The sequence below is a fragment of the Streptomyces sp. MGP-BFMKR1 genome, assembly GCF_057766585.1.
Genome location: NZ_CM173408.1, coordinates 4,800,317 through 4,857,150, shown reverse-complemented (window position 1 = coordinate 4,857,150; position 56,834 = coordinate 4,800,317). Strand labels below are relative to the sequence as shown.

Annotated in this window: 49 protein-coding genes and 2 pseudogenes (2 of these 51 running past the window's edge); 17 read left to right on the top strand and 34 right to left on the bottom strand. The window is 73.2% G+C overall.

Annotation, left to right across the window (positions count from 1 at the left end; translation table 11 throughout):
* The 6 genes and pseudogenes from AC3CHW_RS18980 to AC3CHW_RS18955 form a co-directional block, all read left to right on the top strand.
* Positions 1–524, top strand: a pseudogene (locus AC3CHW_RS18980) (SigE family RNA polymerase sigma factor) (its annotated part extends 124 nt beyond the left edge of the window); the annotation flags it as partial.
* Positions 525–916: 392 nt separating this feature from the next.
* Positions 917–1,591 carry a hypothetical protein gene (locus tag AC3CHW_RS18975; RefSeq protein ID WP_398608025.1) on the top strand — a complete coding sequence of 225 codons (675 nt, stop codon included), beginning with the start codon at positions 917–919 and terminating at the stop codon, positions 1,589–1,591.
* An 8-nt stretch (positions 1,592–1,599) separates the two neighbouring features.
* Positions 1,600–2,310, top strand: a complete 711-nt coding sequence (cseB, locus tag AC3CHW_RS18970) for a two-component system response regulator CseB (protein WP_381166532.1) — start codon at positions 1,600–1,602, stop codon at positions 2,308–2,310.
* A 1-nt stretch (position 2,311) separates the two neighbouring features.
* Entirely contained in the window at positions 2,312–3,610 is a 1,299-nt protein-coding gene (cseC, locus tag AC3CHW_RS18965; protein WP_187061863.1) for a two-component system sensor histidine kinase CseC, read from the top strand.
* A gap of 183 nt (positions 3,611–3,793) precedes the next feature.
* A complete protein-coding gene (locus AC3CHW_RS18960; RefSeq protein WP_488467234.1) occupies positions 3,794–4,198 on the top strand; it encodes a hypothetical protein in 405 nt (134 codons plus the stop codon).
* A 255-nt stretch (positions 4,199–4,453) separates the two neighbouring features.
* Positions 4,454–5,332 (top strand): NmrA family NAD(P)-binding protein, encoded by an 879-nt coding sequence (locus tag AC3CHW_RS18955; protein ID WP_488467233.1) that lies wholly within the window; start codon positions 4,454–4,456, stop codon positions 5,330–5,332.
* Positions 5,333–5,445: 113 nt separating this feature from the next.
* On the opposite strand, the gene AC3CHW_RS18950 is transcribed toward AC3CHW_RS18955, so the two are convergent.
* From AC3CHW_RS18950 to AC3CHW_RS18935, 4 genes are all read right to left on the bottom strand, one after another.
* Positions 5,446–5,646, bottom strand: coding sequence for a DUF397 domain-containing protein (locus AC3CHW_RS18950; protein WP_398608028.1), 201 nt, complete (start codon positions 5,644–5,646; stop codon positions 5,446–5,448).
* Positions 5,647–5,682: 36 nt separating this feature from the next.
* Positions 5,683–5,883, bottom strand: a complete 201-nt coding sequence (locus AC3CHW_RS18945) for a DUF397 domain-containing protein (RefSeq protein WP_488467232.1) — start codon at positions 5,881–5,883, stop codon at positions 5,683–5,685.
* Positions 5,884–6,052: 169 nt separating this feature from the next.
* Positions 6,053–6,253: a DUF397 domain-containing protein gene (locus AC3CHW_RS18940; protein ID WP_398608030.1), complete on the bottom strand. Its 201-nt coding sequence runs from the start codon at positions 6,251–6,253 to the stop codon at positions 6,053–6,055.
* Positions 6,250–7,068, bottom strand: a complete 819-nt coding sequence (locus AC3CHW_RS18935) for a helix-turn-helix domain-containing protein (RefSeq protein WP_398608031.1) — start codon at positions 7,066–7,068, stop codon at positions 6,250–6,252. The genes AC3CHW_RS18940 and AC3CHW_RS18935 overlap by 4 nt, the downstream gene beginning before the upstream one ends.
* Positions 7,069–7,384: 316 nt before the next feature.
* Between AC3CHW_RS18935 and AC3CHW_RS18930 the strand changes: the two genes are divergently transcribed.
* The gene (locus AC3CHW_RS18930; RefSeq protein ID WP_488467231.1) at positions 7,385–8,740 is read left to right on the top strand and encodes a hypothetical protein; all 1,356 of its coding nucleotides are present in this window, start codon (positions 7,385–7,387) and stop codon (positions 8,738–8,740) included.
* 69 nt (positions 8,741–8,809) lie between these two features.
* Positions 8,810–9,316: a hypothetical protein gene (locus AC3CHW_RS18925; protein WP_488467230.1), complete on the top strand. Its 507-nt coding sequence runs from the start codon at positions 8,810–8,812 to the stop codon at positions 9,314–9,316.
* A gap of 65 nt (positions 9,317–9,381) precedes the next feature.
* Here the strand turns inward: AC3CHW_RS18925 and AC3CHW_RS18920 are convergent, their stop codons facing one another.
* A complete protein-coding gene (locus tag AC3CHW_RS18920; protein ID WP_187086963.1) occupies positions 9,382–10,152 on the bottom strand; it encodes a M23 family metallopeptidase in 771 nt (256 codons plus the stop codon).
* 710 nt (positions 10,153–10,862) lie between these two features.
* Here AC3CHW_RS18920 and AC3CHW_RS18915 point away from each other — a divergent pair.
* The 3 genes from AC3CHW_RS18915 to AC3CHW_RS18905 all read left to right on the top strand — a co-directional run bounded on the left by AC3CHW_RS18915 (position 10,863) and on the right by AC3CHW_RS18905 (position 18,020).
* The gene (locus AC3CHW_RS18915; protein ID WP_488467229.1) at positions 10,863–14,174 is read left to right on the top strand and encodes an NACHT domain-containing protein; all 3,312 of its coding nucleotides are present in this window, start codon (positions 10,863–10,865) and stop codon (positions 14,172–14,174) included.
* Entirely contained in the window at positions 14,171–15,196 is a 1,026-nt protein-coding gene (locus tag AC3CHW_RS18910) for a hypothetical protein (protein ID WP_488467228.1), read from the top strand. The genes AC3CHW_RS18915 and AC3CHW_RS18910 overlap by 4 nt, the downstream gene beginning before the upstream one ends.
* A gap of 181 nt (positions 15,197–15,377) precedes the next feature.
* Positions 15,378–18,020 (top strand): NACHT domain-containing protein, encoded by a 2,643-nt coding sequence (locus AC3CHW_RS18905; protein ID WP_488467227.1) that lies wholly within the window; start codon positions 15,378–15,380, stop codon positions 18,018–18,020.
* A gap of 238 nt (positions 18,021–18,258) precedes the next feature.
* On the opposite strand, the gene AC3CHW_RS18900 is transcribed toward AC3CHW_RS18905, so the two are convergent.
* Positions 18,259–20,784: an ATP-dependent Clp protease ATP-binding subunit gene (locus tag AC3CHW_RS18900; RefSeq protein ID WP_488467226.1), complete on the bottom strand. Its 2,526-nt coding sequence runs from the start codon at positions 20,782–20,784 to the stop codon at positions 18,259–18,261.
* 463 nt (positions 20,785–21,247) lie between these two features.
* On the opposite strand from AC3CHW_RS18900, the gene AC3CHW_RS18895 reads away from it, so the two are divergent.
* Positions 21,248–21,988, top strand: coding sequence for an SCO3374 family protein (locus AC3CHW_RS18895; RefSeq protein WP_488467225.1), 741 nt, complete (start codon positions 21,248–21,250; stop codon positions 21,986–21,988).
* On the opposite strand, the gene AC3CHW_RS18890 is transcribed toward AC3CHW_RS18895, so the two are convergent.
* From AC3CHW_RS18890 to AC3CHW_RS18840, 11 genes are all read right to left on the bottom strand, one after another.
* Positions 21,919–22,254, bottom strand: coding sequence for a histone-like nucleoid-structuring protein Lsr2 (locus AC3CHW_RS18890; RefSeq protein WP_176162477.1), 336 nt, complete (start codon positions 22,252–22,254; stop codon positions 21,919–21,921). The genes AC3CHW_RS18895 and AC3CHW_RS18890 overlap by 70 nt on opposite strands.
* 160 nt (positions 22,255–22,414) lie before the next feature.
* A complete protein-coding gene (locus tag AC3CHW_RS18885) occupies positions 22,415–22,933 on the bottom strand; it encodes an amino-acid N-acetyltransferase (RefSeq protein ID WP_383704011.1) in 519 nt (172 codons plus the stop codon).
* Between the two features lie 9 nt (positions 22,934–22,942).
* On the bottom strand, positions 22,943–23,338 hold the full coding sequence (locus tag AC3CHW_RS18880; RefSeq protein ID WP_217197971.1) for a BlaI/MecI/CopY family transcriptional regulator: 396 nt from the start codon (positions 23,336–23,338) through the stop codon (positions 22,943–22,945).
* A gap of 188 nt (positions 23,339–23,526) precedes the next feature.
* Positions 23,527–23,712, bottom strand: coding sequence for a hypothetical protein (locus tag AC3CHW_RS18875; protein WP_176162480.1), 186 nt, complete (start codon positions 23,710–23,712; stop codon positions 23,527–23,529).
* 167 nt (positions 23,713–23,879) lie between these two features.
* Complete coding sequence (locus AC3CHW_RS18870) at positions 23,880–24,800, bottom strand: hypothetical protein (RefSeq protein WP_488467224.1); 921 nt, start codon at positions 24,798–24,800, stop codon at positions 23,880–23,882.
* 855 nt (positions 24,801–25,655) lie between these two features.
* Positions 25,656–26,453 (bottom strand): type III pantothenate kinase, encoded by a 798-nt coding sequence (locus AC3CHW_RS18865; protein ID WP_176162482.1) that lies wholly within the window; start codon positions 26,451–26,453, stop codon positions 25,656–25,658.
* Entirely contained in the window at positions 26,453–27,496 is a 1,044-nt protein-coding gene (gene nadC, locus AC3CHW_RS18860; protein WP_488467223.1) for a carboxylating nicotinate-nucleotide diphosphorylase, read from the bottom strand. Before nadC ends, AC3CHW_RS18865 begins: the two co-directional genes overlap by 1 nt.
* Before the next feature lie 2 nt (positions 27,497–27,498).
* Positions 27,499–29,508, bottom strand: coding sequence for an L-aspartate oxidase (locus tag AC3CHW_RS18855; RefSeq protein WP_488467222.1), 2,010 nt, complete (start codon positions 29,506–29,508; stop codon positions 27,499–27,501).
* Positions 29,505–30,620, bottom strand: a complete 1,116-nt coding sequence (gene panC / locus AC3CHW_RS18850) for a pantoate--beta-alanine ligase (RefSeq protein ID WP_488467221.1) — start codon at positions 30,618–30,620, stop codon at positions 29,505–29,507. The genes AC3CHW_RS18855 and panC overlap by 4 nt, the downstream gene beginning before the upstream one ends.
* Positions 30,617–31,585 (bottom strand): Rossmann-like and DUF2520 domain-containing protein, encoded by a 969-nt coding sequence (locus AC3CHW_RS18845; protein ID WP_176162486.1) that lies wholly within the window; start codon positions 31,583–31,585, stop codon positions 30,617–30,619. Before AC3CHW_RS18845 ends, panC begins: the two co-directional genes overlap by 4 nt.
* 331 nt (positions 31,586–31,916) lie before the next feature.
* Positions 31,917–32,339: a hypothetical protein gene (locus AC3CHW_RS18840; protein ID WP_488467220.1), complete on the bottom strand. Its 423-nt coding sequence runs from the start codon at positions 32,337–32,339 to the stop codon at positions 31,917–31,919.
* A gap of 99 nt (positions 32,340–32,438) precedes the next feature.
* Between AC3CHW_RS18840 and AC3CHW_RS18835 the strand changes: the two genes are divergently transcribed.
* Positions 32,439–33,533 carry a DUF5937 family protein gene (locus tag AC3CHW_RS18835; RefSeq protein WP_176162487.1) on the top strand — a complete coding sequence of 365 codons (1,095 nt, stop codon included), beginning with the start codon at positions 32,439–32,441 and terminating at the stop codon, positions 33,531–33,533.
* A 90-nt stretch (positions 33,534–33,623) separates the two neighbouring features.
* Here AC3CHW_RS18835 and AC3CHW_RS18830 read toward each other — a convergent pair whose 3' ends face one another.
* Complete coding sequence (locus tag AC3CHW_RS18830; RefSeq protein ID WP_176162488.1) at positions 33,624–34,301, bottom strand: response regulator; 678 nt, start codon at positions 34,299–34,301, stop codon at positions 33,624–33,626.
* A 200-nt stretch (positions 34,302–34,501) separates the two neighbouring features.
* Entirely contained in the window at positions 34,502–35,701 is a 1,200-nt protein-coding gene (locus AC3CHW_RS18825) for a sensor histidine kinase (protein WP_398608046.1), read from the bottom strand.
* Between the two features lie 268 nt (positions 35,702–35,969).
* Between AC3CHW_RS18825 and AC3CHW_RS18820 the strand changes: the two genes are divergently transcribed.
* Positions 35,970–37,412, top strand: a complete 1,443-nt coding sequence (locus AC3CHW_RS18820; RefSeq protein ID WP_488467219.1) for an SAM-dependent methyltransferase — start codon at positions 35,970–35,972, stop codon at positions 37,410–37,412.
* 12 nt (positions 37,413–37,424) lie between these two features.
* The gene (locus AC3CHW_RS18815; RefSeq protein WP_398608047.1) at positions 37,425–38,567 is read left to right on the top strand and encodes an NADH-quinone oxidoreductase subunit D; all 1,143 of its coding nucleotides are present in this window, start codon (positions 37,425–37,427) and stop codon (positions 38,565–38,567) included.
* Positions 38,568–38,655: 88 nt separating this feature from the next.
* Here the strand turns inward: AC3CHW_RS18815 and AC3CHW_RS18810 are convergent, their stop codons facing one another.
* The 4 genes and pseudogenes from AC3CHW_RS18810 to AC3CHW_RS18795 all read right to left on the bottom strand — a co-directional run bounded on the left by AC3CHW_RS18810 (position 38,656) and on the right by AC3CHW_RS18795 (position 42,647).
* Positions 38,656–40,152 (bottom strand): hypothetical protein, encoded by a 1,497-nt coding sequence (locus AC3CHW_RS18810; protein ID WP_488467218.1) that lies wholly within the window; start codon positions 40,150–40,152, stop codon positions 38,656–38,658.
* Between the two features lie 64 nt (positions 40,153–40,216).
* A complete protein-coding gene (locus tag AC3CHW_RS18805) occupies positions 40,217–41,188 on the bottom strand; it encodes an ABC transporter substrate-binding protein (protein WP_488471100.1) in 972 nt (323 codons plus the stop codon).
* Positions 41,189–41,329: 141 nt separating this feature from the next.
* A pseudogene (locus tag AC3CHW_RS18800) lies at positions 41,330–41,902 on the bottom strand (ABC transporter permease); the annotation flags it as partial.
* Positions 41,903–41,906: 4 nt separating this feature from the next.
* Entirely contained in the window at positions 41,907–42,647 is a 741-nt protein-coding gene (locus AC3CHW_RS18795; protein ID WP_176162493.1) for an ABC transporter permease, read from the bottom strand.
* A 159-nt stretch (positions 42,648–42,806) separates the two neighbouring features.
* On the opposite strand from AC3CHW_RS18795, the gene AC3CHW_RS18790 reads away from it, so the two are divergent.
* Positions 42,807–43,967 (top strand): ABC transporter ATP-binding protein, encoded by a 1,161-nt coding sequence (locus tag AC3CHW_RS18790; RefSeq protein ID WP_459249595.1) that lies wholly within the window; start codon positions 42,807–42,809, stop codon positions 43,965–43,967.
* Positions 43,968–44,217: 250 nt separating this feature from the next.
* Here AC3CHW_RS18790 and AC3CHW_RS18785 read toward each other — a convergent pair whose 3' ends face one another.
* The 6 genes from AC3CHW_RS18785 to AC3CHW_RS18760 form a co-directional block, all read right to left on the bottom strand.
* Positions 44,218–44,706 carry a DUF3180 domain-containing protein gene (locus AC3CHW_RS18785; protein ID WP_176162495.1) on the bottom strand — a complete coding sequence of 163 codons (489 nt, stop codon included), beginning with the start codon at positions 44,704–44,706 and terminating at the stop codon, positions 44,218–44,220.
* 80 nt (positions 44,707–44,786) lie between these two features.
* Positions 44,787–45,380, bottom strand: a complete 594-nt coding sequence (gene folK, locus AC3CHW_RS18780) for a 2-amino-4-hydroxy-6-hydroxymethyldihydropteridine diphosphokinase (protein WP_176162496.1) — start codon at positions 45,378–45,380, stop codon at positions 44,787–44,789.
* Positions 45,377–45,736 carry a dihydroneopterin aldolase gene (folB, locus tag AC3CHW_RS18775; protein WP_232544128.1) on the bottom strand — a complete coding sequence of 120 codons (360 nt, stop codon included), beginning with the start codon at positions 45,734–45,736 and terminating at the stop codon, positions 45,377–45,379. Before folB ends, folK begins: the two co-directional genes overlap by 4 nt.
* A 566-nt stretch (positions 45,737–46,302) precedes the next feature.
* Entirely contained in the window at positions 46,303–46,788 is a 486-nt protein-coding gene (locus AC3CHW_RS18770) for a nuclear transport factor 2 family protein (protein ID WP_176162498.1), read from the bottom strand.
* Entirely contained in the window at positions 46,785–47,786 is a 1,002-nt protein-coding gene (gene folP, locus AC3CHW_RS18765; RefSeq protein WP_449658107.1) for a dihydropteroate synthase, read from the bottom strand. The genes AC3CHW_RS18770 and folP overlap by 4 nt, the downstream gene beginning before the upstream one ends.
* A 63-nt stretch (positions 47,787–47,849) precedes the next feature.
* Complete coding sequence (locus tag AC3CHW_RS18760; protein ID WP_488467217.1) at positions 47,850–49,856, bottom strand: phosphatidylglycerol lysyltransferase domain-containing protein; 2,007 nt, start codon at positions 49,854–49,856, stop codon at positions 47,850–47,852.
* A 144-nt stretch (positions 49,857–50,000) separates the two neighbouring features.
* On the opposite strand from AC3CHW_RS18760, the gene AC3CHW_RS18755 reads away from it, so the two are divergent.
* Entirely contained in the window at positions 50,001–51,143 is a 1,143-nt protein-coding gene (locus tag AC3CHW_RS18755; protein ID WP_488467216.1) for an alpha/beta hydrolase, read from the top strand.
* A 71-nt stretch (positions 51,144–51,214) separates the two neighbouring features.
* Here AC3CHW_RS18755 and folE read toward each other — a convergent pair whose 3' ends face one another.
* The 5 genes from folE to AC3CHW_RS18730 form a co-directional block, all read right to left on the bottom strand.
* The gene (folE, locus tag AC3CHW_RS18750) at positions 51,215–51,820 is read right to left on the bottom strand and encodes a GTP cyclohydrolase I FolE (RefSeq protein WP_398608053.1); all 606 of its coding nucleotides are present in this window, start codon (positions 51,818–51,820) and stop codon (positions 51,215–51,217) included.
* A 266-nt stretch (positions 51,821–52,086) separates the two neighbouring features.
* On the bottom strand, positions 52,087–54,114 hold the full coding sequence (gene ftsH / locus AC3CHW_RS18745) for an ATP-dependent zinc metalloprotease FtsH (RefSeq protein ID WP_187063281.1): 2,028 nt from the start codon (positions 54,112–54,114) through the stop codon (positions 52,087–52,089).
* Positions 54,115–54,349: 235 nt separating this feature from the next.
* Positions 54,350–54,889: a hypoxanthine phosphoribosyltransferase gene (gene hpt / locus AC3CHW_RS18740; RefSeq protein WP_176166198.1), complete on the bottom strand. Its 540-nt coding sequence runs from the start codon at positions 54,887–54,889 to the stop codon at positions 54,350–54,352.
* A 59-nt stretch (positions 54,890–54,948) separates the two neighbouring features.
* Positions 54,949–56,376, bottom strand: coding sequence for a tRNA lysidine(34) synthetase TilS (gene tilS / locus AC3CHW_RS18735; RefSeq protein ID WP_488467215.1), 1,428 nt, complete (start codon positions 56,374–56,376; stop codon positions 54,949–54,951).
* Between the two features lie 181 nt (positions 56,377–56,557).
* Positions 56,558–56,834, bottom strand: the 3' end of a protein-coding gene (locus AC3CHW_RS18730) for a zinc-dependent metalloprotease (RefSeq protein WP_381160689.1). It continues 863 nt past the right edge of the window; the window shows 277 of its 1,140 coding nt (coding positions 864–1,140); its start codon lies beyond the right edge, outside the window; it ends in the stop codon at positions 56,558–56,560.

Sequence of the window (56,834 nt, the reverse complement as noted above, 5' to 3'; positions counted from 1 at the left end):
CGCTGGTGCGCACCCTCGGCCGCTGGGACGGGATCGCCGACAAGTCGCTCGCCGACGCCTACCTGCGCCGTGTCATGATCAACACGCGTACGGAGTGGTGGCGGGCCCGCAAGCTGGACGAGGTGCCCACCGACGAGTTGCCGGACGCGCGAGTCGAGGACGGGACCGAGCAGCACGCGGACCGGGCTTTGCTGATGGACATCCTGTCCTGCCTGGCGCCGAAGCAGCGCAGCGTCGTCGTCCTGCGACACTGGGAGCAGATGAGCACCGAGGAGACCGCGGAGGCGCTGGGCATGTCGACCGGCACCGTCAAGAGCACGTTGCACCGTGCTCTGGCACGGCTGCGCCAGGAGTTGGAGAGCCGTGACCTGGACGCCGTCGCGCTGGAGCGCGCCGAGCGGCGGGGCACGAGCGAGCCGGCCAGCGCAGCCAGCGCAGCCACCACCGTCCCCGCGGCCCGCGGCCCGCGAGCCGGCGCGGACGCCCGGGTGAACGGCGGCCCCGGCGTCGCCCGCCCCGCCGCCGCCCGCACGCAGGCCGCCGCCGCCCGTACGCAGCCCGCGGCCACCCGTACGCGGTCCGCCGCCCGCCCCCAGACCGGCGCGCCGGCCCTCCCCCAGGCCGGCGCCCGCCGTCCCGCGGTCGCCGCCCCGGCGCCCGCCGTGGCCCGCCCGGCGACCCACGCCGTCCCGCTCGGTGGCGTGGTGCGTCAGCGGCAGCCGCTGGGTGAGCGCCCGGGCCGTGCCCCGGAGCGGGCCGCCGCCCGCGTCGAGCGCCCCATGGGCCCCGTCGGCGCCGTGCACCCCACCGGCACCGTCAGCCCGGTCAGTGCCGTGGGCCCCGTCGGCGCGGTCAGTGCCGCCCCCGGGCACGGCCACAAGGACCGCCGCGAGCGCCACGATCGGGGGCAGGCCAGGTGCGCGGCCTGAGCAAGGCGGCTCCCAGCAGAACAGCCCTGTTCACCGGGGGTGCGGTCGCGGCGCTCGCCGCGACCGTCGGCCTGGTGTTGGCAGGGTGCAACTCCGCCAGCGATGGCGTGCGCAAGGAAGGTCAGGCGCAGCGGGACACGGTGACGCGCGAGTCGAAGCCGTCCGCGGTGCCGTCGATGGAGGCGTCCCCGGTCAAGGTGGACGCCGTCGCGCTGGTCAAGAGCGATCCGAAAGTGAACGCCGACCTGAAGCGGAACCTCAAGCCCTGCGTCAAGAACGAGTACCCGGTCGACGTCAGCTACGGCAAGCTGACCGGCGCCTCCACGACCGATGTCGTGGTCAACGTCATGACCTGCGGCGACGGCTTTGGCATCGGCTCGTACGTGTACCGCAAGAGCGGCCAGGACTACGAGAACGTCTTCCTGGCCGAGCAGGCGCCGGTCTATATCGACATCGAGAAGAGCGAACTGCGCGTCACCCAGCAGGTCTACGACTCCGGTGATGCGCTGTGCTGCCCATCGGGCGAGGATGTCATCCACTACCGCTGGTCCGACGAACGGTTCATCGAGACCGGGCGCACGCACACGGACTTCAACAAGACCGTGGAAGACGACGACGCGGACGACGACGAGTTGCCCAGTGACGACGGAACGGAAGGCTGACGGCGACCGTGGCGGAAACACATGTGCTCTTCGTCGAGGACGACGACGTGATCCGCGAGGCCACCCAGCTCGCGCTGGAGCGGGACGGCTTCGTCGTGACGGCGGCGCCCGACGGGCTGACGGGCCTGGAGCGGTTCCGGGCCAACCGGCCGGACATCGCCCTGCTCGACGTGATGGTGCCGGGCCTGGACGGGGTGAGTCTGTGCCGGCGGATACGCGATGAGTCCACCGTCCCGGTGATCATGTTGTCGGCGCGTGCCGACAGCATCGACGTGGTGCTCGGCCTGGAGGCCGGCGCCGACGACTACGTGACCAAGCCGTTCGACGGCGCCGTCCTCGTCGCCCGCATCCGGGCCGTGCTGCGCCGCTTCGGCCACGCCAGCGGGCCCGGCGGCGCGAACGGCGCGCCGCCCTCCGACGCGGCGCCCGTCGAGGGGCCGCTGCGCTTCGGCGACCTGGAGGTGAACCCGGAGGGTATGGAGGTCCGCAAGGCCGGCACGCCGGTGGCGCTGACGCCGACCGAGATGCGGCTGCTCCTGGAGTTCTCGGCGGCCCCGGGCACCGTCCTCTCCCGCGACCGGTTGCTTGAGCGCGTGTGGGACTACGGCTGGGGTGGCGACACCCGGGTCGTGGACGTCCACGTGCAGCGGCTGCGCGGCAAGATCGGCCAGGACCGGATCGAGACGGTCCGCGGCTTCGGCTACAAGCTCAAGGGCTGACGTGGCGAGGCTCGCGTTCCGTACCGGGTTGCGCTGGAAGGTCAGCCTGGCCATCGCCTGTGTCGGCGCCCTGATCGCCACCTCGCTCAGCCTCGTCGTCCACAACGCGGCCCGCGCGTCCATGCTCGACAACAGCCGCGACGTGATGGACGACCGCGTCCAGGCCGCGCAGCGGTTCTACGAGTCCACCCGCCGGCTGCTGTTCCAGGCCAAGATCGACGACCCCGACCTGCCCGAGCAGCTCAAGGAGGAGGCGGCGCGCGGCCTGCGGGCCACCTACCTCCAGGACAACGGTTCCGGCGCGCCCGAGGTGTGGGCCTCGGTGCCGGTCAGCAACGGCCGGGTGCTGTCGGTGCACGGCCAGTTCCAGGACCGCTTCGCCGTCCTGGACGAGTTGGACCGGGTCCTGGTGGTCGGCTCGCTCGCCGTCGTGCTCGGCGGCGTCGCGCTCGGCGTCCTCATCGGCGACCAGCTCTCACGCCGGCTGCGCAAGGCCGCGGCGGCGGCCCGCAAGGTCGCCGAGGGCGACGGCGACATCCGGGTACGGGACCAGATCGGCGGCCGGGTACGGGACGAGACCGACGAGCTGGCCGGCGCGATCGACAGCATGGCCGACGCGCTGCGGCAGCGCCTTGAGGCCGAGCGCCGGGTCACCGCCGACATCGCGCACGAGCTGCGCACCCCCGTCACCGGTCTGCTCACCGCCGCCGAACTACTGCCGCCGGGCCGCCCGACCGAACTCGTACGCGACCGCGCCCAGGCGATGCGGACGCTGGTCGAGGACGTGTTGGAGGTGGCCAGGTTGGACGGCTTCGCGGAGCGCGCGGAGCTGGAGGACATCGCGCTCGGCGAGTTCGTCGCGCGCCGGGTACGGATGGTGGCGCCGGAGGCGCGGATCTCGGTCGTACGGGACGCGTACGTGACCACCGACCCGCGCCGGCTGGAGCGGATCATCGGCAACCTGCTGGCGAACGCGGCCAAGCACGGCAAACCGCCGTTCGAGGTCACCGTCGAGGGCCGGATGATCCGAGTCCGCGACCACGGGACCGGCTTCCCCGAGGAACTGCTCAAGGAGGGCCCGAGCCGCTTCCGCACCGGCGCCAGCGACCGCGCCGGCAAGGGCCACGGCCTCGGCCTGACCATCGCCCAGGGCCAGGCCCGGGTCCTCGGCGCCCGGCTCACCTTCCGCAACGCGGAGCCGACCGCGGAGGGCGCGGAGGGCGCGGTCGCGGTGCTGTGGCTACCGGACTCCGCGCCGACCAACACGGGCAGCTTCCCGATCATCCACGTACCGGACTGAGCGGCGGCCGGGGCGCCCGCCGGCCGGGCCGGAACGGGTACGCGCCGGGGCCGGTGCGCGCAAAGCCAACGGATTCGGCGCGCACGGCCAAGTACAGCGCGCCGCCCCGCTGCGACGGTGGGCCGTGCCGGGCGAGTCCGCCCGGCACAGGCTCAGTTCGGAAGGATGTCGCACACCATGCGCATGAGTTCCGCCCTTCGCGCCGTCGCCCTCTCGGGGGCGCTCCTGGCCACCCCGCTGGCCGTGCCGGCGGCACAGGCCGCGCCCGCCCCGACCACTCCCGCCCCGACCCTGCCGGTGCCGACGTCCCCCGGGGCGTCGTTCGCCTGTGCGACCGCGCACCACAACTACGACACCGGCAGCGGCAAGACCACGGCCAAGACGGCACGCCGCTCCGGCCCGTACCGATCCTGCACGAACTGGGGCTCGGTCAACCGGGGCACCAAGCTCTGGTACCACTGCTACACCACCGGCACCGTCGTGGACGGCAAGAACCGCTGGACCTGGGCGCGAATCGACAACACGGACAAGGCCGGCTGGTTCACCGCCGCCTATCTCGACGACGGCGGCGCGACGAAGCACTGCTGACCTGGGCTCCCGCCCCGGGTGGGGGTGGCGCGCTCGGACCGTGCCGCCGCCCGCACCCGGCCGACCGGCGGCCACGCGACCGCCGCGCGTGCGGACCACGCGGACCCGCGGCGAGCTACCCCGGGGCCGGGTAGGGGCGCCACCCCCGGGTGGCAGGTGTGACAGGTGGGGCCCTTCGCCCGCGTCGCGTACCGCTCGGCGGCCCGGCGTGCGCACACTGGCACTCCCCGCACGCGAGGAGAGGACACTCACGCCATGCCCCCAGTGATCGCCGTCAGTGGAGCGACCGGCCGCATCGGCGGCCTGGTCGCCCGCCGGCTCGCCGACGCCGGTGTCGAGCAGCGCCTGCTCGGCCGCGACCCGTCCAAGCTGCCCGAGCTGCCGGGAGCGGTCGCCGCGCCGCCCGCCGAGTACGGGGACGCGGAGGCGATGCGGGCCGCCGTCGACGGCGCGGACACGCTGTTCCTGGTGTCGGCCCGGGAGAGCGCCGACCGGGTGCGCGAGCACATCACCGCCGTGGACGCGGCGGTGGCGGCGGGCGTGGAGCGGATCGTGTACGTGTCGTTCCAGGGCGCCGCGCCCGACGCCACGTTCACCTTCGCCCGCGACCACTGGCACACCGAGCGCCACATCCGTGGCCTGGGCGTGCCGTTCACGTTCCTGCGCGACAGCTTCTACCTCGCCGCGTTCCCCGCGATGACCGGTGCCGACGGCGTGATCCGCGGACCGGCCGGCAGCGGCCGGGTCGCGGCCGTGGCCCACGAGGACGTGGCCAGCGTCGCCGCCGCCGTGCTGACCGCCACCGACGGCAGGCACGACGGCGTCACCTACGACGTGACGGGCCCGGCCGCGCTCACCCTCGCCGAGGTCGCCGACGAACTGAGCCGCGCGACCGGACGCGAGGTGCGCTACGTCGCCGAGACGCAGGAGGAGGCGTACGCGTCCCGGGCCGGCTACAACGCCGCGGCCTGGGAACTCGCGGGCTGGGTCAGCTCGTACGAGGCGATCGCCAGCAACGAGATGAGCGCCGTCTCCGACGTCGTCCCCCGGCTCACCGGCAGCCCCGCCCGCTCCCTGGCCGACTACCTGCGCGAGCACCCGAACAGCCTGCGGCACCTCCTGCCCGGCGCCTGAGCCGACGGGACGCCCCGGCCCCGTGTGCGCCGGGAGCCGCGGCCGTACGAACGACGAAAACCCCCGCCGACGCGCTGGGCGCGCGCTGGCGGGGGCCTGTCGTGGCGATGGACTCAGGCGCCGAAGTCGCCGGCCTTGACGCCCGCGACGAAGGCGGACCAGGCCGACACGTCGAAACGCAGCGCGGGGCCGTGCGGGTCCTTGCTGTCACGGACGGGGACGGCGCCGGTGGCCACAACACGGCTGGGCGCCCACTCGACACAGTTGCCTTGGCCGCCGCTGTAGGACGACTTCACCCAAACCTGCTCCGTCATGACGAGAACTCCTCAGCGGTAGCGATTCGATGATGGTCAGACGCCGAAGTCGCCAACCTTGACGCCTGCGACGAAGGCGGACCAGGCCGACACGTCGAAGTGCAGCGCGGGGCCGTGCGGGTCCTTGCTGTCACGGACCGGGACGGCGCCGGTGGCGGCGACGCGGCCGGGGGCCCACTCAACGCACTCGCCTTGGCCGCCGCTGTAGGACGACTTCACCCAAACCTGCTCCGTCATGACGAGAACTCCTCAGCGGTGGCGGTTCGATGGACGATCGAGCACTCGACCTTGCGGGGCGAGGCGCTACCGATCGTAGGACGCAAGGGGATCGTTGCCAGCTCCCATGACGAAAACCCCCGCCGACGCGCTGGGCGCGCGCTGGCGGGGGCCTGTCGTGGCGGTGGGATCAGGCGCCGAAGTCGCCGGCCTTGACGCCCGCGACGAAGGCGGACCAGGCCGACACGTCGAAGTGCAGCGCGGGGCCGTGCGGGTCCTTGCTGTCACGGACCGGGACGGCGCCGGTGGCGGCGTGGCCAGGGGCCCACTCGATGCAGTTGCCGCCTTCGCCGCCGCTGTAGGACGACTTCACCCAAACCTGTTCCCTCATGACGAGAACTCCTCAGCGATGCGACGGATGAGCTGGACCGAGCGCTCTGGCGAGAGGGCCAAGGCCCGCAGCCGATCGTACGTCGCGCCAGCGTGGCGGAGGGAGTCCGGGTCGTCGGCCAGATACCCCTGCCCGAACGCCTCGCTGTACACCTTGGGTTCGGGCTCGTCTCGGTCCAGGAGGATGAACGAGACACTGACTGCCGGAGCACCGGCGTCGTTCGGCAACACCTGCACGTTCACATGAGGTGAACTGGCCTCGTCCGCAAGGCGTGTGAGCTGTTCGGCCATGATCTCGCGACTGCCCACCGGGACGCGCAGTACGGCCTCGTGGACGATCATCCACAGGAGTGGGGGCGCTTCCCGCTTCATGATCTCCTGCCGCGACAGGCGTGCCTCCACCCGGGCCGCGATCTCGGCGTCTGTCTCCCGCGGGTGAGCCGCCCGGAACAGCGCCTCCGCATAGCGGGGAGTCTGCACCAAGCCCATGACGAACACGTTGGAGTAATCGGCGATCGATCGCGCCGTCTTCTCGATCTCGACGTACGGAAGGAACCAGGCCGGATGCCCGCGTCGGCTGACTCGCTCCCGCAGCCGGGCGAAGTAGCCGCTGGTCTTGAACACCCGATCACACGTCTCGGCGAACTGCCCGGAGCCGAGGAGTCTTCCGCCTTCCACCTGAGCCACGTACGTACGGTCGTAGGCGGCCTCCGTGGCGAGTTGCAACTGGGTCATCCCGGCGTGCTCGCGAGCGTGGCGCACCTCACTCCCGAAGAACCCTACGGCGCCCTGGGATTGGCCTTCCTCACACTCCATGCTGAGCCCTTCCGTCGCGCGGCCAGTTCGCGTGTCGGCCTCACCTCCGGCCGCTCGCCCACCGACCGTACGGAGAGCGGCGAGCGACTGTAAGGGATTGATCACCATTGGTGATCGTCTGATCGAACGCTGACCGATCGACCGCCCCCGCGTCACCCAGCGCTGCCGCAAACGCGCCAAATCCGTTCAACAAAAGCGACCTGTACACGCCATTTACCTATAGGGTGACCTGCGACGGAGCCATCTTTTGGCACGTCAAGACCGTTATAGCGATGGCCGGAACCAGGCCGTCGAGTGTTCAGGGGGACATCACCACATGCGTTCCATACGCACGCACTCAGCAGATTCCGCAGATCCCGCAGGTTCCGCCGATTCCACGGAGCCGACCCAGCCCGCCGCGTCCGGGCGTGCGCGCCGGGCCCTGCCCAAGGCGCTGGTGGCGGTCGCGCTGCCGCTGGCGCTGATGACGGGCGGCACCGCCGGCGCGGTGGCCAGCCCGGTGGGCGACGGCGACCGGCCCGGCGCGGGCCAGGCTCGGACCAGCGACCAGAGTGGCGTCGCGCCGAGCGCGGGCTACCGGTTCAGCGCCGACCAGGGCCGCTTCCTGACCAAGGCCGGCACGGCGCCGAAGGCGCTGCGCCACATCCGGGGCACGGCCACCGACTTCACCGTCCTGAAGGGCACCGGCGGCGACGGCCCGACCCTGGCCGGTACGACGCTGGCCGGCAACACCGACAGCACGTCGGCGCGCGCGGCCTGGGCCGCCAACGACGAGTTCGTGGATCTGTCGTGGCCCGGCGTGACCGGCGCCGCCCCGTACCAGGTCTTCCGTGACGGTGAGCTGATCGCCACCACGCGCGGCACCAGCCTGCGTGACACCCAGGCGCGCCCGGGGGCCGCCAGCGAGTACCGCGTCACGACCACGGCCAAGGCGCCGGCGAGCGAGTGGACGGACAGCGAGCGGGCCGCGTTCCGCAAGAGCGGCGAGGCGCCGCTCAACGGCCACACCTGGAGCCTGAACGTCCAGGTGCCGACGGACTCGCAGCCGGCCGCCCTGGAGCGGGCCGCGCTGGCGGCGGAGGCCAAGGCCAAGAAGTACCACTCGACGACCATCCGCTACCGCACCTTCATCCGCAGCAAGTGGGTCACGGCGCCGGTGGGTTGCAAGTACACCAAGGGTTACAAGTACGCGGGCGACAACCGTGGCTTCAGCAAGGCGGACAGCAAGAGCCACCGCACCGACCTGACCGGCACGGTGTACTGGAACGGCGGTTCCTCGTGGGGTGCGCACATCGGCACCACGCACGTCTACAAGACGAATGGAAAGTTCGTCGCGAAGAAGACCGCGAGCAAGAAGAAGATGTCTTTCCGCGTGATGTCGCAGAACTCGAAGTCGGCTCAGGTGCGCGGTATCACCGAGGCCGGTAACCCGTATTGCGGCGTCGGCAGCATTTCCGGTTACTACAACGCCCGGATCAGCCGCAGCGGCGACTTCTACATCTCCGGTCGGCACAAGCGGATGCCCGACCACGAGATCATCATCAGCGGATTCACCCGGTCCCCGATGAAGACGTACACGAAGTTCCTGCACACGTCCAAGCAGGCCAGCCCGGCCTGCCTGTTCAAGCCGGCCTGCCCCGCGGCTACGATTGGCAACAACGGCGGATACTGACGGCGGTCGCTGACGGAATCGCGCGGTAGGAAAGCCGTCCGTCCGACGCCCTGACGATAGGCACGACCCATGAGCGCACCCCCGGCCAAGGCAACCGCGTACGCCATAGCGGCGACGTTCGTTCCCTGGGCGGTGGGTGCGCTCCTGTCGTTCGTCCTGATCTACGCCGGCGGCTACCCCGACGACGAGGGCGAAAGCTCCTGGGAGACGTTCTCCGGCGACTGGCTCAGCGGCTGGGCGCTGGCCTTCCCGGTGCTCGCCGCGCTGCTCGTCGGCGTGCTCGCGTGGGCCCGGCCGACGCCGCACCGGTGGCTGGTCGCGACCCGCAACACGGTCGTGTACGCGGGCGTGCTGCTGGTCGTCAGCGTGATCCGGTTCCTGTCCGACGGGGCGGGCGAGGCCGTGGACTACGCCTTCGTCACGCTGCTCATCGCGCTGTTCACGCTCCAGTTGCCGCTGTGCGCGGCGCTGTCCGCGGGCCTCGCGGGCCCGCTACGGATCGTGACCGAGACCGAAGCCGACGACACGGACGCCGGCCCCGGCGCTGACGTCGCGGGGGAGCCCGCGGCGCGTTAGCGCGCGCACGCGAGCGGCGGCCGGTCTCCGTGGAGACCGGCCGCCGCTCGCGTCGTTCCGGGTGATCAGCCCACGTGCGCGCCGTGGCCGCGCAGGAAGCCCAGCGGCTCGATGCCGGAGCCGTAGTTCGGGCCGGTGCGGACCTCGAAGTGCAGGTGGGGGCCGGAGGAGTTACCGGTGTTGCCGGAGAGGCCGATCGCCTGGCCCCGGTCCACGGTCTGGCCCACGTTCACCTTGATCTTCGAAAGGTGCGCGTACTGGGTGTACGTCTGGCCCTTGTGCTTGATCACGATGGCGTTGCCGTAGGCCGGGCCGTCGCCGCCGCCGTTGGGGCCGGCCTTGATCACGGTGCCGCCGTGCACGGCCTTGACCGAGGTGCCGACGGAGACGGCGAAGTCCTGGCCGGAGTGGCCGTGGGCCCAGCGGTCACCGCCGGCCGCGAACGGAGCGCTCAGCGGCGCGTCGCCGACTGGAGCGATCCAGGAGGAGGCGTTCAGCGGGGTGCGCTTGGAGCGGTCGGCGCGCTTGGCCTTGCCGTGCCCCTTGTCCCGCTTGTCGGCCTTCTTCGCGGCCTTCTTCTTGCCGTGCTTCTCGTCCTGCTTCTTGTCCTGCTTCTTGTCCTTCTGAGCGGCCTCGGCCTGTGCCTTGGCCTGCGCCTGAATCGACTTCTCCAGCGAACCGGCCGAAGCCACGGCGAACACGTCGGACTGCGGGGTCGCTGCCAGCGCCACCCCGGTCCCCAGCGCGAGCGAGCCGCCCAGCCCCACGGCCAGTACGGCGGCGCGGGTGCGCAGGACCGACTTGTTCGCGTGGGTGGCCTTGGTGTGCTGCGTCATACGGAACTACCTCCGGGGAAATCCAGGAAATGAATTGATCCCGACTTTGAATCGTCTGCGTTCGCCGGGATCGCCCTACCTTGGTAACCCGGAAGCGAAATCCTGCCAAGGGGGGTCCCACTCGCGTTCCTACTATCCGATCTCGTAGCGAAAGCCAGGGAAATTCGACCCTTCCCGGCCGGGGATGATCACCCGTAAAGACCATTCGGAGGGCCCACGAGAGGCATCGGGAACGCACCCGTGACCGTCACACCGGGCATTTCCCGGGGTTTTTCCGCGCCGACTCCCCGGTGGCGGAACGGCCCGGGCCCGGCCCTCGCGAAAGGCCCGGCCCCGACGGGCCGAAAGTCCCGAGCGGCCCCCACCGCTGCCCGCTATCGCGCCTAGTAGGCCGAAAGGGGCCTGTGCCCCATGTCACCGGGCAGGCCACCGCCCACCGCCCCACCCGGGCCTGGTGACCTGGGCATTGGCCTGCCCGCCCCGGGACCAACGGCCCCCGCCCGCAGTAGCCTGAGCACCGGCCGGGGCGGGGCCCGGTGGGCGGTCCGTACGGGAGCGAGGTGCGCGACCGTACGGGAGCGGGTGCGCGGCCCGTACGGGAGCGGGGCGCGCGGGCCCGCGCGAGGCTCGGGAGCGGGACGCGCGGGCCGCAGGAGGCCCGGGGCGGGCTTCCGGCGGGGCGTGGACGGGGAAAACAGGGGGCGGGGAACGTGGACCCAACGGTCATCGGCACGCGGCTGGCGTCGAGCGCGATCGTGCCCATCATCAGGAAGCTGTTCGTGGCCCAGGGGCCGGGCGCCGGCCTGGTGGATCGGCCGGTACGCGTCTCGGGGCTGGTCTCCTTCCGCGGCGAAAAGCGCACCCTCACCGACGCTGACCTGCACAGACTCGCGGCCGAGCTGGTCCGCCGCACCGTACGCGCCGCCGGCCCGCACGAGCGCCCGGTGCCCGCCGCCGAGGAGCGGGCCGTCGTGGACGCGCTGGCCCGCACCCTGCACGGCCTGGGCGACCTCACGATCAGCGACGTCGAGGCCGTACGACACGGCCCGGACGGCCTCGCGCGGCGGCTCCGCGAGGCCGCCGCCAGCGGCCCCGGCTCCGCCCCCTCCGCGCACCTGAGCGCCGACGCCACCGCCCTCCACGACACCGTCCTGGAGACCGCCTGCCTGCACATGCTGCACTTCTTCACGCAGCGTTCCAGCTTCGTCGCGCACACCCTGGTGCGGCAGAGCGAGCAGTTGTCCGAGCTGGTGGCCAAGGTGGACGCGCTGATCGAGCGCAACCCCACGCACGCGGCGACCGACGTGCGCTTCGAGGAGCGGTACGCGCGCTACGTCACCCGCAAGCACGGCACCCTCACCATCTACGGCATCGACCTCACGGCGTCACCCGACCGCTGGCCGCTGGACGCCACGTACCTGAGCCTCCAGGCCACGCGCTCGGCCACCACCCGCCGCGAGGCCAATCGCCAGGCCATCACGCGATCCCTGAGCTACCGCCTCGACCCCGACGAGGTGGCCCCCGAGGCCGAGCCGGAGGAGCCGTACACCCCCGAGCTGCCGCTCCCCGCCGACCAGGCCCTGGCCGACCGGGACCGGGTGCTGGTGCGCGGCGTGGCGGGCTCCGGCAAGACGACGCTGGTGCAGTGGCTGGCGGTGGTCGCGGCCCGCCGGCAGTACGACGACCGCCTGGTCCACCTCTACGGCCGCGTCCCCTTCGTCCTCCCGCTGCGCACCCTGACCCGTGGCGGGGAGCGGCTGCCCACGCCCGGCCGGTTCCTGTCCGCCGTCGGCTGCCCGATCGCCGACGCGCAGCCCGAGGGCTGGGCGGACCGGGTGCTGGCCGACGGCCGTGGCCTGGTCCTCGTCGACGGCATCGACGAGATCCCCGAGGGCGAGCGCGAGCAGACCCGTCGCTGGCTGCGCGACCTGCTCGACGCGTACCCGGACAACCTGTACCTCGTCACCTCCCGCCCCTCCGCCGTCCGCGAGGACTGGCTGGGCCAGGAGGGCTTCGACGAACTCACGCTGTCGCCGATGGGCCGCGACGAGGTGGCCGCGTTCATCGACCGCTGGCACACCGCCGCCCGCGACGGCGCCTCCGACGAGGTCGCGGACCGCCTCGACGCGTACGAGCGGTCCCTGCTCACCGCCGTCCGCACCAAGCAGGACCTCGGCCGGCTGGCCACCAACCCGCTCATGTGCGGCCTCATCTGCGCCCTGCACCGCGACCGCCGCGGGTACCTGCCACACGGCCGCAAGGAGCTGTACGACGCGGCCCTGTCCATGCTCCTCGCCCGGCGCGACCGGGAGCGCGACATGAGCGGCCCGTACGGCATCGAGCTGCACGAGGAACCGCAGGTCCAGCTCCTGCAACGGCTCGCCTACTGGCTCATCCGCAACGGCCGCACCGAACTGGACCGCGACCGCGCCGAGCGCATCATCGCCGAGGCCCTGCCCGCGGTCCCGGCCGCCGCCGCCCAGGGCGACGCACAGGCGATCTTCCGCCACCTCCTCCACCGCAGCGGCCTCCTCCGCGCCCCCGGCCCGAACGCCGTGGACTTCGTCCACCGCACCTTCCAGGACTACCTGGGCGCCAAGCGCGCGGTCGAGGAGTGGGACATCGGCCTCCTCATCGACCACGCGGCCGACGACCAGTGGGAGGACGTCATCCGCATGTCGGTGGCGCACGCGCGCCCGCGCGAACGGGCCGAGCTGCTCCGGGAGTTGGTCCGGCGCGGCGACGAGGCGGTCGACGCACGCACCCGCATGCGCGTCCACCTGCTGGCACTGGCCTGCCTGGAGCACGCGACGGAGGTCGACCCGGGCGTACGGGGCGAGGTGGAGGAACGTACGGCCCGGCTGATCCCGCCCGCCACCAACGCGGCGGCGCGGCAACTGGCCGAGGTCGGGCCGCTGGTGCTCGAACTGCTACCGGGGCCGGACGGCCTGTCGGAACGGGAGGCCACCCGCGTCGCCACCACCGCCTCCCACATCGACTCCGACGCCGCCATGGCGACACTGGCCCGGTTCAGGGACCACGACTCGATCTCCGTACGCTCCCAACTCGTCTGGGCCTGGCACCGGTACGACACCCAGCGCTACGCGGACGAGGTCATCGCCCACCTCAAGCCGGAGGGGCTGTACTACGTGGCGACCTCGGCCGAGGAGTTGCGCGCGCTGGACGCGCTGGGCGGCCGGCCCAAGCTGGAGACGCGCGGCGACGTGGACCCGGAGGCGGTGGCCTGGTACGTACGCCGCCACCAGCTCACCCACCTGCGGATGCGAGGCAACAACCTGCTGGACGACCTGGGGTTCCTGGCCGGGCAGCGCGAGCTGGACAGCATCGACCTCCAGGACTGCCCATCCGTCCGTGATCTGGGACCCGTTGGCGCGCTGACGTCGCTGGAACTCCTCGTCCTCGGGCTGCTTTCCGCGCAGGCGGAGGTTGACCTGAGCCCGCTCCGCTCGCTGCCCCGCCTGCACTCGCTCGACATCAAGCGGCCGTGGGGCACGGCGTGGCACCTGGCTCGGTGGCCGCTGGACGCCCCACTGCGCGCCCTGAACCTCTCGATGCTCTCCCGGGCCGCCGACGGCATCGCCGACGTGCGACGGTGGACCCTGCTACGGCAGTTGGTGCTCGGCCAGAACAGCCCGGAAAGCGCCGCCGAGTGGGACGCGGTCCGCTCCCTCGGCCACCTGGAGTACCTGGACGTCACGGTCCACTCGCTGACCCTCCTGGAACCGCGCCACGTCCTGCCCACGGTCCACCGACTCGCCGTGGACCCCGCCCACCACGGCGAGCCCTTCTTCGACGCCCGCGCCCTGACCGTGCTGCCCACGTCCTTCCCGGAACTCCGCTGGCTGGACCTGAGCAACGCCTTCGTGCCGACCTCGGGACTCGACCTCACCCCCCTCGCCGACCTCCCGCACCTCACCACCCTCCACCTCCCGCCGGGCACCCGCCTCACCGGCGCCGAAGCCCTCCGCCCCGACCTCCTGCCGCCCGGGTACGGCTCATGACCGCCCCGGCGCCGGCCACCGGCCCGAGCCCCGGCCCCCGCCCGGCCCCCACCGCGAGCGAGTCCCCCACCATCGCCAACCTCCGCGACGACCTCCAACGCCTCGGCATAGCCCGCCCCTTAGCCGCCCCCCTACGAGTCGTGCTGCGGGTCAACCACCTGTACTACCTCGGCGCCTCCCGCGCCCTGCGCGTCGTCGCCATCGTGGGCGGCCTGCTCGGCACCTGCGGCCTGGTGGCCCTCGCCGTACCGCTGGCCCGCAAGGCCGACGAAGGCGGGCCGCACGAGATGTACGACGAGGAGCCCCTTGGCCCTCACGGTGGCACTCCCGCCTCCGTCAACGGCTCGGCCGCCTTGTTTCTCATCTTCCTCGTCGGCACGATCCTGGTGCTGTTGCTGCACTCCGTCCCCGCGCTCAACAGGCAGGTCAGGCTCGGCCGGGAGCAGGCGCCCGTGGTGGTGATCGCCCGCGCCATCCACGCCTGCGCCCAGACGTACCGCACCCGTGGCCAGCGCCAGGCCCACCAGCGCCGGCGACTCGCACGGCGGTTGGCCCGCGTCGCCACCGAGATACAGGGGATGCACCGGGCCCGCCGCTCGCTGCCGGCCGCCCTCCCGCGCTACCGGCACCGCCGCCGCCGGATCAAGCAGCACCAGCGCACGGTGGTCGGCGCGCTCCAGGAGGCCGAGTACCGGATCGACAGCGACGGCGACGCGGCCCTGCCCGACATCGCGGACCTGCTCCTGACCATCGCCGAGCGGTACACGGCCGGCCGCATCGGGGCGCTGCTCGACGAGAAGCAGTTGGCCGGCGTACAACCGATCCCCGACCGCGAGGTCTGGCGCGTGGTGACCGCCGTCGTACTGTCCATGGCCGCCTCGTTCGCGGTCGCGCTGATCGGCCTGCCGGACGACGCGGTCGGCCCGGTCATCGTCGGCGTCTCGATCCTGGCCTTCGTCCTCGTCTACGGCCGCGACGTACGCCGCGCCCTCGACATCCTCGGCGTCCTGCACGGCCCGTGACCACCGGGCGCCCCTGCCCCACCGGTACGGGTCCCGGCACCCGCCCCGTACCCTCGTCCGCCCCGCCCCCGCCCCGCGAACCACCACGCCCCGCGCCCGCGTCCTCCTCCCCGAGCGCCACCCGCCCACGACCCAACACCCGCCATTGGAACGCCGTCGCATCCGGGGGGAACCGGTAACCATGGAGCCAACCGTCGCCGCGCTACGACTCGCCTCCGGCCTCGTCGCGCCGATCGTGAGGAAGCTGTTCGTCACCGAGGGGCCGGGGGCCGGGGTGGTGCGGCGGCCCGTGCGGATCTCCTCGTTGGTCTCCTTCCACGGGGAGCGCCGCACGCTCGGCGAGGACGGACTGGACGGCCTGGCCGGTACGTTGGTGGCGCGGGCGCTGGAGTCGGCCGGGCCGGGCGAGCGGCCGGTGGCCGTCGACGAGGAGCGCGCCGTCGCCGACGCGCTGGCGCGCACGCTGGGCGCACTCGGCACCATCGAGCTGGACGACGCGGCGGCCGTACGCCTCGGGCACCGGGACTTCGCCCTGCGGCTGGCCGAGGCCGCCCCGTACGCGACGCGCGGCCTGACCCGGGACGGCGAGCGGTTCCACGCCGCCCTGCTCGACACCGTCTGCCTGCACATCCTGCACTTCCTCACCCAGCGCTCCCCCTTCGTGGCCACCACGCTCGCCGCGCGGACCCGGGAGTTGGCCGAGACCAGGGCGCGGGTCGACGAGTTGGCGCGGCGCGCTCCGCGCCACTCGGCCGAGGACGCCGCCTTCGAGGAGCGGTACGCGCGCGACGTCATCACCAGCCACAACCACCTCACCATCTACGGCATCGACCTGGCCCACTCCCCCGACAGGTGGTCGCTGGACGCGGCGTACCTGAGCCTGGAGGTGGAGTTCGGGCAGCGCGAGGCGGCCGGCGCGACCAGCGCTGCCGGTGAGCCGGCCGGCGAGCAGGGGGCGGCGGGCCCGCGCTCCGTGCTCCCCGCCGAGCAGGCGCTCGCCGGCCGGCAGCGCGTGCTGTTGCGCGGCCTCGCGGGGTCCGGCAAGACCACGCTCGTGCAGCGGCTCGCGGTCGCCGTCGCCCGTGGCCAGTTACCCGACTCGCTGCGCGCGCTGCGCGGCCGGGTCCCCTTCGTACTGCCCGTACGCCGCTTCACCCGCGGCCACGGCACCCGCGACGGCTTCCCGCCGCCGGACGGGTTCCTGGCCGCCGTGCGCTACCCGCGCGCCGGCGCGCAGCCGGCGGGCTGGGCGGAGCGGGTGATGGCCGACGGCCGGGCGCTGCTGCTCGTGGACGGCGTGGACGAGGCGCCCGAGGACGACCGCGACCGGCTCCGGCACGCGATGCGCGGCCTCCTCGCGCGCTACCCCGACACCGTCTGGCTGGTCACCTCGCGCCCGTCGGCCGTACGCGAGAACTGGCTCACCGCCGAGGGGTTCACGGAACTGCGCCTCGCACCGCTCAGCCGCGAGGGCGTCGCCGCGTTCATCCAGCGCTGGCACGCCGCGGCCCGCGAGGACGCCACCGACCTGGACCGGATCGACCACTACGAGCAGACGCTGCTCGCCGCCGTCCGCACCACCCGCGAACTGGGCCGGCTGGCCACCAACCCGCTGATGTGCGGCCTGATCTGCGCCCTGCACCGGGACCGCCGCGGCTATCTGCCCCGGGGCCGCAGGGCGCTGTACGACGCGGCCCTGTCCATGCTCCTTGAACGGCGCGACCGCGAGCGCGACATGCACACCACCGACGGCATCGACCTCACCCAGGAACCCAAGGTGCAGCTCCTACAGAAGCTCGCGCACTGGATGCTGGTCAACGGCCGCTCCGAGATGGACCGCGGCGTCGCCGTCGACACCCTCGCCCAGCACCTGCCCGCCATACCGCACGCGGCCGAACAGGGCGGGCCCGAGGACATCTACCGGCACCTGCTCAACCGGACCGGGCTGCTCCGCGAGCCCACGCCCGGCAGCGTCGACTTCGTCCACCGCACCTTCCAGGACTACCTCAGCGCCCGCGCGGCCGTGGAACGCCACGACTTCGACTTCCTCATCCACCACGCCCACCTGGACGACTGGGAGGAGGTCGTCCGCATGGCGGTGGCCCTGGCCAGGCCCGACGAGTGCGCCTACCTCCTGGAGGGGCTGCTCGCGCCGCGCAAGGGGGCCCGACCGGTCGAGGCCAGGCACCGCAAGCTGCTGGCCGCCGCCTGCCTGGAACACGCCACCGAGCTGGACCCGGGCGTACGCGCCCGCGTGCACCGCTACACCCGCGACCTGATGCGCCCAACCTCCCTCGAAGGCGCTCGCGCGCTGGGGTGGATCGGGGCGATCGTGCTGGAGATGCTTCCCGACCCGGCCCACGTGTCGGACACCGAGGCCCACCAGTTGGCCGTGACCGCCACCTCGGTGGCCGACGACCGTGCCATCGGCTACCTCACCCGGCTACGCGACCGCGCCTCGTGGCAGGTGCGCTCCCAACTGGCCGGCGCCTGGCGGCATTACGACACCGACCGCTACGCCGACGAGATCATCGCCCACCTCGACCTGACGGAACTGGAGTTCCCGGTCTCCAGCCTGGAGGAGTTGCACGCGCTGCGCCGGCTCGGCGGGCGCCCGTGCGTGCAGATCACCGGCCAGCTCACGCCGGCCCAGCTCGTGGACGGCCTGGTGCCCGAGTCGCTGACGTACCTGTGGCTCACCCACGCCCCCGCCGACGAGCGGATGGACTGGCTCGGCGCCTTCCCCCGGCTCCGCACCCTCCAGGTCCCGCGTGAGGCCCACGTGACGGCCGTGCCGGAGGGCGTGCACGTCATCCACGAGTGAGCCGGGGCTACGCGGAGGGCGCGAGCCGCGAGCCGCGAGCCACGAGCGAGCCGCGGGCCAGGGGCCGCCGGGAGCTGAGCGGCTGGGCGGCCGGGCGGCTCGGAGGCGGCCCGGACCCGGGAGAGGGCCGGGCCGGGAACCGGCCCGGCGGCACGCCTCCGGGCGGCACGCGAAAGCCCGCCCCGGGTCCGCCGAAGCGGGCCCGGGGCGGGCTGGGTGCCGGGTGACCGGCGACTGCTTACGCGTCCTTCGTCAGGTTCGGGCCGCCGCCCGCCGCCGACTCGATCGGAGGAGTGTCGGGCAGGGCCGTCTTCTCCTCGCCGCGGAAGGTGAACTTCTTCGCCTCACCCTCGCCCTCGACGCCGACGACCACGATGTGACCGGAGCGCAGCTCGCCGAAGAGGATCTTCTCCGACAGCATGTCCTCGATCTCCCGCTGGATCGTCCGGCGCAGCGGCCGGGCGCCGAGGACCGGGTCGTAACCCCACTTGGCCAGCAGCGCCTTGGCCTCCGCGTCGAGCTCCAGGCCCATGTCGCGGTCCTTCAGACGCTCGTCCACCTTGGCGACCATGAGGTCGACGATCTGGATGATGTCTTCCTCGGTGAGCTGGTGGAAGACCACGGTGTCATCGACACGGTTGAGGAACTCCGGCCGGAAGTGCTGCTTGAGCTCCTCGTTGACCTTGTTCTTCATCCGCTCGTACCCGGTGCGGACGTCACCCGCGGCGGCGAAGCCGAGGTTGAAGCCCTTGGAGATGTCCCGGGTGCCGAGGTTGGTCGTCATGATGATGACCGTGTTCTTGAAGTCCACGACCCGGCCCTGGGAGTCGGTCAGTCGACCGTCCTCCAGGATCTGCAACAGCGAGTTGAAGATGTCCGGGTGGGCCTTCTCGACCTCGTCGAAGAGGACGACCGAGAACGGCTTGCGGCGCACCTTCTCGGTGAGCTGACCGCCCTCCTCGTACCCCACGTAGCCGGGGGGCGAACCGAACAGCCGGGAAACCGTGTGCTTCTCGCTGAACTCCGACATGTCGAGCGAGATGAGCGCGTCCTCGTCACCGAAGAGGAACTCGGCGAGGGTCTTGCTCAGCTCCGTCTTACCGACACCGGACGGACCGGCGAAGATGAACGAACCGCCGGGACGCTTCGGGTCCTTGAGGCCCGCCCGCGTACGCCGGATGGCCTGCGAGAGCGCCTTGATGGCGTCCTTCTGCCCGATGACGCGCTTGTGCAGCTCGTCTTCCATGCGCAGCAGCCGGGAGGACTCCTCCTCGGTGAGCTTGAAGACCGGAATGCCGGTGGCGGTCGCGAGGACCTCGGCGATCAGCTCCTCGTCCACCTCGGCGACGACGTCCATGTCGCCGGCCTTCCATTCCTTCTCGCGCTTCGCCTTCGCGGCCAGGAGCTGCTTCTCCTTGTCGCGCAGCCCGGCGGCCATCTCGAAGTCCTGCGAATCGATCGCGGACTCCTTCTCGCGGCGCACGTCGGCGATCTTCTCGTCGAATTCGCGGAGGTCCGGCGGAGCGGTCATCCGGCGAATGCGCATCCGGGAGCCGGCCTCGTCAATGAGGTCGATGGCCTTGTCCGGCAGGAAGCGGTCGGAGATGTAGCGGTCGGCGAGCTGGGCCGCGGCCACCAGGGCGGCGTCGGTAATGGAAACGCGGTGGTGCGCCTCGTACCGGTCGCGCAGGCCCTTGAGGATCTCGATGGTGTGCGGCAGCGACGGCTCCGCGACCTGGATCGGCTGGAAACGGCGCTCAAGGGCCGCGTCCTTCTCCAGGTGCTTGCGGTACTCGTCGAGCGTGGTGGCACCAATGGTCTGGAGCTCGCCACGGGCCAGCATCGGCTTGAGAATGCTGGCGGCGTCAATCGCGCCCTCGGCCGCGCCGGCACCCACCAGGGTGTGCAGCTCGTCGATGAACAGAATGATGTCGCCGCGCGTGCGAATCTCCTTGAGCACCTTCTTCAGGCGCTCTTCGAAGTCACCGCGGTAACGGGAACCGGCGACCAGCGCACCCAGGTCCAGGGTGTACAGGTGCTTGTCCTTGAGCGTCTCGGGCACCTCGCCCTTGACGATGGCCTGCGCCAGCCCCTCGACGACCGCCGTCTTACCGACGCCGGGCTCACCGATGAGGACCGGGTTGTTCTTGGTGCGGCGCGAAAGCACCTGCATGACCCGCTCGATCTCCTTCTCGCGCCCGATGACCGGGTCGAGCTTGGATTCGCGGGCGGCCTGCGTCAGGTTGCGACCGAACTGGTCCAGGACCAGGGACGTCGAAGGCGTGCCTTCGGCGGGGCCGCCGGCCGTGGCGGCCTCCTTGCCACCGGAGTAGCCGGAAAGCAGTTGGATGACCTGCTGCCGGACCCGGTTCAGGTCGGCCCCGAGCTTCACGAGGACCTGGGCGGCGACGCCCTCACCCTCGCGGATCAGGCCGAGCAGGATGTGCTCCGTGCCGATGTAGTTGTGCCCGAGCTGAAGGGCTTCGCGGAGCGAGAGCTCCAGCACCTTCTTGGCACGGGGGGTGAAGGGGATGTGGCCGGACGGGGCCTGCTGGCCCTGACCGATGATCTCCTCCACCTGCTGCCGGACCGCCTCGAGCGAAATCCCGAGGCTCTCCAGGGCCTTAGCGGCGACACCCTCACCCTCGTGGATCAGGCCCAGGAGGATGTGCTCGGTGCCGATGTAGTTGTGGTTGAGCATCCGGGCTTCTTCCTGAGCCAGGACGACAACCCGCCGCGCGCGGTCGGTGAACCTCTCGAACATCGTTAATCGCTCCTCAGAGCGGTCAGAAAGATCGGGGACGATCCCCTCCCTGTCCTTCCGCAGCTTAGTCCCGCAAGCAGGGACCGCTCATTCCAACTGCCGACACCCGGGATCTCCCCCACAAGCGATGGGGAGGGATTCCTGCCCCGAACAGCCGGCACCTGCTCCAACCCGATGGTGCGAGACGATGTTCCCGCAGGCCAAGCTTCTACGCACACCGCCACTACGCCGATGGCGAACGCGCGGTCGTCCCGGCCGCCGGGCCGCCCCTTCCCACTAGGTCTGTCTTACCCTCACGCACTGACACTCCATGCCGCGCGACCCGGTTCCATCCGCTACGGGCGAACAACCTCGCGCCTCCGCGAAGCCTCGATCGCCGCTCGCGCACCCCGCGCCGCGCACAGAAAGCGACTCCATGTCAACCGAGCGTAACCCCTCGCTCCCCCGACGGGTTGCCCCGGACATGGCTTCCCACGACCGGACAGCGGCGGCACCCGCCCCGCCGCGCACCCCCCGCGCGCCCCGTACGACACCGGGCGCGCGCGTGCCCTGGCGTGCGGTACGCGAGTGGTACGAGCACGAGTTGGGCTGGCCGACGGCCCCGGCATGCGAGGGCCCGGTCGAGTTGCTGACCGGGCTCTGTTTCGACGTTCTGGTGCTGCCCGCCGACGCGGGCGCCGCGGTGCTCGACCGCGTGTCGCGCACCGGCCCCGTGGCCGTTCACGGGCCCACGATGTACTTCCTCGTCGCCCCCGGCGGCGCCGAGGAGCTGCCCGGGCTGCTCGACTGGTGGGACTGGGGCGGCGTGCCGCTGGAGCTGACCGCGCTCGGCGCGGGTGGCCGCATGGCCGCCCCCGTCCCCGCGCCCCTCGGCGGCCGGGGCTCGCCGGAGGCCGCCACCTGGGTGCGACCCCCGAACCCCGAGCGCGGGACGAGCGGGGCGTTGCCGTCCCTCGGCCTCCGGTGCGGGGAGGGAGCCCGAGGGGCCCACGGCCTTCCCGACGGTGCGGGAAAAGACGGCTTTCGGGGCGACGCCGACGCTCCGGACCTGGTCCGACTGGTCAGCGCCGCGGCGACGGAGTGCCACCGGGCCCGACTGCTGCGGTGCGTGCGGCGTGATGCTGACGGCCGGACTCAGCCGTTGGCCTTCTCGTACGCCTCACGCACGGTGGCGGGCACGCGACCGCGGTCGTTGACCTCGTAACCGTTCTCCTTCGCCCAGGCACGGATCTTCGCCGTGTCCTGGCTGCTGCTCGCGCCCGCGCGCACGCGCCCGCGACCACCCGCGGCACGGCCACCGGTGCGACGGCCGCTCTTGGTGTACGGCTCCAGAGCGGAGCGAAGCTTGTCGGCGTTAGCCGTGGTGAGGTCGATCTCGTACGTCTTGCCATCCAGCGCGAACGTCACGGTCTCGTCAGCCTCGCCACCGTCGAGGTCATCTACAAGAAGGACCTGAACCTTCTGTGCCATTGAGGATTCCTTTCACGGATAAGGGATTACGAGGCATTAGCAAACCGCTTTTCCCGAGAAAACACAAACCCCCAGCGAAGGTTCGGCTACGCATCCGCGTGGGAACACTCCGTTGCGGAGCTATGTGATAGGTGAGCGATTCGGACATAGAGGCCCGCGATCACAGTTGCAGAAGCATCCGACTGTTGCCAAGGGTGTTCGGCTTCACCCGTTCGAGGCCAAGGAACTCAGCGACGCCCTCGTCATAGGAACGGAGCAGCTCGCTGTAGACATCGCCGTCCACCGGCGTCTCCCCGATCTCTACGAAGCCATGCTTGCCGAAGAACTCGACTTCGAAGGTGAGGCAGAAAATTCGCCGAACGCCGAGCCATCGCGCCGTCTGCAACAGCTTGTCCAGTACTTGGTGTCCGATGCCGCAGCCGGACAGCTCCGGATGCACGGCCAGAGTGCGCACCTCGGCCAGGTCTTCCCACATCACGTGGAGCGCGCCGCAGCCAATGACCTCGCCGTCCTCGTCCCGCTCCGCTACCCAGAACTCCTGGATGTCCTCGTAAAGCGTCACGGTCGCTTTGTCGAGCAGGATGCGCTCGCCGACGTACGCGTCGATGAGACGCCGGACGGCGCGAACATCGGAGGTGCGGGCGCGGCGGACGGTGACGGCTTTTGATAGCGGGGACATGGCCGGACGCTATCGCCCTGCTTCACCGCTTGCGCCGTCGGGCTGGTCGAGTTGCACCACCCGCATGGCATCGCGCAGGGCTTCCCGCTGGCCTTCGGACATCATCCCGAAGAAGGCCACGAGCGCCGCGGCGGGGTTGTCACTGGCGGACCACGCCTCGTTCATGAGTGCGGCGGCGTAGGCGGCCCGGGTGGAGACGGCCTCATATCGATAGGCGCGACCTTCTGCTTCCCGCCGCACCCAACCCTTCTGGTGAAGGTTGTCCAATACCGTCATGACGGTCGTGTAGGCGATGGAGCGTTCCCGCTGAAGGTCTTCCAACACTTCTCGGACGGTGACCGGGCGGTTCCACTTCCACACCCGCGTCATGACCGCGTCTTCCAACTCTCCCAATGGCCGAGGCACACTTGAATAATAGTGGGAGATGTCCCATTTGCCCGACTGGGAAGCGGGAAAAAGGGCGCACGTTCCGGCCACTCGGGCCGGCGCATACGCCCGGAGCGGGCCCACCGAGCGTGGCCCCGCGGGGTGAACGGCCACCGCTCGGCCGTGGCCGGGAAACTCCGGCGGCGGCGCGGCGGGACGGAGCGGGCTCAGGCGCCCTGGCCCTCCGGCACGCCGTCCTGCTTGGCCGCGTCGGAGCGCACCAGCGCGGCGTCCACGGCGGCGTCTTCCTTGCTCTTGTTGACGCCACCCTGGCTCTTCACGATCGTCTTGATCAGCGCGATAAAGGCCACGGCCATCACGGCGGGCGGGACCAGCGCGGAGACGTAATCCATGAGTGTCGGCCTCCCTGTGCTTGAGGACCCCAGGTTACGGGGTGCCCCCGGGCCGCCCCGACAGGGGCCGGCACATCCGGCGCGCGGGCCCCGCCCGGCGGCCCGGGCCGCCGGTGCCGCGCGAGGGCCCGCCGGGTGCGCGTGCAGGGCGTACGCCGGGGCGCGGGTCAGGCCGAGCGGGCCGGCAGCAGGGTGGACAGGCGGTCGTCGGCGGGTGGGGCCGGGGACGGTGCGGCGGCGGGGCGCTTGGGCGGGAAGACCTCGCCCGGCGTGGGTACCGGGCGGCGCGGCGTGCTCGGCTCGGGCCCGCCGGGGGGCCGCCTGACCGGTCCGGGCGCCTTGTCCGGGGGCTGGCCCGGGGACGTGCCGGGGGACTTGTCCGGTGACTTTCCCGGGGCCTTGTCGGGGGACTCGTTCGCGGGCCCGTCCGGCGTGTCGCCCGCGCCCGCGCCCGGGTCCGCGGCCCACGGGGCCTGGCCGCGCCGCGGGCGCGGGGCGTGCGGGCGGGCCGCGGCCGGGCCGGCGACGAGCGGCGAGGCGGGCGTCCTGCCGCCCGGCAGGGCGACCAGGCGGGCCCGCACCTCCCTCTCGGCCAGCCACTCGCAGCGGCGCAGCAGGGTGGTGCGCCGGCGCGTCTCGGCCGGGCTCGCCGGGGCGGCGCACAGCGCGCGCAGGGCGACCAGGTCCGCGGCGCACGGCACGTAGCCGGCCGCGACGGCGCCCGTCAGTTGCTCCAGGTAGCTCACGGCCGTGCCGGGCAGGGCGGCCCGGTAGCGGTCGAGTTCGGCCAGCAGGAAGGCGCGGAGCCGGCCGCCCTCCCGCGCCGCCTCGTCCACGTCCTCGGCCAGTCGCAGGAACTCCCGCACCTCCTCGTCCCGGTCCGGCCCCGGCCCGACCCGCTGGCCCGGGGCGAACGGGACCCGCTGCCCGTCCGCGCCGTGGGCGGCGCGTGCGGGGCCGGGGGCGGTGGGGGTGGCCTGGGGGGCGGCGGTGGACGGTTCGAGCGCGAGCGCGAGGGCACGTCGCAGCACGCGCAACTCGTCCGCGCTGAACGCCATACCGCCTCGCGATCCATAGGGCGTGGGCATGGCACGACTTTAAGTGCTAAGCGGACAAATATCGCTCAGTACTCCATACCGGGGCGCGCCTCCGTCGCATGGCCGCTTTCCCCGCACTCCGACCCCGCCCGCGCACGCCCCGCCCGCGCCGGTCCCGCCGTGGGCGGGGGACGCGGGCCGCACGCGCCCCGTACGCCCCGCCGCGCTGCCCGCTTCGACCCGTCTCACCTGCGGCGATTCGATCGGCGGAGCCTGTACGGCGGAGGCGCCCGGCGCGGCCCGCGTTCCGCGCGCGGTGGGTGCGGGCGGTGTTCGTAGAGGGCGTCGAGTGGCCGGATGGCTGGATACGCCCCGCGATACGCCGTAGTTCGCGCCTTCGCGCGCCGTTGTGCGCCTATCGCCGCGTAGTCGTTTCGTAACCCGTTGGCAATCACAGAGTGCAATCGCGGCTTGCAAAATCTGTCATCACCGATCAGATCCGAATAAGGCCGCGCTGAATCGCGCTTATGCGCACGGTTTCCAGCGCGGAGAGAGCGGCCGAGTGAGGACTACGGCAATGGGAGCGGAATTCTCGGTACGGGTACGCGTCGCGTAGCCGGCGAAGTCGCGGGTACTCGCGCGAGATTCGCCGAGTGCCGGTGCCCGGGCGCGGGAGGCGGCGCCGGGGCGCGTGGCCAGGATATGTCCCGGTGGCGGTTCCGATAGGCGGCCCAACCGGAGGCGCGGGCGGGCCCCGGGCCGCGCGGGCGGGCCCGGAGAACGCACACCGTGGGCCCGGGCCGCCCGCCCAGGACCGGACCATTGCGACCACCGGGAAAAGCGCATCCGGAATGCGCCCGCGCGCGCGGCGCGACGCGCGCGCCCGACCGGCCGGCCCGGCTCAGCTCAGGTGCGGGAGACGTTGCGCTCGTACACCAGGCGCAGCCCTATCAGGGTCAGCCAGGGTTCGTGCTCGTCGATGACCGACGCCTCGCCGAGGACCAGCGGCGCCAGGCCGCCGGTGGCGATGACCGTGACGTCGTCGGGGTCGTCGGCCAACTCGCGGGCCATGCGTGCGACGACGCCGTCCACCTGGCCCGCGAAGCCGTACAGGATGCCGGACTGCATCGCCTCGACCGTGTTCTTGCCGATGACGCTGCGCGGCCGGGCCAGTTCGATCTTGCGGAGCTGGGCGCCCTTGACGCCGAGCGCCTCCACCGAGATCTCGATGCCGGGGGCGATGACGCCGCCGACGTACTCGCCGCGCGCGCTGACCGCGTCGAACGTCGTCGCCGTGCCGAAGTCCACGACCACGCACGGCCCTTCGTACAGCTCCACCGCCGCCAGCGCGTTGATGATCCGGTCCGCGCCGACCTCCTTGGGGTGGTCCATCAGGATCGGCACGCCGGTCTTGACGCCCGGCTCCACCAGCACGGCCGGCACGTCGCCGTAGTAGCGGCGGGTGACCTCGCGCAGCTCGTGCAGGACCGAGGGGACGGTGGAACAGATGGCGATGCCGTCGATGCCGTCGCCCAACTCCTCGCCGAGCAGCGGATGCATGCCCATCAGGCCGTGCAGCAACACGGCCAACTCGTCCGCGGTGCGGCGGGCGTCGGTGGAGATGCGCCAGTGCTCGACGATCTCCTCGCCGTCGAACAGGCCGAGGACGGTGTGCGTGTTGCCGGCGTCGATGGTGAGCAGCATCAGCCCTCCTCTCGCAGGTCGAGGCCGATGTCGAGGATGGGCGACGAGTGGGTGAGGGCGCCGACCGCCAGGTAGTCGACGCCGGTTTCCGCGTACGCGCGGGCGCCCGCCAGCGTGAGCCGCCCTGAGGACTCCAGCTTGGCCCGGCCGGCGACCAGGGCGACCGCCTCGCGGGTCTGCTCCGGCGTGAAGTTGTCGAGCAGAATCAGCTCGGCCCCCTCGGCGAGGACCGGCTCGATCTGGTCGAGGCGGTCCACCTCGACCTCGATCGGCAGCCCGGGGAAGGCGTCCCGTACCGCCGTGAACGCCGCCGCGACGCCGCCAGCGGCCACCACGTGGTTGTCCTTGATCAGCGCCGCGTCCGACAGGGACATCCGGTGGTTGACGCCGCCGCCGCAGCGGACCGCGTACTTCTCCAGGGCGCGCAGGCCGGGGGTGGTCTTGCGGGTGTCGCGGACGGCGGCGCCGGTGCCCGCCAGCGCGTCGGCCCAGGCGCGGGTCGCGGTCGCGATGCCGGACAGCCGGCACAGCAGGTTGAGCGCGCTGCGCTCGCCGGTCAGCAGGTCGCGGGTGCGGGTGCGGACGGACAGCAGCTTGTCGCCCGGGGCGACCCGGTCGCCGTCCTTGGCGTGCCGCTCGACCTCGAACGCGTCGGTGCACACCACCGACAGGATCGCCTCGGCGATGCGCAGGCCGGCCACGGTGCCCGCCTCGCGGGCCGTGAAGTCGCCGGTGGCGACCGCGTCCTCGGGGATGGTCGCCACGGTGGTGACGTCCACGCCGCGGTCGAGGTCCTCCTCGATCGCCACGTGCGCGATGTCCTCGACCTGCACCGGGTCGAGCCCGGCCGCGACCAGCAGCGCCGCGAGGTCCGGGTCGAGCCCGCACTCCAGCGGGTCCAGCTCGTACGCGCCGTCGGCGCCGCCGCAGCCGCAGCCGTCGCCGCAGCCGCCGGTCTCCCCCGCTCCCCCGGCGGCTGCGGAACCGCCGGTCTGCGACAGCGGGAGGTCCACTGGGCGCGGGTTGTCGTCGGGAGTGCTCACGGTCACGACTCCTGGGTGGGCTCGTTGGTGCTGACATCGTCGGCGGGGGCGGGGGGCGGGGCGGGCGCGCCCGCGACTGCGGGCGGGCCCTGGGTGGCCGCACGGTCGGGGCCGGGGCCGGTCTCGGGGCCGTGGACGGGCGGGAAGGCCGTGCCGGCCGTGGTGCGGACCGCGAGGGTACGGTCCGGGCGCAGGGTGACCAGCAGGTGCCGGCCCCAGGTGGCGTCGTCCCGGTCCGGGCGGTCCTCGCGCCAGTGGCAGCCCCGGGTCTCGGCGCGCCGCAGCGCGGCGGCCACCAGCACCCGGGCGACCAGCAACAGGTTGGTCGCCTCCCACGTCTCGACGCCCGGCTCCGCGGTCTTGCCGTCGGCCTCCAGCGCCCGCGCGGCCTCCTCGTGCAGGCGGTCGAGCTGCTCGGCGGCCCGGCTCAGGCTCTCCGCCGAGCGCAGCACGCCGGCGCCCGCCGTCATGACGCGCTGCACCGTGAACCGGGCCTCCGGCGCCAGGAGCGGGGTGGCCGCCGGCGCGTCGGCGCGGCCGGGGGCGGGCTCCGGCGCGCCGGCGCGCGCGGTGGCCGGGGCCGGCTCGCGCGGGGCCGGGGCGGTCCGGCCCGGGGCCGTGCCGGGCGCGGTGCTGGCGGCGGCGATCCGCGTGGCGATGTCGGCGGCCATCCGCTCGGCGAAGACCAGACCTTCGAGGAGCGAGTTGGAGGCCAGCCGGTTGGCGCCGTGGACGCCCGTGCAGGCGACCTCTCCGCACGCGTACAGGCCCGCGACCGTCGTACGGCCGCGCAGGTCGGTCCGTACGCCGCCGCTGGCGTGGTGGGCGGCGGGCGCGACCGGGATGGGCTCGGTCACCGGGTCGATGCCGTGCGCGCGGCACGCGGCGAGGATGGTGGGGAAGCGCTGCTCCCACATGGCCGCGCCGAAGTGCCGGGCGTCCAGGTACACGTGGTCGGTGCCGCGTTCGCGCATGCGGCGCATGATGCCCTTGGCGACGATGTCGCGCGGCGCCAGCTCCGCCAGCTCGTGCTGCCCGACCATGAAGCGGGTGCCCTCGTCGTCCACGAGGTACGCGCCCTCGCCGCGCACCGCCTCGGAGACCAGCGGCTGCTGTCCCTCGGCCTCCGGGCCGAGCCAGAGCACCGTCGGGTGGAACTGGACGAACTCCAGGTCCGAGACCTCGGCCCCGGCGCGCAGCGCCAGCGCGACGCCGTCGCCGGTGGAGACGGGCGGGTTGGTGGTGGCCGAGAAGACCTGGCCCATACCGCCGGTGGCCAACACGACCGCGCGCGCCCGCACGGCCCCGACGCCGTCCCGCCGGCCCTCCCCCATGACGTGCAGGGTCACGCCGGCGGCCCGGCCGGCCTCGTCGGTCAGCAGGTCGAGGACCAGGGCGTTCTCGATGGTCTCGATGCGGCCCCCGGTCGGCGCGGTGCCGGGCGCCCCGGGCGTGCCCGCCGCGCGCACGGCGTCCACCAGGGCGCGGGATATCTCCGCCCCGGTCGCGTCGCCGCCCGCGTGCACGATGCGGCGGCGGTGGTGGCCGCCCTCGCGGGTGAGCAGGATCTCGCCGGTGTCGGCGTCGCTGTCGAAGCGGGCTCCGGTGCCGATCAGCCGGTGCACGGCGCCGGGTCCCTCGGTGACCATGGCGCGCACGGCCTGCTGGTCGCAGAGCCCGGCGCCGGCGACGAGCGTGTCGGCCTCGTGCTGCTCGGGCGTGTCCCCCTCGCCCAGCGCCGCGGCCACGCCGCCCTGCGCCCAGCGCGTCGAGCCGTCGTCCAGCCGGGCCTTGGTGACGACGGTGACCGCCGCGCCCGCGGCGGCGCAGCGCAGCGCGACCGTCAGGCCGGCCACGCCGGAGCCGACGACCACCACGTCGGCGTCGATGGCCCACCCGGGCGCGGGCGCGTGCAGCCGCGGGCCGGGCGTGGGCCCACCGGGCGCGTCGGGCGCGCCGGCTTCGCCGGGGGTCGCGGGCACGGCGGGCTCGCCGCGTTCCGTACGCGTCATGGTCTGACTCCCCGCTGCGGGAACTCCAGGCGGACGTTGTCGATGAGCCGGGTGGCGCCGACCCGGGCGGCGACCGCCAACACGGCCTCACCCGTGAAGTCGTCGCCGGCCTCGGTGAAGTCGGCCGGGTCCACCAGGGCCAGGTAGTCCAGGACCAGCGGCGGATCGTGGTCGGCCGCCTCCGCCAACACGGCCCGCGCCGCCTCCCGTACCAGCCGCGGCAGCGGCGTCCCCGAGGCGCCCGGCGCGGCGTCGGTCAGCACGGAGCTGGCCGGCGCGCCCGCCGCGGGTGCGGCGACCGTGGTCGCGTCCGGCGTGGTGACGCCAGACGCGGTGATGTCACCGGCGGGGGCGCCCGTCGTCGGTGCGCTCGGCGCGGGGTCGGCGGGGGCCGGCGTGGGGGCTGCGCTCGCGGCGGCCAGCGCGTCGCGGCCCGCGAACAGGGCCCTGGACAGGGCGAGGGCCGTGGTGCGCTCGGCGGGCGCGAGGTAGCGGTTGCGGCTGGAGAGGGCGAGGCCGTCCGCCTCGCGCACGGTCGGGACGCCGACGACGCGGACCGGGAAGTTCAGGTCGGTGACCATGCGCCGGATCACGGCGAGTTGCTGCGCGTCCTTCTCACCGAAGAACGCCACGTCGGGCCGGGTGAGGTGGAGCAGCTTGGCGACGACCGTGAGCACTCCGTCGAAGTGGCCGGGGCGCGACGCCCCCTCGTACCGCTCGCCCATCGGGCCCGCCGTGACGCGCACCTCGGGCTCGCCGCCCGGGTACACGTCCCGCACGGGCGGCGCGAGGACGATGTCCGCGCCGGCCTCCGCCGCGAGCTCCAGGTCGGCCTCCAGCGTGCGCGGGTAGCGGTCGAGGTCCTCGCCCGCGCCGAACTGGAGCGGGTTCACGAAGACCGTGACCGTGACCAGGCCCTCGTCGCCGACCCGGGCCCGGGCGGCGCGGATCAGCGAGGCGTGGCCCGCGTGCAGCGCGCCCATCGTCATCACCACGGCCGTCCGGCCGGGCGTCGCGTGCGGGGTCAGCGCCTCGTCGTAGTCGCGGACGCTGGTGCACAGCTCCACGTCGGGGCCGCCGGCGCCGGCCTCGCTCCACCGTCGCGGGCTCATCGGCCGCCTCCACTCGTACCGTTCGCACTGCTCGTGCCGTCGCCGCCGGGCGGCCCGTCCTCGTCCTGGTGCGCGAGCACGCCCAACAGGTCCTCGGCCAGCTCCGGCTTGAGCAGGCCGTGCGCGAGCGCGCGGTCGGCCGTCGTACGGGCCATGGCCAGATAGCCGGGCACCACCTGCGGCGCGCGCCGGCGCAACTCGGCCACGTGCGCCGCGACCGTGCCCGCGTCGCCGCGCGCGACCGGGCCGGTCAGCGCGGCGTCGCCGCTGCGCAGCGCGTTGTCCAACGCGGCGCCGAGCAGCGGGCCGAGCATCCGGCCCGGCGCGGCGACGCCCGCCTCCTGGAGCAGCTCCCGGGCCTGGGCGACCAGCGTGACCAGGTGGTTGGCGCCGATGGCCAACGCCGCGTGGTAGAGCGGGCGGGCCTCCTCGGCGATCCACTCCGCCTCGCCGCCCATCTCGATGACCAGCGCCTCGGCGGCCAGCCGCAGCTCCTCGGGCGCGGTGACGCCGAACGAGCAGCCCGCGAGCCGCTCCACGTCCACGGCCGTGCCGGTGAACGTCATCGCCGGGTGCAACGCCAGCGGCAGCGCGCCCGCGCGCAGCGCGGGGTCGAGCACGCCCGTCCCGTACCGCCCCGAGGTGTGCACCAGGAGCTGTCCGGGGCGCACCGCGCCGGTCTCGACCAGGCCCTCGACCAGGCCGGGCAGCACGTCGTCGGGCACCGTGAGCAGCACCAGCTCGGCGCGGGCCAGCACCTCGGCGGGCGACACGAGGGGCACTCCGGGCAGCAGTTCGGCGGCCCGGCGCACCGAGGCGTCGGAGACGCCGGACGCGGCCACCGGGCGGTGCCCGGCCAGTCGCAACGCGGCGGCGAGCGCGGGCCCGACGCGGCCCGCGCCGACGACTCCGACGGTGAGCCGGGCGGGCCTGTCCTGGGGGTCTGGGAGGTGGGGTGGATTCACGGAGCGACGGCCTTCCGTTCCAGTCCGCGAGGGGTACCGGACGATTGAGCGCCATGCTACGCGAGTGCCCGCGACCGTCCCCTGGTGTGCCCGGAGCCTGTGGATAACTCCGCGCGACGCGCCGTCCGACGCCGCCCACACCCTCCCGCGCCCCGCCCCGACCCGGCCCCCTTCCCGCCGCGTTCCCACCACCGCCCCGCCCCCGTTCCCGCCGCCACCGGCCCGCGCGCGGGGCGTACGGAGAGGCCGGGACGTACGGAGAGGGCGGGGCGTACGCGGGAGCTGACGTACGGGGGTGAAACGTACGGGGCGAAACGTACGGGCTACGCGGCTACTCGGCCGGCCGGCGCCGCGCCCCCGCGTCGCACAGGTCGCGCTCCGGGGCCGCCGCGCGGGCGCCCTCCCTGGTGGCGGTGGCCGCGCCGCCGACCGTGCGCCGGGGCGCCGGGCGGGCGGGTTCCGTGCGCACCGGCGCGACCACGGTCGCGGCGGGCGCCGGCGTGCCGGGAGCGGCCGTGCTGCCGCGGCTCGTCGCGGGGTGCAGCCAGCGGGTCAGCGTGGCGCGCGCGGCGCTCAGCAGGCGGGGGGCCAGGCCGACGCCGATCGCGCGCTCCGCGACCACGGCCTGGAACCTGCGGTACTCGCGCACCTCACCCGCCACCCGCCAGTCGTGGCGGCCGGGTGCGGGCGGCGCGGGCACGCCCCGCTGCGCGCTGCGGTAGAGGTCCAGTGCGTACTGCTGCGTGATGTCCATGGCCTCACCCTGCGACAGCCCCGCCGAGCGCGTCGCTTCGATTGACGAAGGCCGTCAAGTGTGCGCTGAGCTGGGCCGCGAACAGTGCACAGTAGGTCTGTGAGCGTCACCATCGACATCGCGGGCCTGCCCCCGGAACGCATCGTCTTCTCCCCCTCGCCCCTGGCGGAACTGGGCGCGGCGCTGCACGCGCTGTCCGAGCCCGCCCACCACCCGGGGCTGCACAACTGGACCACCGCCACCGCCTGCGCGCTCAAGCCCGACCTGGCCGACCGGCTCCAGGAGGCGGACTTCCTGTGGCGCACCACGCGCTCCGACATCCTGCTGCCGCCCGACCCCGGCGCGACCCTGGCCGAGGACCTGGACCGGCTCGACCAGATGCCGGAGGAGGAGTTCGTCACGGCCGCCCTGGAGATCTCCTGCGCGGCCAGCTACGGGCGGGCCCGGCCGAACCCGCTGCACGACCCGTACGAGCGCGACCGCACCCGGGAGCGGGCGGCGGCGCGCGGCCCGTGCCAGGCGGCGTTCGTGGAACGGGTGCTGGCCGACCCGCCCGCCGTACGCGCCTGGCTACGCCGCCTCTTCGAGGACTGTGAGCAGGCGTTCTTCGGGGACACCTGGCAGCGCGTGCGGGTGCAGCTCGCCGCCGACGCCCGGCACAAGGCGGAGGTGCTGCGGCGCAAGGGCCTCGCGGAGGCGCTGGCCACGGTCTCCCCGGCGCTCACCCTCGACGCCGAGCGGCAGCGCATCGTGGCGGACAAGTTGGCGACGGGTCAGACGACCGCGCTGCAACCGGGCGAGCGGGCCGGCATCACCTTCGTACCGACCGCGTTCGGCTGGCCGCACCTGCTGGTCCTGCACGCCCCGGGCTGGAAGCCCGTCGTGCACTACCCGGTGGGCTCCCCGGAGCTGCCGCGCCCGCAGGCGCTCGAGCTGGTGCAGCGGCGGCTGGACGCGGTGTCGCACCCGGTGCGCATGAACCTGTGCCGGACGCTGTCCCGTGGCACGCACACCACCGGCGAGCTGGCCAACGCGCACGGCATCACCGCGCCCGAGGTCTCGCGGCACATATCCGTGCTGAAGAAGGCGGGCCTGCTGACCACCCGCCGGCGCGGCCGGTACGTACTGCACCAACTCGACCTGGCGTCCGTGGCCCGCCTCGGCTCCGACTTCCTGGAGGCCCTGCTGCGCTGACGCGTTGCCGCGCTGACCGGGCCGACCGGTGCGCGGACGCCCGCCACCGCGCGGCCCGCCCGCTCCCGCGCCGCCCGCTCGCCGTACCGGCTACTGCGCCGTGCCGCCCGCGCGCACCAGGCCCGTCTCGTACGCCAGCACCACCACCTGCACCCGGTCCCGCAGGCCGAGCTTGGTCAGGATGCGGCCCACGTGGGTCTTCACGGTCGCCTCGGAGAGGACCAGCCGCGCCGCTATCTCGCCGTTGGACAGGCCCTGGGCGACGAGCATCATCACCTCGCGCTCCCGCTCGGTCAGCTTGCCGATCTCGGAGCGCTCCGCCTCGGCGGCGCCGCTGCTCGGCAGCATCGGCGTGAACCGGTCGAGCAGCCGGCGCGTCGTGCTCGGCGCTACGACCGCGTCGCCGCTGTGCACGGCGCGGATGGCGGTGAGGAGTTCGGCGGGCGGCACGTCCTTGAGCATGAAGCCGCCGGCGCCGGCCTTCAGCGCCGAGAACGCGTACTCGTCCAGGTCGAACGTGGTGAGTATCAGCACCTTGGGCGCGCCCTCGGCGCGACAGATGCGGGCGGTGGCCTCCACCCCGTCCAGGCGCGGCATGCGGACGTCCATCAGCACGACGTCCACCTCGGTGCTCCGCAGCACCTCCAGCGCTTCGAGGCCGTCGCCGGCCTCGGCGACGACGTCCATGTCCGGCTGGGCCGCGAGCACCATGCGGAAGCCGGTCCGCAGCAGGGCCTGGTCATCGACGAGCATCACGCGAATCGGCATCGGTCCGGTTCTCTTTCTTGTGGCGGGGCGGGGTGCGGCTTGGGTTCGTGTGGCGGGGCGAGGCGAGGTGGGTCGGGTGGAGCGGCGCGGGAGCCGGTGCGGCACGCGCACGCGCACGGTGCGGGCCCGGGGCCGGGGCCGGGGCGGGGCGTGGTGGCCGTCGGAGCCAGGGAAACCGTACGCGCGCCGGCCACCGTCACTCACCTCGACGGCTTGAGCGGCAGCACCGCGCTGACCCGGAAGCCGCCGCCGTTGCGTGGCCCCGCGTCGAGCCGGCCCCCGACCATCCCGACGCGCTCCCGCATGCCGATCAGGCCATGGCCGAGCCCGTCGGCGCCGCCCGCCTCGTACAGCTCGCGGCCCGCGCCGCGGCCGTCGTCCTCGATCAGCAGGTCGAGTTCGGTGTCGGCGTAGCTGAGCCGGACGGTCGCCCCGACGTGCTCCCCGCCGTGCTTGCGGGTGTTGGTCAGCGCCTCCTGCACGATGCGGTACGCGGTCAGCTCCACGCCACTGTCCAGCGGGCGCGGCTCGCCCGCCACCTTGAAGTCGACCGGAAGGCCGGCGCCCCGCACCTGCTCTATGAGGTCCGTGAGCTGCTCGACGCCCGGCTGTGGCACGTACTCGCCGCCCTCGCTGCCCTCCCCGGTGCGCAGCACGCCGAGCAGCCGGCGCATCTCGGCCAGCGCCTGCCGCCCGGTCCCCGAGATCGTCTCCAGGGCCTGCTTGGCCTGTTCGGGCGCGGCGTCCAGCACGTACGCGGCGCCGTCGGCCTGCACCACCATGACCGACACGTTGTGCGCGACGACGTCGTGCAGCTCGCGGGCTATTCGGGCGCGCTCGCCCGCGACGGCCACCTTCGCCTGCGCCTCCCGCTCCCGCTCCAGGCGCGCGGCGCGCTCCTCCAACTGCGCGTAGTACGCGCGGCGGGTACGGATCGAGTCGCCGAGCACCCAGGCCAGCGCGAAGGGGATCGTCATGAAGGCCACGGAGACGACGCTCTGCCACTGGGTCTGGGCCTCGGGCGGCGGCCAGCGCAGGGCGGCCAGGGTGGGCGCGCACAGGCCGCCGACGAGCCCGAGCCAGGAGGCCCAGCGGGCGCCGTTGGCCGCGCAGGTGTAGATGACCACCAGCATGGCGAAGTCGGCCGGGTTGATCTCCACGTCGGCCGCGAGCTGGAGCAGCCCCACCGCCGTGACCACCAGCAGCATCTTCTCCGGCGCGCGCCGGCGCAGCGCGGTGGCCGCGCACAGGACCGCGCAGAGCACGACGGCCACCAGGCGCACCTCGCGCCCCATGCTCGCCTCCACGACCCAGAGCAGGGCGAGGCCCGCCAGCATGACAGCCCAGAAGCTGTCGACACCGGTGGGGTGCCTGCGGAGGAAATCGTAGAGACGTTGCACGTCACCCAGCGTAGGCAGGAGAAGTGTGTGCAGGGGTCAACCGGACGGTCGATCCGGTACGGCCCCGCGTACTCCCCAAGGTGGAGACCGACCACCCGGTATGCTCCTGCGGGATCCTCCTGCCGCGACATCACCCCAGGTCAGCGGCGTGGTGAGCGGGCCGGTGAGCCCTGCCTGTCCCGGGGGCCCAGGATGGTCGTGCCGGGCCGGTCGGCCGGCGGGACGACAGCCGAAGAGGAAGACGGGAGCACCGGTGGAGGGCAGCGGCATGACGCGGGGACCCGGAACGGCCGGCGACGGGACCGACGAAGCCGGCACGGCCAACGGGGTCAGCGGGGTGAGCGAGACCAACGAGGCCAAGGGGACCAAGAGGGCCGAGGGGGCCGAGGGGGCCGAGGGGACCCACGGGGACGACGGCACCGGGCCGGCGGGCGCGGGCGGCCGGGCGCCGTCGAGCCCGCCCCCGCCGGGTGCGCCATCCGGGCGTACGGGCTGGCGGGCCGCCACCGAACGGGCGCTGTACGGGCCGGGCGGCTTCTACCACCGCCCCGAGGGCCCGGCCGGCCACTTCCGCACCTCCGTGCACGCCTCGCCGCTGTACGTGCGGGCCGTCGCCACGCTGCTGACCCGGGTGGACGCGGCCCTGGGCCACCCCGCCGAACTCGCCCTGCTCGACATCGGCGCCGGCCGCGGCGAACTCCTCACCGGCGTACTGGACGCGCTGACCACACCCGGCCAGCGGGGCGCCGGTGAGCGCTCCGGCGCGGACGCTGGCGACCTCGTGGCCCGGCTGCGCCCGTGCGCCGTCGAGCGCGCGCAGCGGCCGGCCGGGCTCGACCCGCGCGTCGAGTGGCGCGACGACCTGCCCGCGCCCGGCTCGCTGACCGGCCTGCTGATCGCCAACGAGTGGCTGGACAACGTGCCGGTGGACGTGGTCGAGGTGGACCCGGACGGCGTGCCGCGACAGGTACGGGTGGCCCCGGACGGCACCGAGGAGCTGGGCGCCCCGGTCCCGCCGGCCGACGCCGCCTGGCTGGCCGACTGGTGGCCGTGGCCACGGGCGACCGAGACGGGTCCGGACGCCGACCCCGACCCCGGGAGGGACACCGAGCCCGACCCCGGGCTGGACGCCGACCCCGTACGGGACGACGGGCCCGGGACCGCGCCCGTACGGGACGACGGTTCGGGGCCGCGGGCCGAGCCCGGGTCGCGGGCCGAGGTGGGCGCGCCCCGGGACGCCGCCTGGGCGCGTGCCGTACGCACCCTCCGCGCCGGTCTCGCGGTCGCCGTCGACTACGCCCACACCCGCGCGTCCCGCCCCCCGTACGGCACCCTCACCGGCTTCCGCGACGGCCGCGAGGTGCGCCCCGTGCCGGACGGCTCGTGCGACCTGACCTCCCACGTCGCGCTGGACGCGTGCGCGGCGGCGGGCGCGCGGGCGGCGCGCGCGGGGACCCCCGTGCTGCACACCCAGCGGGACGCCCTGCGCGCGCTCGGCCTCACGGGGCGGCGGCCACCGTTGACGCGGGCCAGCACCGATCCCGCCGGCTACCTGCGGGCCCTGAGCCTGGCCGGCGAGGCGGCCGAGCTGACCGACCCCGCCGGGCTCGGCGACTTCCGCTGGCTGTGCCAACCGGTGGGCCCCGTGGCCGTCGCCGACATCCTCCCGATCCCGCCCCGGGACGGGTCCGGGCCGCCACGGGCGAGCTGAGAGACTGGGCCCATGACGGAGACGACAGTCGGCATCGGCGGGGCGGCGGAGAGCACCGACATGGTGCTCAACATCGGGCCGCAGCACCCGTCCACGCACGGCGTGCTGCGACTGCGGCTGGTGATCGACGGCGAGCGGATCGAGCGGGCCGAACCGGTCATCGGCTACATGCACCGGGGCGCCGAGAAACTCTTCGAGGCGCGCGACTACCGCCAGATCATCATGCTCGCCAACCGGCACGACTGGCTCTCCGCGTTCTCCAACGAGCTGGGCGTGGTGCTCGCCGTGGAGCGGATGCTCGGCATGGAGGTGCCCGAGCGCGCCGTGTGGACCCGCACCCTGCTCGCCGAGCTGAACCGGGTCCTCAACCACCTGATGTTCCTCGGCTCCTACCCGCTGGAACTCGGCGGCATCACGCCCGTCTTCCACGCCTTCCACGAGCGGGAGCAGCTCCAGGCCGTGATGGAGGAGATCTCCGGCGGCCGGATGCACTTCATGTACAACCGCGTCGGCGGCCTCAAGGAGGACCTGCCCGCCGGCTGGCTCGGCCGCGCCCGCGCCGCGGTGACCGAGGCCCAGTCCCGGATGGACGTGTACGACAACCTCGTCCTCGGCAACGAGATCTTCCGTGGCCGCACCCGCGACGTGGGCGTGCTGTCCGCGCGGGCCGTGCACGCGTACGGGGTCAGCGGCCCGATCGCCCGCGCCTCCGGCGTCGACTTCGACCTCCGCCGGGACGAGCCGTACCTCGCGTACGGGCAGCTGCGCGACACGCTGCGCGTCGTCACCCGGACCGAGGGCGACTGCCTGGCCCGCTTCGAGTGCCTGCTCGACCAGACGCACAACTCGCTCGACCTCGCCGAAGCCTGCCTCGACCGGATCGCCGACCTCCCGCCGGGCCCGATCAACCAGCGGCTGCCCAAGGTGCTCAAGGCCCCCGAGGGCCACACGTACGCCTGGACCGAGAACCCGCTCGGCCTCAACGGCTACTACCTGGTCTCCAAGGGCGAGAAGACCCCGTACCGGCTCAAGCTCCGCTCCGCCTCGTTCAACAACATCCAGGCGCTGACGGAGCTGCTGCCCGGCACGCTGGTCGCCGACATGGTCTCCATCCTCGGTTCGCTGTTCTTCGTCGTCGGCGACATCGACAAGTAGCCGGAAACACCCGAAAGGGGCCCCGCCACGGGGCCCCTTTCGTGCTGTCCGAACGCTCTCCGCGCGCGGCGCGCGCCGCTCGGCGCGGTTACGAGATGGCGCCGCGCAGCTCGGCCAGGTCGATCTGCTCGGTCTCGTCGTGCGCGGTCAGGTCGATGACCCGGTCGTCCGCGGCGTCCTGCGCGCTGACAGTGGTCGCGTCCTGGGTGTCCTGGGTGTCCTGGGTGTCCTGGGCGTGCCGCGCCTGGTGGGCGCCCCGTGCGTGCGCCGCGTGGTCGGCGACGGCCTCGGCGCCGACCACGTCCGCGAGATCGTCCTCCAGCGCGTCGGCACGGCGGGCGGCGGGCGCCCCCGACGCGTTGCCGAAGAAGTCGAAGCCGCCGACGACCCGCGACGCCGGGCGCCACTGCGGGGCGGGCTGCGCCGGCTGCGGCACCACGGCCGCGGCGATCGGAGCCGTGGCGGGCCCCGCGAGCCCGGCCACGCCATCGGCCCGACCGTGCTCGGCGGCTTCGGTGGCCTCGGCGGCCCGCGTGTCCCGTACGGCGTTCCGGTCGGCGGCGTCGTCCGCGGCGGCAGTGGGAGCCACGGCCGGGTCGGCGTCCGACTCGGCGGCGACATCGGCGGCCACGTCAGTGGCTTCCGCGCCGGTCTCGCCCTCCGCCACGGCGTCCGCCGTGGCCCGCGCCGCCGTCGTCAGGCCGGGGGCGACACCCGAGCCGGCCTCCACGCGCCCGGCCGGCTCCGCCGGCACCGCCTGCTCGACCGGCTCGGCGGCCACCGTGGCACCGGCCGCCGTGGCACCCGTCGCCGCGTCAGCCGTCGTGACGTCAGCCGTCACCGCGCCATCCGTCGCGGCGTCAGCCGTCGCCGCGACGGTCGCGCGCTGCTCGGCCGCGTTGCGGGCGAGGTCGCGCAGGGCCGCGGCGGCCCGCTCGTACACGGCGGGCTGGAGGAGGCCGGTGAGCCGCATCGTCGGTACCCCACCGGTCGCGGCTGCCCGCTGCCGACCGGCGGCCGGCCGGGCGGCGTCGGCCCGGGCGCCGCGCGCGGCGGCCACGGCCGCGGCGGCCACCGCGGCCCCCGGGGTCTCCACCACGTCACCGTCCGGCGCGACGGCGGTGGCTGACGGGGTGCCAAGGGCGAGGCGGCGGCGCTCCTCCAGCGTCCGGGCCCGCTCGGTCTCGGCGGTGGCGTACCGGCGGAGCAGCGCGGCGTGCTCGTTGCGCAACCGGGCGAGTTCGGCGCGCTTGGCGCGCAGCTTCGCGTCCAGCTTGGTGCGCGCGCCACGGGCCCGCTCGGCGTCCGCCTCCAGTTCCGCCACGCGTTCCTCGGTCCGCCACTCGTCGCGCAGCCGGGCGCGGTTCAGGTCCGCGAGGCGCTTGTCCGCCGCGCTGTCCCAGCGGCGCAGCAGCACGGCGCCGACGATCGCGGCCACCGCCGCGACCGTGGCCAACGAGCGGACCAGCAGGGGTTCACCGACGAGCCACGCAGCCGCGGCGCAGGCGGTTGACACACCCGCGACGGCCAGCGGTGGGAGCAGCCGGTGCAGAGGCAGGGAATGACGATGGCGTCCACGTGGCATGGCCTGAAACTTACCGTGCGTACGTCGCGTCGCGCTGCCCGCCCCGCGATCTGTTCCCTCCCGGTTACTTACTCAGCAATCCCTTCTTCTTCAGGTAGTCCTTGGCGACATCCGCGGGCTTCTCCCGATCGGCGTCCACCGCGCGGTTCATGTCGGCCAGGTCCTGGGTCGTCAGAACCCGGGTGAGCTTGTCGAGTACGGCTTCCAACTTGGCCCCGCCGGCGTCCTTCGCGTTGACGACGGGAAGGACGTTGTCGGCGTTTTGCAGGCCCTTGTCGTCCTCCAGCAGAACGAGGCCGAAGTCCTCCAGTGTGGCGTCCGTCGTCGTGGTCAGCAGCATGTCGTCGGTGCCGTCCTTGACCGCCTGCTTCGACTGCACCGTGCCCACGCCCTTGGGGTCGATGTCGGTGACATTGATGCCGTACGTCTTCTTCAGTCCGGGCGAGCAGAACGGGCGCTGGCCGCATTCGTCACCCGCGGCCAATTTGATCTTGAGTTTGGACGCGCCGAGATCCGAGAGGGTGGTCAGATCGTGCTTCTCGGCGAACTCCTTGGTCACCGCGAACGCGTTCTGGTCGATGGCGTCGCCGGCGGAAAGCACCTTGAGTCCGCGCGGTTCGGCGAGCTTCTTCAACGCCGCGACGGTCTTGTCCGTGTCGTCCGAGGCGACGGGATTCTTCGCCGGCGCGTCGGGGCCGTTCTCCTTGGCGTTGAGGAATTCGGCGAGCGTGGCGGCGTATTCAGGGGCCACGTCGATCTGGCCCTTCTCCAGCGCCGGCTCGTACAGCTCGCGGGCCTTGAGTGGCTGGATCGAGGCGGAGAAGCCGGCGTCGTCCAGTATCTGGGCGTACAGCTCGGCCATGATCTTGAACTCGGTGAAGCCGGCCGCGCCGACCACCACCGAACCCTTGCCGCCGCCGCCCCTGGCGGAGGAGTCCTCCAGGCTCCTGCCGCCGTACCCGATGACGACCGCGGCGAGCGCGACGATCGCGGCCGTGCCGCCCGCGGCGAACTTCACCGCCGTCGCCGGGGCCACCCGGTCCTCCGCGCGCCGCTCGCGCTCCGCGCGCCGCCTGGCCGCGCGGACCGCCGCCGGCAGCGGGCTCAGCAGCCGCTCGGCGATCACCAACACGCCCTCGACCAGCAGCGCGAGCCCCGCCACCAGGACCGCGCCGGCGACCACCTGGCCGGTGTTGTACGTGTTGAAGCCGGCCGTGATGATGCGGCCGAGTCCGCCGCCGCCGGGCAGCGCCGCCAGCGTCGTGGTCGCCACCACCTGCACGGCGGCCGTCCGCAGCCCCGTCATGATCAGCGGGAAGGCGAGCGGCAGCTCGACCCGGCCCAGCAACTGCCAGCCGGACATGCCCATGCCGCGCGCCGCCTCGACCACGTCCTGGTCGGCCTCGCGCATCCCGACGTACGCGTTGGTCAGCAGCGGCGGCACCGCGAACAGCACCAGGGCGATGAGGGTCGGCACGTCCCCGTGCTTGCCCAGCGGCGTCAGCATCAGCACCACGAGCACGGCGAAGGTGGGCACCGCGCGGCCGGCGTTGGAGATGTTGACCGCGAGCGCGCCGCCCTTGCCGATGTGGCCCAGGTAGAGCGCGACGGGCAGCGCGATGGCGCAGGAGATGGCCAGGCACACCAGGGTGAGGTACAGGTGCTCGCCCAGGCGGTGCCACACGCCGCTGGTGCCCGCCCAGTTGGCGCCGGTCGTCAGCCAGTCCCAGGCACCGGTGATCTCGTCCATGTCCTCAGCCCGCCTTCGCGGCGCGCGCCACGCGCCGGGTCCCGTTCCGCCTGCCGGTCCGGCCGCCGGCGTCCCGGGCCCGGGCCCGGTTCCAGGGCGTCAGCAGCTTCTGCACGCCGAGCAGCAGCACGTCGGCGACGATCGCGAGGGCGACGCAGATGGCGGACGCCGTGAGCACCTGGGCCTTGAAAAAGCTGTCCATGCCGTCGTAGATGAGGTTGCCCAGGCCGCCGAAGCCGACGATCGCGCCGACCGTGGTCAGCGAGATGGTGGAGACCGTCACGATCCGCACGCCCGCCATCAGCGCGGGCAGCGCGAGCGGCAGCTCCACCTCGAAGAGCAGCCGACCCTGCCCGTACCCCATGCCGCGCGCCGCCTCGCGCGCGTCGGCCGGCACCGACTCGAGGCCGGCCAGGATGTTGCGCACCAGGATGGTGAGCGAATACAGCACGAGGCCGGTGACCACCACCGCCGCCGAGACCCCGAACACCGGCATCAGCAGCGCGAACATGGCCAGCGACGGGACCGTGTACAGCACCGTCGTCAGGCCGAGCACCGGGCCGGCCGCGGCCCGCCAACGGCGGGCGAGCAGCGCCAGCGGGAACGCCACGAGCAGCCCGATGGCCACGGAGACCGCGGTGATCCACACGTGTTGCACCGTCGCGTCCGTGAGCTCCTGGCTCCGCGTCCGCACGTACTCGCCGCAGATCCACTCGTTCGCCGCGAGACAGCCCTTCGCACTCATGACCGCCTACCTCCCCCGCCCGTGCCGGTCCCATGCCCCGCGCGTCCCGCCCGCGCCGGTCCCATGCCTGGCGACCCTAACCCCGGGCACTGACAATCGAGCCAGACCGCCACGAGAGCGCAATATGTTCTTCAACGACTACGGCGACAATGGGGACCCATGATCCGCTTCGAGCACGTCAGCAAGCGTTACGCCGATGGCACCACCGCGGTCGCCGACCTGTCCTTCGAGGTCGCGGAGGGGGAGCTGGTCACGCTCGTCGGGCCGTCGGGGTGTGGCAAGACCACCACGATGAAGATGGTCAACCGGCTCATCGAGCCGTCCAGCGGGCAGATCTTCCTGGACGGCGAGGACATCGCGACGATCGACCCGGTCCAGCTCAGGCGCCGGATCGGCTACGTCATCCAGCAGGTCGGCCTCTTCCCGCACAAGACCGTCCTGGAGAACACGGCCACCGTGCCGCACCTGCTCGGCTGGCAGCGCGGCAAGGCCGGCGAGCGGGCCGCGGAACTGCTCGACCTGGTCGGCCTCGACCCGTCGGTGTACGGCGACCGCTACCCCGACCAGCTCTCCGGCGGCCAGCGCCAGCGCGTCGGCGTGGCCCGCGCGCTCGCGGCCGACCCGCCGGTGCTGTTGATGGACGAGCCGTTCGGCGCGGTGGACCCGGTCGTGCGCGAGCACCTGCAGAACGAGTTCCTGCGGCTCCAGGCGCAGGTGCGCAAGACGGTGCTGTTCGTCACGCACGACATCGAGGAGGCGGTGCGGCTCGGCGACCGGATCGCGGTCTACGGCGCGGGGCGAATCGAGCAGTTCGACGCCCCGGCCGCGGTGCTCGGCTCGCCCGCCACGCCGTACGTGGCCGACTTCGTCGGCGCCGACCGCGGCCTCAAGCGGCTCACGGTCACCCCGATCGAGCCGGGCGACCTGGAGCAGCCGCCGATCGTGCACCTGACGGACCCGCTGCCGAAGGCCGCGGCCCGGCTCGCGGCCGAGGGCGCGCGGTGGGCGGTCGTCCTGGACGACCAGGACAATCTGCACGGCTGGATCGTGGCCGACGCGGCGGCCACGGCCGGCGAGGGGACCGTGGGGGAGCACGCCCGCCGGATGGAGGCGTGGCTCCCGGTCGGCTCCTCGCTCAAGCGGGCGTTCAGCACCATGCTCCAGCACGACGCGGGCTGGATCGCGGTCCTGGACGGCGACCGCTTCCTCGGCGTCCTCACCCCGGCCAAGCTGCACGAGGCCCTGCGTCGCTCCATCGACGCGGACGCCCAGGACATCGCGCGCTCGGACGTCGAACTCCAGACCGTCGCCGACGCGTAGGCCCTGGCGGGCCTGGCGAACCGGGTGGCCCTGGCCGGCCTGCCGACCCTGGTGAGCCTGGCGGACCTGTGGGCGGGCCGGGTGACGAGCGGGGCGTACGGCGCCCGCGCGGGCCGGGCCCAGACCCGCGCGGTTCGCGGCCCCGCGCGGGCCGGGCCCAGGCCGGGCTCCGGTCCGCGCGGGGCCGCGAACAGGCGAAGGCGCGGCCGGCGGGGCCGCAGCCGGCCCGAGGGGCGTCACCCGAGGGGCGTCAGGCCCGGGCCGCGCCGCGCGGGTCGGTGTCGTCGTCCTCCGGGAGCTTCAGGACACGCTCCAGGAAGAACGCCACCGCGACCACGGCCGCCCCGGCGACCACCGAAGCGGCGGCGTAGATCGCCTGGTCGCGGCGGGCCGGCACGTCGAGTTCGTTGAGCAGCAGGAACAGGCCGACGCCGCCGTACATCCCCGAGACCAGCGCCGCCACCAGGGCGCTGGCCTGGCCGAAGACCACCGCCCGGGCCGCCACCAGCGGGTCGACGCCCTTCGCGCCGGGCCGCCGCTCGCGCTGGGCCTGGAGCCGGGAGCGCATCGACAGGGCCGTCGCGCCCAGCACCACGGCGATCAGCGCCAGCACGATGGGGGCCGCCAGCGGCACGCTCGGCAGGGTGCCGAGGGAGTCCCACAGCCGGGCGCCCGCCCACGACAGCACACCGGCCACGACGAAGAGCCCGACCAGTACCCCGATCCGAAGTTGCCTCACCGAGTGGTCGCCCCTCATCGTCGCTCTACCGCCCTTCCACCGGCGCCGCCGTTCGCACGCGGCACCAGCTACCTCAACGCCTACTCAGGCAGCCGCAGTTCCAGGTCGACGCGCGGCACCACACCGCCACGATCCACCCGCGCCAGCAGTTCGGCGACCGGTCCGCGCCCCGGAACGACCGCCTCCGGCTCCACGTCGTGCCACGGTACGAGAACGAAGGCGCGCTCGTGGCAGCGCGGGTGCGGAAGCGTGAGCACCGGGTCGTCGGAGACGACGTCCTGGTAGGACACGATGTCCACGTCCAGTGTGCGCGGTCCCCAGCGCTCGTCCCGCACCCGCTCGAACGCCTCCTCAAGGGCCTGGCCACGATCGAGCAGCGAGGTCGGGGGCAGGGTGGTCCTGACCAGCACGACGGCGTTGAAGTACGTGGGCTGCGCCCCCGGCTCCACGCCCCACGGCTCGGTCTCGTAGACCGGCGACACCGCCTTGACGCGCAGGCCGGGCGTGTCCTCCAGGGCGTCGACCGCGCCCTGCAGGGTCTCCAGGCGGTTGCCCAGGTTGCTGCCGAGCGAGATCACCGCCCACTTCGGGTTGGACAGGGTCACATCGGCGGCGTCCACCTGTTCCACCACGGAGGAGGGGACGGGCTGCACGGTCGGGTCGCTGCTGCTCATACTCGGCTCCGCGTGATGGTAATGGTCACGTCGTCAAAGGGAACGGTGATCGGGGCTTCCGGCTTGTGCACGACGACCTCGACCTCGCGCACCGCCGCGTGCTCCAGGCACTTCTGGGCGATCCGCTCGGCGAGCGTCTCGATCAGGTCCACCGGCTCCCCCGCCACCACGGCCACGACCTCCTCGGCCACGACCCCGTAGTGCACGGTCTTCGTGAGGTCGTCGTCGGCCGCCGCCGGACGCGTGTCCAGGCCGAGCACCAGGTCCACGACGAAGGTCTGGCCCTTCGCGCGCTCCTCGGGGAACACGCCGTGGTGCCCACGGGCCGTCAGGCCGCGCAGCGCGACACGATCCACACGAATCACTCCTGCTGGTCGTCGGAGCGGACGGGCACCGACCACGGCCGGCGCGCCATCCTCCCTGCCTGGGGCTGTCACACCCCCGTTATCGAATCTACCTGCGAGCGCCGACAGCGCCCGCCCTCGGGGGCTATGGACAGCACGGCATCCAACTGCTAGGCGGCCATCGCCAGCACGCCGACCGTCCTCCGTGCCCCCACTCCCTACCCTCCCGTCACGCAGCTCGAACGAGTGACCCAGCACGCCGCGCTGACGGGCCCCGCGCCGACGCCCTGTCGGCATCCCGGCCGGCCCGTACGCCCGCGCGCCGGGCTGCCCGGAGCCGGGTCCGGTTGGCGTCCAGGGTGCGTCCGGCGCGCGTCCGGCGGGCGTACGCGACGCGTGAGCCAGGGGTACGGGAGGCGTACGGGGCCCTCCGCGCCTCCGCGACGGCCGTGCCGTGTCCGGGCCCGGCCGCTCGCGGCGGCAGGCAGGCCCGGACACGGCACGGGACACGGCACGGCCCGGGCCCCCCGTGGGGACCCGGGCCGCGTGGTGCGTGGTCGCGGTGCGTTGTCGCGGGCTCAGTCGCCCAGGCCCGCCGGGCTGCCGCCGATGCCGTCGTCGGGGGGCGTGTCCGCGTCCTCGTCGTCCCGCTCGGCCAGCACCGGCGAGCCGTGGTGGGACCAGACCTTCCAGTCGTCCCCGCTGCGCCGGAACACGTTCGTCGCCACGACGAGTTGCCCCACCAGCGGGCCGAGCGTGCCCTCCTCCTCGGCCGGGCCGCCGCTGAGGATGTTCTCCGTACAGGTGACCAGCGCGGTGTCGCCGAGCACGGACACCTCGACGTCGGTCAGGAAGAACTGGATGTACTCCGTGTTCGCCATGATCAGCGCGTACGAGCGGAGCACCTCGCTCCGCCCGCGCAGCACCGGCCACCCCGGGTGGACGCAACTCACGTCGCCGTCCAGCCACATCGCGCCGAGGGCCGCCGCGTCGCCGCGCTCCATCGCCTCGTACAGGGCGGTGTTCGCCCGTTCCACCAGTTCGTTGTCCGTACGGGAAGTCACACCGCTCCCTCTGCGTTGGCCACGCCGACCCCACCTGCCTCGCTCGCCTCGCACGTCCCGTCTGCCCCTGCCCGCTCCGTCTCCGTTCCGTGCCCCGCGCCCCCGGCCGCTTCCGCGCCGCGCGCCGCGCTCTCGATCGCCCGGGCGACCCGCACCGCGTCCGCGCTGGCCCGCACCTCGTGTACCCGCACCGCCCAGGCGCCCTCGCGGGCGGCGATGGCCGAGACCGCGGCCGTCGCCGCGTCCCGCTCGCGCGCCGGCGGCGGGCTGCCGGCGCCGCCGGCCAGCACCCGGCCGAGGAACCGCTTGCGCGAGGCGGCCACCAGCAGCGGCCGACCGAGCGCGCGCAGCCGGCCCAGGTTGGCCACCAGCGCCAGGTCGTGGTCGGCGTTCTTCGCGAAACCGAGGCCCGGGTCGAGGACGATGCGGTCGGGCTCGATACCGCCGGCCACCGCGCGCTCCAGGCTCTCCTCCAGTTCGGCCACGACCTCGCCGACCACGTCCCCGTAAACGGCCCGGTTATTCATGTCGATGGACTGCCCGCGCCAGTGCATGACGACGAACGGCACCCCGGCCGCGGCGACCACCGGCACCATCGCGGGGTCGGCAGCGCCGCCGCTCACGTCGTTGACCAGCGCGGCGCCGGCCTGCACGGCGAGTTCGGCGACCGACGCGCGCATGGTGTCCACGCTGACGACGGCGCCGGCGCCGGCCAGCTCCCGCACGACGGGCACCACCCGGCGCAGCTCCTCCGCCTCGTCGACGCGGGCCGCGCCCGGGCGGGTGGACTCGCCGCCCACGTCCACCAGGTCGGCGCCGCTGGCCACCAGGTCGAGACCGTGCTTGACGGCCAGCTCGGTGTCGAACCACTGGCCGCCGTCCGAGAAGGAGTCCGGCGTCACGTTCACCACGCCCATCACGGCGCACCGGTCCCACTCGGGCAGCCCGACCAGGCCGCCGCGACCCACCCGCCCACCGCCATCACGCAACGTACTCATGCCTCCAGCCTAGGCGGCCCCTCCCGGCCGGCCTCCGGGCGGCGCCCGCCGGGCCGGCGCGGGCTAGCTCGGGACGGCCCGCGAGGCGCCGGCGCCCACCGGCACGCCCGACCCGTCGGCCGCGCCGGCGCGGCCGGGCCTCGCGCGCCCGGCGGACGCGCCGGCCCCGCCCACCCGGGCGGCGTCCGCGGCGCCCGAACACTCCCCGCTGGCCCCGGGGCCAGCGGCGGGGCGGGCCGCGCGACCGCTCGCGGGCGAGCCGCCGCCCGGGGTCGAACCGGAACCACGCCGCCACCATCCGGGGCGCGGCAGCGACAGCGAGACGAAGCCCTCGGCCTGCATCGCGGCGAGGCCGATGCGCGGCAGGTCACGGGTGTTGCGGAAGACCACGAAGCGCGGCTCCCAGCGCGGCTGGAACTTCGCGTTGAACTTGTACAGCGACTCGATCTGGAACCAGCGCGACAGGAACAGCAGCAGCCCGCACCAGCCGCGCAGCACCGGCCCGGCGCCCAGCTTCTCGCCGCGCGCCAGAGCCGAGCGGAACATCGCGAAGTTGAGCGAGACCCGCTGCACCCCCAGCTTCGGCGCGGCCTGCAGGGAGGCCACGATGAGCAGTTCGTTCATGCCCGGATCGGCGGACCGGTCGCGGCGCATCAGCTCAAGGGACATGCCGTCGCGGCCCCACGGGACGAAGTGCAGCACGGCCTTCAGGTCCCCGTACGGGCCGGCGTCCGCCCCCTCGGCCCCGGGGTCCGCGTCGGGCCGGTGCGCCGTGGCGATCACCGCGTCGCCGTCGGCGGGGTCGCCGATCCGGCCGAGCGCCATGGAGAAGCCGCGCTCGGTGTCGGTGCCGCGCCAGTCGGCCGCCGCCCGCTGGACGCGCTCCAGCTCGCCGGGGTCGAGGTCGCGCACCCGCCGCACCCGGGTCTCGTAGCCGCCCCGCTGGATGCGTCCGACCATCTGCCGCACGTTGCGCATCGAGCGCCCGCTGAGCGTGAAGTCGGCCACGTCCACGATGGCCTCGTCGCCGAGCTCCAGCGCGTCCAGGCCCGACTCGCGGGTCCACACCTGGCCGCCGGTCTCGCTGCACCCCATCACCGCGGGCGTCCACGAGTGCGCCCTGGCCTCGGCCATGAAGCGTTCGATGGCGCCCGGCCACGCCTCCACGTCGCCGACCGGGTCGCCGCTGGCGAGCATCACGCCGGACACCACCCGGTAGCAGACGGCGGCCTTGCCGCTGGGCGAGAAGACCACGGCCTTGTCGCGGCGCAGCGCGAAGTGGCCCAGCGAGTCCCGGCCGCCGTGCCGGGCCAGCAGCTCCCGCAACCGCTCCTCGTCCTCGGCGGTCAGCCGGGCGGCCGGCTGCTCGGGGCGGAAGGCCAGATACGCGGTGGTCACCACGGTCAGCAGGCCGAGGGCGCCCAGCGAGTAGCCGACCGTGTAGCTGACGTCGCCCGTGTAGCGCACCGGGCCCTCGAAGCCGAAGAGGCCCCACAGCACGTGCTGGCAGCGGTCCGCGAACGACGGCGAGCCGATGACCTTGCCCGGGTGCGAGCCGACGATGACCAGGCCGAGCCCGAGGCTCGCCCCGCCGAGGACGACGAAGTTGACCAGCGCCTTCCACCGGGTGCGCGGGTCGGGCAGCGCGGCGAACTCGCCCCGGTGCCGTACCAGCAGCGCCAACAGCACCAGCGACAACACCGCGCCGGCGACGGAGTGCCGGTAGACGATCTGGGCCGCGGCGCCCGCCGGCAGCAGGCCGGCCGCCGCGATCCAGGCCCGGCGTTTGCGCCGCTTGAGGCCGTGGGCGAGCATGAGGAGCAGCACGCCCACCACGATCGAGGCGGCGGCGGCCAGCGGGCTCACCGCGCCGGGCAGGATCTCCGCCACCGCGTGCAACCTGCTGTGGCGGAAGCGCGGAAAGACGCCCGCGGCGATGTCGAGCAGGCCGATCAGTGCGCTGGCGGTGCCGATCACGGAGGGGATGGTCTCGGGCCGAGGGCCCCGAGCCACCCGTCGCAGCCTGGTGGCAACCACTGTGGACTCTTCACCGTCTTGCCTTGCAGACATGTACTTCCCGTCGCCCCTGTCAAGAGGATCTGCTGCCCGCTGTTTCACAGCTTTGGTCGAATTGCGCGCCCTCTAGGACGGTGATTTACGGCACGGGGTTCATTCCGCGGCACGGGTGACCGGTCGCCCGGCAGAAAGCTCACCATGGGTCTCACCAGCAACAAGGTCGTGACGATCGCCGTCATCATGGCCGTGCTGTTCTTCGCCGCCACCGTCTGGCTGTGGCCGAGGCTGGCCGGGCGTACCCCGTGGGCCGTCCTCGGCCGCGTCGGTACGCTGCTGGCCACCCAGGTCTCGGTGTTCTGCGCGATCGGCCTGTTCGCCAACCAGACCTTCGGCTTCTACGGTTCGTGGGCCGACCTCTTCGGCACCGAGGACACCCCCGGCGTGGTCGTGGACCACGACACGCCGGCCCACAAGCGGGTCAAGGTCATCAGCACCCGCAAGGTCAACGTGCCCGGCGGCGACCGGCCGAGCGTCGGCGGGCGCATCGAGAAGGTCACCGTGCAGGGCCCGACGTCCCGGATCGCCAGCCCGGCGTACGTGTACCTGCCGCCCGAGTACTTCAGCGAGCCCGACCGCGTCTTCCCCGCGACCGTGGTCCTCACCGGCTACCCCGGCACCGCCGAGGCGCTGATCAACGGCCTGAAGTACCCGCAGACCGCGCACAAGCTGGTCAAGCGGGACGAGATGCAGCCGATGGTGCTCGTCATGCTGCGGCCGACGGTCGCCCCGCCACGGGACACCGAGTGCGTGGACGTGCCGCGCGGCCCGCAGACCGAGACGTTCTTCACCAAGGACCTGCCGCACGCGATATCGGCGCACTACCGCACCGGCCGGGACGCGCGGAGCTGGGGCGTCATCGGCAACTCGACCGGCGGCTACTGCGCGCTGAAGATGACCATGCGCCACCCGAAGGCGTTCTCGGCCGGGGCCGGCCTCTCCCCCTCGTACGAGGCGCCCATCGACCGCACCACGGGCGACCTGTTCGGCGGCAGCAAGCAGCTCAAGCGGGAGAACGACCTGATGTGGCGGCTCGACCACAAGCCCGCGCCCCCGGTGTCCCTGCTGGTCACCAGCAGCAAGAAGGGCGAGCACAACTACAAGGACACGCTGAGGTTCATCGACAAGGTCAAGCGGCTGAACGCGGCCGGCGAACCGACCCGGGTCTCCTCGATCCTGCTGGAGAGCGGCGGCCACAACTTCAACACCTGGCGCCGCGAGGTCGCCCCCACCCTCACCTGGATGGGCAGCCGCCTGGTGGCCCCCGCCTCCCCCGCCCGCTGACGCCCCGCGCCGCGGGCCCCGGCGCACCGGCGTGCGGCGCACCGGCCCGCGGCGGCGGGGGTCGGGTTCGGCTAGCGGCCGATGATCAGGCTCATCGCCTCGGAGCGGGTGGCCGAATCGCGCAGTTGGCCACGGACGGCGGAGGTCAGCGTCTTCGCGCCCGGCTTGCGGATGCCGCGCATCGACATGCACATGTGCTCGCACTCGATGACGACGATCACCCCGCGCGGCTCCAGTATCCGCATCAGCGAGTCCGCGACCTGCGTGGTGAGCCGCTCCTGCACCTGCGGGCGGCGCGCGAAGACGTCCACCAGACGGGCCAGCTTGGACAGCCCGGTGATCTTGCCGTCGCTGGACGGGATGTAGCCGACGTGCGCCACGCCACGGAACGGGACCAGGTGGTGCTCGCAGGTGCTGAACACCTCGATGTCCTTGACCAGCACCATCTCGTCGTGGCCGAGGTCGAACGTCGTGGTCAGCACCTCCTCCGGCTCCTGCCACAGCCCGGCGAATATCTCCCGGTACGCCCGGGCCACCCGCCCCGGCGTCTCCCGCAGCCCCTCGCGGTCCGGGTCCTCGCCGACGGCGATCAACAGCTCGCGGATCGCGTTCTCGGCGCGCTTCTCATCGAACTCGCCGATGGTGCTCTCGCCGTCCAGGGTGACCGGGTCGGTCATGGGCGTTGCCTCGTTCCTCGCTCGTGCTGGTGCTGCCGACGCCATTCAGCCGTATAGCCGTACAGCCATCCAGCCGTACGCGGGACTCACCCGCGCATTCCGCGCCAAAGGCCGCGCCCCCCAGGCTAGAACCTGGGGGGCGCGGCCTACATTCCGGGCCGTGGGCGCCGTCCGTCATCGTGACGAACGCCACCCGGTCCGGGAGCCTGGCGCCGGCTCCCGGACCCGACCGCCACGGGCATCGCCCGGGCGGCCGATCCGGTGGATCAGGCGTCGCCGCGCGGCGGCTCGTCCTGGAGTTCCGCCGTGTCCTCGGGCGTGCCGCCCTTGGCCAGGGTCGCGGAGGCCGAGCCGTTGGCCGGGGCCAGCTCGCGGGGCGAAAGCACCGGCGGCCGGGTCGACGGCGTACGCCGCGAGGAGCCGGTCCAGGCCGGACGCAGCGGGCGCTTGACGACCGTGGAGAAGATCTCCGCCAGCTCCTCCTTGTTCAGGGTCTCCTTCTCAAGGAGGGCGAGCACGAGGTTGTCGAGCACGTCCCGGTTCTCGACCAGGATCTCCCACGCCTCGTTGTGCGCGTTCTCGATGAGCTTCTTGACCTCTTCGTCGACCAGCGCGGCGACCTCTTCCGAGTAGTCACGCTGGTGCGACATGTCGCGGCCGAGGAACGGCTCGGAGTTGTCGGAGCCGAACTTGATCGCGCCGAGCCGCTCGGTCATGCCGTACTGCGTGACCATGGCGCGGGCGGTGCGGGTCGCCTTGTCGATGTCGTCGGACGCGCCGGTGGTCGGGTCGTGGAAGACCAGCTCCTCCGCCGCACGCCCACCCATCATGTACGCGAGCTGGTCGAGCATCTCGTTGCGCGAGGTGGAGTACTTGTCGTCCTCCGGCAGCACCATCGTGTATCCGAGGGCGCGGCCACGGGAGAGGATGGTGACCTTGTGCACCGGGTCGCTGTTCGGCGACGCCGCCGCGACCAGGGCGTGTCCGCCCTCGTGGTACGCGGTGGTCTTCTTCTCCTTCTCGCTCATGATCCGGGTCCGCTTCTGCGGGCCGGCCACGACGCGGTCGATGGCCTCGTCCAGGGCGTGGTTGTCGAGCAGCTTCTTGTTGCTACGGGCGGTCAGCAGCGCCGCCTCGTTCAACACGTTCGACAGGTCGGCGCCGGTGAAGCCGGGGGTGCGACGGGCGACGGCCTGCAGGTCGACGTCCGGGGCGACCGGCTTGCCCTTCTGGTGAACCTTGAGGATCTCCAGGCGGCCCTGCATGTCCGGCCGGTCCACGGCGATCTGCCGGTCGAAGCGGCCGGGGCGCAGCAGCGCGGGGTCGAGGATGTCGGGCCGGTTGGTCGCGGCGATCAGGATGACGCCGCCCTTGACGTCGAAGCCGTCCATCTCCACGAGGAGCTGGTTCAGCGTCTGCTCGCGCTCGTCGTGGCCACCGCCCATGCCGGCGCCGCGGTGCCGGCCCACGGCGTCGATCTCGTCCACGAAGACGATCGCCGGGGCGTTCGCCTTGGCCTGCTCGAACAGGTCACGGACGCGGGAGGCGCCGACGCCGACGAACATCTCGACGAAGTCGGAACCGGAGATCGAGTAGAACGGCACGCCCGCCTCACCGGCGACGGCGCGCGCGAGGAGCGTCTTGCCGGTACCGGGGGGGCCGTACAGCAGCACACCCTTGGGGATCTTGGCGCCGACGGCCTGGAACTTCGCGGGCTCCTGCAGGAACTCCTTGATCTCGTGGAGTTCCTCGACCGCCTCGTCGGACCCGGCGACGTCGGAGAACGTCGTCTTCGGGGTGTCCTTGGTGATCAGCTTGGCCTTGGACTTCCCGAAGTTCATGACCCGGGAGCCGCCGCCCTGCATCTGGTTCATCAGGAACAGGAAGACGACGACGATCAGCACGAAGGGAAGCAGCGACAGCAGGATGCCGATGAACGGGTTCTGCTTCGACTGGGAGACCGTGTACCCGTCGGGGATCTGGTCCTTCTCGGCGTTGGCCTGAAGCGTCGTGGCGATCCGGACGCCCTGGTCGCCGATGTAGTTGGCCTGCAGCTTCCGGCTGCCCGAGATCTCGTCCTCGCCGTCCTTCAGCTGGATCTTGATCTTGTGCTCGTCGCCGGTCGTCAGCTCTGCGGATTTGACTCGGTTCTTGTCGATCGCATTGACGACCTCGCTGGTGTCCACCGACTTGTAGCCGCCGGACGAACCGACGACCTGCATCAACACGACCACGGCGAGGACGGCCAGCACGATCCACATGACCGGCCCACGGAAGTAGCGCTTCACGTCCATCCATACGGGGCGGAATCGCCCCGTCCCTCCTGCCACAGTGAGGCACGGAACCCTCTCGCGAGAGCTGCTTGTGCGTGCGGTGTTTTACTCGGTCTGAAAAGACTGACCTTCGGACGGTACCCCAGCATCGTCACCAGGCGCCGCCACGGGCGGTTAACGAAATGGCCTTCCCCTGCTTCAACGGCGGGAAACGGTGACCGGTTCCCGCCGCGGCCCGGGGCCGGGGGCCGACCGCTCAACCGCCGTAGACGTGCGGTGCCAAAGTGCCCACGAAAGGCAGGTTGCGGTACTTCTCCGCGTAGTCGAGGCCATATCCCACGACGAACTCGTTGGGGATGTCGAAGCCGATCCACTTCACGTCGATGTCGACCTTGGCCGCCTCCGGCTTGCGCAGCAGGGTGACGACGTTGAGCGAGGCCGGGTTGCGCGAGCCCAGGTTCGACAGCAGCCAGGACAGCGTCAGGCCGGAGTCGATGATGTCCTCGACGATCAGCACGTCACGGCCGGCGATGTCGGTGTCCAGGTCCTTGAGGATGCGCACCACCCCGGAGGACTGGGTGCCGGCGCCGTACGAGGACACCGCCATCCAGTCCATCGTGACGGGGGTGGAAAGGGCCCGCGCCAGGTCGGCCATGACCATCACGGCGCCCTTGAGGACGCCGACGATCAACAGGTCCTTGCCCTGGTACTCCGCGTCGATCTTGGCCGCCAGCTCGGCCAGCTTCGCGTCGATCTCTTCCTTGGTGATGAGCACCGACTGGAGGTCGGTGCCCATGTCCTTGTCGTCCACCCGCGCCACTCTCGCTTGGTTCACGCTTACCAGGCTCGGGCGAATCAGCCCTGCCGGATGACCAGTCTGCCACCCTGCCTGAGCACCTCGATGCGGCCGGGCAGGTTGATGGCGCGCTGACCGTGCCAACTGGTGATCAGTCGGTCCACCTCTTCGATGTGCCGGGCGAAGAGCGAACCCGCAGGTGAGCCGGCTGCGATGGCCACCCGGCGGAGCACCCTGCGGCGCACGGCGGCCGGCAGGTCGCGCAGCGCGGCGGTGTCGAGCGAATCGATGACGTCACAGGGCTCCGCGGCGGCGCTCGGCCGGGAGCGGGTGAGGGAGCCGACGGAGCCCGCGGCGGGGGCGGGGGACGCTCCGGCGGCGGGGGAGGCCCCGGCGGCGGGTGGCGCGGGGGACGGTCCGCCGGCGGGGGCGTCGGCGGTGGGGCGTACGGCGGCGCGGGCGCCGGGGGGCGCGGACGTGGGGCGGGGGGTCGGGTGGGAGGGGGCGGTGGGGCGGGTGGGGACCGTCGCGCGGTCCTTGGGGACGGGGCGGGCGGCGCGCGCGACGGCCTCCGCCTCGGCGGCCCAGGCGTCCAGGGCGTCCGCGTCGTCGCGGGAGAGCTTCGCCGTGCGGGCCAGGGCCTCGACGACGCCCTTGCCGAGCGCCTTCTCCAGCATGGGCAGCGCCTCGTGGCGCACCCGGGAGCGGGTGAACGCCGGGTCGGCGTTGTGCGGGTCGTCCCACACCGGCAGCGACTGGGCCAGGCACGCCCGGCGGGCGGTCTGCCGGTCGAGGTGCAGGAACGGGCGGCGGTAGCGCCCGCCCTCGCCGGAGACGACGGCCATGCCGGACAGCGAGCGGGTGCCCGAGCCGCGGGCGAGCCCGAGCAGCACCGTTTCCGCCTGGTCGTCGCGGGTGTGGCCGAGCAGGACGGCGCGGGCGCCGTACCGCTCGGCGGCGTGGTCGAGCGCCCCGTACCGGGCGTCGCGGGCGGCTGCCTCGGGGCCGCCGTCGCGGCCGACGGCCACGGCGATGGACTCGACGGGGTCCAGGCGCAGCGCGCGCAGCCGCTCGCAGACCTCGGCGGCGCGCGCGTCGGAGCCCGGTTGCAGCCCGTGGTCGATGGTGATGCCGCCGGCCCGCAGCCCCAGCTTCGGGGCCTCGAAGGCGAGGGCGGAGGCGAGCGCCATGGAGTCGGCGCCGCCGGAGCACGCGACGAGGATCAGCGGGCGCGGGTCGGCCGCGGCGTCCAGCGGGGAGCCGCCGGGCGCGGGAACGACACCGCGGGCGGCGGCGCGGGCGGTCTCGGGGCCACGGGCGGCGGGGGGAGAGGGGGGAGCCGCGGGCGCCGCGGGAGCGGGCGGTGCCGCGGGGGACGAGAGGGAGGGGGATGAGGGGGAGGAGGGGGAGTTGATGTCGGCGAGGACGTCTTGGAGTACGCGGCGAACCGCCAGGCGTATCGCGGCGACCGCTGGATGGGGACCCATGTCCGTTTCCCATCTTTCAATCGGGGGGTGCCTCGGGAGCCAGATGAGGCTCCAGTCACGCTAAGTATGTAGATGGTGACAGAGCCGAGCTGTTACCCGAGCATCGCACGCCTACCCGTTGCCGAGGGTCCCTCAGACGAGTGATGAAGTGGTCGTTCACCTGCCTCCTGGCGTGCGTGCCCTACGACTCTGCCTTACGGTGCACCCTCGCGACCCAGTCCGCCGGTTTGTGGATCTCGGCCTTGGTCGGGAGGGTGTTCGGGGACGTCCAGACGCGGTTGAAGCCGTCCATGCCGACCTCGCCCACCACGGCCCGCACGAACCGCTCCCCGTCCCGGTACTGCCGCAGCTTCGCGTCCAAGCCGAGCAGCTTGCGCAGCGCCTGGTCGAGCCGGCCGGCGCCGCTGGCCCGGCGCTTCTGGAACTTCTCCCTGATCTCCGCGACGGAGGGCACGACG

What these genes read in the sequence shown, in the direction of transcription:
- AC3CHW_RS18900 (WP_488467226.1), bottom strand. Translation starts at nt 20,784, where the DNA reads ATGTTCGAGAGGTTCACCGACCGCGCGCGGCGGGTTGTCGTCCTGGCT.
- AC3CHW_RS18960 (WP_488467234.1), top strand. Translation starts at nt 3,794, where the DNA reads ATGAGTTCCGCCCTTCGCGCCGTCGCCCTCTCGGGGGCGCTCCTGGCC.
- AC3CHW_RS18955 (WP_488467233.1), top strand. Translation starts at nt 4,454, where the DNA reads ATGCCCCCAGTGATCGCCGTCAGTGGAGCGACCGGCCGCATCGGCGGC.
- AC3CHW_RS18755 (WP_488467216.1), top strand. Translation starts at nt 50,001, where the DNA reads ATGGGTCTCACCAGCAACAAGGTCGTGACGATCGCCGTCATCATGGCC.
- AC3CHW_RS18830 (WP_176162488.1), bottom strand. Translation starts at nt 34,301, where the DNA reads ATGCCGATTCGCGTGATGCTCGTCGATGACCAGGCCCTGCTGCGGACC.
- AC3CHW_RS18790 (WP_459249595.1), top strand. Translation starts at nt 42,807, where the DNA reads ATGATCCGCTTCGAGCACGTCAGCAAGCGTTACGCCGATGGCACCACC.
- AC3CHW_RS18840 (WP_488467220.1), bottom strand. Translation starts at nt 32,339, where the DNA reads ATGGACATCACGCAGCAGTACGCACTGGACCTCTACCGCAGCGCGCAG.
- AC3CHW_RS18815 (WP_398608047.1), top strand. Translation starts at nt 37,425, where the DNA reads ATGACGGAGACGACAGTCGGCATCGGCGGGGCGGCGGAGAGCACCGAC.
- hpt (WP_176166198.1), bottom strand. Translation starts at nt 54,889, where the DNA reads ATGGGCACCGACCTCCAGTCGGTGCTCATCACCAAGGAAGAGATCGAC.
- panC (WP_488467221.1), bottom strand. Translation starts at nt 30,620, where the DNA reads ATGAGCCCGCGACGGTGGAGCGAGGCCGGCGCCGGCGGCCCCGACGTG.
- AC3CHW_RS18940 (WP_398608030.1), bottom strand. Translation starts at nt 6,253, where the DNA reads ATGAGGGAACAGGTTTGGGTGAAGTCGTCCTACAGCGGCGGCGAAGGC.
- AC3CHW_RS18895 (WP_488467225.1), top strand. Translation starts at nt 21,248, where the DNA reads ATGGCTTCCCACGACCGGACAGCGGCGGCACCCGCCCCGCCGCGCACC.
- AC3CHW_RS18930 (WP_488467231.1), top strand. Translation starts at nt 7,385, where the DNA reads ATGCGTTCCATACGCACGCACTCAGCAGATTCCGCAGATCCCGCAGGT.
- folP (WP_449658107.1), bottom strand. Translation starts at nt 47,786, where the DNA reads ATGAGTACGTTGCGTGATGGCGGTGGGCGGGTGGGTCGCGGCGGCCTG.
- tilS (WP_488467215.1), bottom strand. Translation starts at nt 56,376, where the DNA reads ATGGGTCCCCATCCAGCGGTCGCCGCGATACGCCTGGCGGTTCGCCGC.
- AC3CHW_RS18950 (WP_398608028.1), bottom strand. Translation starts at nt 5,646, where the DNA reads ATGACGGAGCAGGTTTGGGTGAAGTCGTCCTACAGCGGCGGCCAAGGC.
- AC3CHW_RS18945 (WP_488467232.1), bottom strand. Translation starts at nt 5,883, where the DNA reads ATGACGGAGCAGGTTTGGGTGAAGTCGTCCTACAGCGGCGGCCAAGGC.
- AC3CHW_RS18925 (WP_488467230.1), top strand. Translation starts at nt 8,810, where the DNA reads ATGAGCGCACCCCCGGCCAAGGCAACCGCGTACGCCATAGCGGCGACG.
- AC3CHW_RS18760 (WP_488467217.1), bottom strand. Translation starts at nt 49,856, where the DNA reads ATGTCTGCAAGGCAAGACGGTGAAGAGTCCACAGTGGTTGCCACCAGG.
- AC3CHW_RS18855 (WP_488467222.1), bottom strand. Translation starts at nt 29,508, where the DNA reads ATGACGCGTACGGAACGCGGCGAGCCCGCCGTGCCCGCGACCCCCGGC.
- AC3CHW_RS18870 (WP_488467224.1), bottom strand. Translation starts at nt 24,800, where the DNA reads ATGCCCACGCCCTATGGATCGCGAGGCGGTATGGCGTTCAGCGCGGAC.
- AC3CHW_RS18890 (WP_176162477.1), bottom strand. Translation starts at nt 22,254, where the DNA reads ATGGCACAGAAGGTTCAGGTCCTTCTTGTAGATGACCTCGACGGTGGC.
- AC3CHW_RS18885 (WP_383704011.1), bottom strand. Translation starts at nt 22,933, where the DNA reads ATGTCCCCGCTATCAAAAGCCGTCACCGTCCGCCGCGCCCGCACCTCC.
- AC3CHW_RS18935 (WP_398608031.1), bottom strand. Translation starts at nt 7,068, where the DNA reads ATGGAGTGTGAGGAAGGCCAATCCCAGGGCGCCGTAGGGTTCTTCGGG.
- AC3CHW_RS18810 (WP_488467218.1), bottom strand. Translation starts at nt 40,152, where the DNA reads ATGCCACGTGGACGCCATCGTCATTCCCTGCCTCTGCACCGGCTGCTC.
- AC3CHW_RS18795 (WP_176162493.1), bottom strand. Translation starts at nt 42,647, where the DNA reads ATGAGTGCGAAGGGCTGTCTCGCGGCGAACGAGTGGATCTGCGGCGAG.
- ftsH (WP_187063281.1), bottom strand. Translation starts at nt 54,114, where the DNA reads ATGGACGTGAAGCGCTACTTCCGTGGGCCGGTCATGTGGATCGTGCTG.
- AC3CHW_RS18910 (WP_488467228.1), top strand. Translation starts at nt 14,171, where the DNA reads ATGACCGCCCCGGCGCCGGCCACCGGCCCGAGCCCCGGCCCCCGCCCG.
- AC3CHW_RS18820 (WP_488467219.1), top strand. Translation starts at nt 35,970, where the DNA reads ATGACGCGGGGACCCGGAACGGCCGGCGACGGGACCGACGAAGCCGGC.
- AC3CHW_RS18875 (WP_176162480.1), bottom strand. Translation starts at nt 23,712, where the DNA reads ATGGATTACGTCTCCGCGCTGGTCCCGCCCGCCGTGATGGCCGTGGCC.
- AC3CHW_RS18920 (WP_187086963.1), bottom strand. Translation starts at nt 10,152, where the DNA reads ATGACGCAGCACACCAAGGCCACCCACGCGAACAAGTCGGTCCTGCGC.
- AC3CHW_RS18905 (WP_488467227.1), top strand. Translation starts at nt 15,378, where the DNA reads ATGGAGCCAACCGTCGCCGCGCTACGACTCGCCTCCGGCCTCGTCGCG.
- folE (WP_398608053.1), bottom strand. Translation starts at nt 51,820, where the DNA reads ATGACCGACCCGGTCACCCTGGACGGCGAGAGCACCATCGGCGAGTTC.
- AC3CHW_RS18865 (WP_176162482.1), bottom strand. Translation starts at nt 26,453, where the DNA reads ATGCTGCTCACCATCGACGCCGGCAACACGCACACCGTCCTCGGCCTG.
- folK (WP_176162496.1), bottom strand. Translation starts at nt 45,380, where the DNA reads ATGAGCAGCAGCGACCCGACCGTGCAGCCCGTCCCCTCCTCCGTGGTG.